This is a genomic window from Lachnospiraceae bacterium (assembly GCA_025758065.1).
Taxonomy (GTDB): Bacteria; Bacillota; Clostridia; order Lachnospirales; family Lachnospiraceae; genus Enterocloster.
Genome location: CP107199.1, coordinates 3,572,300 through 3,629,970, shown reverse-complemented (window position 1 = coordinate 3,629,970; position 57,671 = coordinate 3,572,300). Strand labels below are relative to the sequence as shown.

Genomic DNA, 57,671 nt, shown 5'->3' with positions numbered 1-57,671 from the left:
TGGGAATGGACAGCATGGCAATCACCGATCACGGCGTTATGTACGGCGTCATCGATTTTTACCGGGCTGCCAGGGAAGTGGGGATCAAGCCTATCCTTGGCTGTGAGGTTTATGTGGCTCCCGGCTCCCGTTTTGACCGGGAAAGCGGAGCAGGAGAGGACCGATACTATCATCTGGTGCTGCTGGCGGAAAATAATACAGGTTATAAGAACCTGATGAAGATCGTTTCCAAGGGCTTTGTAGATGGTTTTTACTATAAACCAAGAGTGGATCTTAAGCTGCTTACTACGTATCATGAAGGTATTATCGCTCTTAGCGCCTGCCTCGCAGGCGAAGTACAGAAATATCTGGTAAGAGGTATGTATGAAGAGGCAAAACGGTCAGCTTTAAGGTATCATGAGATTTTTGGAAAAGATCATTTTTATCTGGAACTTCAGGATCATGGAATGCCGGAGCAGAAGATGGTAAATCAGGGACTTTTGCGCCTGTCACAGGATACAGGTCTGGAACTGGTGGCTACCAACGATATCCATTATACCTATGCAGAAGATGCCAAGGCTCATGACATATTGTTGTGTATCCAGACAGGTAAAAAGGTAACGGATGAGGACCGTATGCGTTATGAAGGGGGACAGTATTACTGCAAATCCGAGGAAGAGATGCGCAAACTGTTCCCTTATGCCCAGGAGGCTATTGATAATACCCATAAAATTGCAGAACGGTGTAATGTGGAGATCGAGTTTGGTGTTACCAAGCTGCCAAAATACCAGGTGCCGGAAGGATTTGATTCCTGGACTTATTTAAACCATTTGTGCCGTGAAGGCTTTAAGACCCGTTATCCGGATGATAATGGTACTTTAAGTCGCCGCCTGGATTATGAATTAGGCGTGATCCGTACCATGGGATATGTAGATTACTTCCTGATCGTGTGGGATTTCATTAATTATGCCCGCTCACAGAATATCATGGTGGGGCCGGGCCGTGGCTCTGCTGCGGGAAGTATTGTTTCCTATACGTTGGGGATCACTAATATTGACCCGGTGCGTTACAATCTGCTGTTTGAACGTTTCTTAAATCCGGAACGAGTGTCTATGCCTGATATAGACGTGGATTTCTGCTACGAGCGCAGACAGGAAGTTATTGATTATGTTGTGCGCAAATATGGCAAAGACCAGGTTGTACAGATCGTTACTTTCGGTACGCTGGCTGCAAAAGGTGTAGTCCGGGATGTAGGCCGGGTGCTGGATCTGCCTTATGCCATGTGTGATTCTATTGCAAAAATGATCCCTAATGATCTGGGAATGACACTGGATAAGGCTCTTACAGCCAATCCGGATCTAAAGAAGCTGTATAACGAGGATGAGCAGGTAAAATATCTTATTGATATGTCCAAACGTCTGGAAGGACTGCCAAGACATACCTCCATGCATGCAGCAGGTGTTGTGATCGGCAGTCGTTCGATTGACGAGTTTGTGCCTCTTTCCAGAGCCGCAGACGGAACTATTACCACCCAGTTTACCATGACTACCATTGAAGAGCTGGGGTTGTTAAAAATGGATTTTTTGGGTCTTCGTACACTGACGGTGATCCAGAACGCTGTACGTCTGGCAGAAAAAGACTATGGCATCAAGCTGGATATGGACCATATTGATTACAATGATAAAAAAGTGCTGGAATCCATTGGTACAGGCCGTACAGAAGGTGTGTTCCAGCTTGAAAGCGGCGGTATGAAAAGCTTCATGAAGGAGCTGAAGCCGGAGAACCTGGAAGATATCATTGCAGGTATATCCCTGTATCGTCCGGGGCCTATGGATTTCATTCCCCGTTATTTAAAGGGCAAAAATGACAAGAACTCCATTACCTATGAGTGTCCTCAGCTGGAGCCTATTTTAAGCCCTACTTATGGTTGCATCGTTTACCAGGAGCAGGTTATGCAGATCGTCCGTGATCTGGCTGGTTATACCATGGGGCGAAGCGATCTGGTGCGCCGTGCCATGAGTAAGAAAAAAACGGCTGTTATGGAGAAAGAACGCCAGAACTTCGTTTATGGAAATGAAAAAGAGGGCGTAAAAGGCTGTATCGCCAATGGCATTGATGAAAAGACCGCAGATCACATTTATGATGAGATGATCGACTTTGCAAAATATGCTTTTAACAAGTCCCATGCAGCAGCTTATGCTGTGGTTTCTTATCAGACAGCTTATTTGAAATATTATTATCCAAAAGAATTTATGGCGGCGTTAATGTCTTCTGTTATGGATAATGTAAGTAAGTTTTCAGAATATATCCTGACCTGTCGCCGTATGATGGATATTGCCATCCTGCCGCCTGATATCAATGAAGGAGAAAGCGGGTTCTCTGTATCAGGAGACGGCATCCGCTATGGGCTTTCTGCGATCAAGAGCGTGGGAAGACCGGTAGTAGATGCGATCCTGGAGGAACGAAAGAAAAATGGTGTTTTCAGTTCCATGGAAGATTTTATCAACCGTATGACTAACAAAGAAGTGAACCGCCGTACCATTGAAAACTTTATAAAGTCAGGTGCCATGGATTCCCTTCCAGGCACCAGAAGACAGAAGGTTGCAGTAGCGCCGGTCCTTCTTGATAATAAAGCAAGGGAGCGTAAAAATGCCTGGGAAGGCCAGATGAGCCTGTTTGACCTGGTATCAGAGGAAGAAAAAAAGGAATATCAGGTATCCTTCCCGGATGTGGGAGAATATTCCAAAGAAGAGCTGCTGGCTTTTGAAAAGGATATTCTGGGCGTGTACATCAGCGGTCATCCTTTAGATGATTACGAAGGGCTCTGGAGAAAGAATATTACTGCTACAGCAGCTGATTTTATAGTAGATGAAGAGACTGAAGAAGCAGCAGTAAAAGATGGCATGAAAGCGGTAGTAGGAGGTCTGGTGGTCGGAAAGGTAGTAAAAACTACAAGAAGCAACCAGCTGATGGCATTTATCACATTGGAAGATCTGATGGGCTCTGTAGAGGTGATCGTTTTCCCGAAAAATTATGAGGCAGACCGTGATATCTTAACAGAGGATTCTAAAATCTTTATCAAAGGCAGAGTGTCTTTAGGGGATGAACCAGTGGGAAAACTGGTATGTGAGCAGGTGATTCCTTTTGCCAAGGTTCCAAGAGAATTGTGGCTGCAGTTTGAAGACAAAGAAATGTATCAGGCCATGGAAGGAACTATTTTAGGCATTCTAAAAGAAAGTGAAGGCCCGGACAGAGTCGTTATTTACTTAAAGAAGGAGCGGGCGAAAAAAATACTGCCGGCAAACTGGAAAGTAGAGGCTGCAGGAGAACTGTTGGATACACTGGTTTGTAAACTTGGTGAAAAAAATGTCAAACTTGTAGAAAAAAACTTGATTAATCTTGGAAAATGAATTAGAATAACGTTGTGCATTTATTTAAGAACAGAAGTAACACACATCAGATCTGGAGATGTGCTTAAAACAAGGAGGTAGATTGGTATGGCAAAGTCAGTAAAGACCATTGGAGTATTAACCAGCGGAGGTGATGCTCCTGGAATGAACGCAGCCATTCGTGCAGTTGTAAGAGGTGCGATCAATAAGGGTCTGAAAGTAAAGGGCATTATGAGAGGATATGCCGGACTTTTAGATGAAGAGATCGTGGACATGGATACTACCAGTGTATCAGATATCATCAACCGCGGCGGTACCATTCTCTATACAGCAAGATGTATGGAATTTACAAAACCAGAAGGACAGGAAAGAGGAGCTGAGATCTGCCGCAAACATAACATTGACGGTATGGTAGTTATTGGTGGTGACGGATCCTTCCGCGGCGCAGGAAAGCTTTCTGCACTTGGTATTAATACCATTGGACTTCCTGGAACCATTGACCTGGACATTGCATGTACTGATTATACTATTGGTTTTGATACAGCTGTAAATACTGCGATGGAAGCGATTGATAAGATCCGTGATACATCTACCTCCCATGAACGCTGCAGCATCGTTGAGGTTATGGGCCGTAATGCAGGTTATATTGCTTTATGGTGCGGTATTGCAAATGGCGCAGAAGACATCCTGCTTCCAGAACGCTATGATGGCGATGAGCAGGCTCTGATCAACCGTATTATTGAGAACCGCAAGAGAGGAAAGAAACATAACATCATCATCAATGCAGAGGGTATCGGACATTCTGGTTCCATGGCAAAGCGTATTGAAGCAGCTACAGGTATTGAGACCCGTGCTACTATTTTAGGTCACATGCAGCGTGGTGGTACACCTACCTGTAAAGACCGTGTATACGCATCTATTATGGGTGCAAGAGCTGCAGAACTGCTGGCAGAAGGAAAGAGCAACCGTCTGGTAGCATACAAGCATGGTGAGTTTGTAGATTACGATATCCAGGAAGCATTAAATATGAAGAAGGATATTCCAGAATCCCAGTATGAGATTTCAAAACTGCTGGCAAGATAAACACCGCTATTTTGGTGAATGCCGGCTGCAGTCCGGCTAAGCTGTAATGAATGTTGAAAATATGAGAGTCCGCCGCTACCGGTATATGCCGGTGCAGCGGACTTTAATGTGTACAGGAAAAGCTTCGAATGTGCAACGGTGTGTTTTATATGCGGGATTTATGAGTATTGTGACAGAAAGGATAAGAAAATATGACAGATAAAGTGGTGCTCTGCGGAGCTAATTCCTATGAGCAGAAATACTATTTTAACGAAGAATTCCAGTCTCTCCCACAGTCTGTAAAAGATGAGCTGCACATCATGTGTGTCCTTTTTACAGAAGATGTAGGCGGTATCCTTACTATGGAATACGATGAAAAGGGAAATCTGGACTTTCAGGTCATCTCTGAAGAGGAAGATTATCTCTTTGATGAGATCGGCAGTGTGTTAAAGATCAAGGAATACCAGGAGACAAAGAAAGAACTTCTGGAAGCTTTAGAGCTTTATTACAGGACCTTCTTTCTGGGGGAAAATGTAGACTGGGAAGAGGAAAAAGAAGATCAGGAAGGCGATGAAAAGGGAGAAACAGATGAAGTTTAAGATTGGTGATACCCTTTTAGATAACAATGTATTCCTGGCTCCTATGGCGGGTGTGACAGATCTGCCGTTTAGACTTTTGTGCCGGGAACAGGGAGCAGGCATGTCGGTAACTGAAATGGTCAGTGCAAAAGCTATTTTATACAAAAATAAAAATACAAAAGAGCTTCTGGCAGTGGATCCGGCAGAAGGTCCGATCTCTGTACAGCTGTTTGGCTCTGATCCGGAGATCATGGCGGCGATCGCAGCTCAGATCCAGGACGGGCCATATGCTGCAATTGATGTAAATATGGGATGTCCGGTGCCGAAGATCGTTAATAATCATGAAGGTTCTGCCCTGATGAAAGACCCAGCCCAGGCAGAAAAAGTGCTTACCGCCATGGTAAAAGCAGTGAAAAAGCCGATTACTGTAAAATTCCGCAAAGGCTTTAATGACCAGAGCATCAATGCCGTAGAGTTTGCAAAAATGGCAGAAAGCTGTGGAGTGGCTGCTGTGGCAGTTCACGGGCGTACCAGGGAACAGTATTATTCCGGAAAGGCAGATTGGGATATCATCCGCCAGGTGAAAGAAGCGGTAAAAATACCGGTGATCGGAAACGGGGATGTGTTTACACCTGAGGATGCAAAAAGAATGTTGGAGGAAACAGGCTGTGACGGCATCATGGTAGGCAGAGGTGCAAAGGGGAATCCCTGGATCTTTAAGCGTATCACTCATTATCTGGAAACAGGGGAGCTGCTGCCGGGACCAACGCTTATGGAAGTACGGGATATGATCCTGCGTCATGGAAAGATGCTGACAGAGTATAAGGGTGAGATGACCGCCATGCGCGAAATGCGCAGCCACATGGCCTGGTACACCAAGGGAATGCGGAATTCTGCAGCTCTGCGCTGTGAGATCAATCAGGTAGAAACCTTAGAAGGTCTGGCAGAACTTTTGGAAAAAAGAATGGAAGCAGAATAAAAACAGAATAATAGTGGCATAAAACAGAGAGCAGGCAGGACAGAAGGAAAGTCTTACCTGCTTTTTACTTTTTAAGACATAACTTATATTAATTTAATACATGTCATAAAAACAACGCAAAGCAATACATGTCCTAATTAATACAAGATGATACGGAATAAAATAAGAAAAAACGAAAAAACAGGAGGAAATTAGAAAAATGTGCCTAAAAAATGAAGGAAAAGTTGTTAAAAAGATAAAAAAACACAAAATGAACTTGACTTATATTAATACATGGTGTATGGTTATTATACCATACAGATGCAGACAGGAAAGGAGGTAATACTGTGAATAAATTATCAAATAAACCTTTATATGATCAGGTATTTGATCAGATCAAAGATATGATACGCAGTGGAACCTACCGCACCGGGGACCAGCTCCCCAGTGAAAAGGAGCTGATGGAACGTATGGGAGTCAGCAGAGTGACTGTCCGCCAGGCACTTCGCCTTTTAGCTGATGCAGGTATTATTGAAACCCGCAAAGGCAAAGGAAGTATTGTCAGTGTAGACTGGAAAAACCTGTTGGATCCTGGAGAGTTAAAAGATCAGGCGGAAAAATACTGGAATCAATTTGAACTTTCCACAAAAGCCAGAAGGCTGATAGAACCTGCAATTGCAAAGCAGGCGGCACTGATGGCTGCACCGGAAGACATTGCCAGACTGGAGCGTATTTATGAAAATGACCAGGTGGTGATCGAAGGCCCGAATCTGTATGTGGAAGAGGGAAGAGGACTCCAGTCCTTCCACGGCTGTTTATGGGAGATCGTAAAAAATCCTCTTCTGGAGCCGGTGTGGAATGCAATAGTCCTTCCTTCCAATGAGATCCGTACATTGCCTCTTATTTTTCCTGTAGATCAGGAGTTGAACAGAGAGCAGGTGCGTATCCAGCATGGTAATATTCTGGAAGCAGTGAAAAACCATGATGGTGACTATGCATATTTTCATATGCTGGTCCATTGCGACTGGATCTATAGCACATATAAGCAATATTTTGATGAATTCTGCAGATAAGCTTTAGCAGTGATCTTTGTCTATTGTTACTTTGGCTGTAATTTTCCCGGACAGTACAGGGCCCGTACCGCTGGGGATATAAGCATATACTATGAAAATGGAGACATATCCATTTAATGTACTCCCGTTTTTTCTGAACCTGCTTTTTCAGGCACAGTAAGATCGTGGGAGAACAGTTTAGTTTTACATCATTTTGGAGGTGCAGTAATGAAGTACGATTTTAATAAAGTACAGGACCGTATTGGCTCTGACTCCATTAAGTGGGAAAAACAGCTGAAATTCGGAACCAGAACAGGACTTCTTCCTTTCTGGATCGCAGATACCGACTTTGCAACATTGCCAGAAGCAGTAGAGGCAATGAAGAAACGTCTGGAGCATCCGGTTTTCGGTTATACCACTACCGGAGAGAGAACTTTGGAAACAGTAAGAGGCTGGTATAAGCGCCGTCATCAGGTAGATCTGCCTGTCAGTGCTTTTTCTCCTTCTGAAGGTGTTGTTACATCCATCTGGTTTTCCATCCGCGGCTTTACACAGCCTGGAGACGGAGTTTTAGTATTTACTCCTGTATATGACCCGTTTTTTGCTGTGATCAACAACCAGGGGAGAAAACAGGTTGACTGTCCACTGGTTTATGGCGAAGGCCGTTATGTTATTGACTGGGAAGATCTGGAAAAGAAATTATCCGGTGGAGATGTAAAGGCAATGATCTTCTGTAACCCGCACAATCCGGTAGGACGTGTATGGACAGAGGATGAGGTCAGAAAGATCGTAGAGCTGTGCAAGAAGTACTCTGTATGGCTGTTTTCTGATGAGATCCATGGGGATGTAGTTCTTTACGGACATCAGTATACTTCTGTTGCACGTTTCGCTGATGTGTATGATCATATGCTGGTTTACACTGCTATCAGCAAGACCTTTAATATGGCAGGTCTTCATTCTTCCTGCACTATTATCCCGAATGCGGAATATAAGAAGATCCAGGAGGATACACTTCGCCAGGCATGGCTGATGAGCCCGAACTGCATGGCAAACAGTGCCATTGAAGCCTGTTATACATATGGGGATGAATGGGTAGATGAACAGAATGCATATCTTACAGAAAACGCTGAATTTGTTATCAGCTATCTGAAAGAACATGCACCACAGATTAAACCTGTTAAACCAGAAGGTACTTACCTGATGTGGTTAGACTGCAGCGGACTTTCCATGACTTCCGAGGAGATGGTAAAAATCCTGGCATCTGAGTATAAGATGGCAGTAGGAGGGGGCGCAGGATATCAGGGCAATGGAGAATATTTCCTTCGCTTTAATATTGGCTGCCCAAGGGAAACTCTTGAAAAAGGTATGGAAATACTGGCACGGTTTGTGGCAGATAAGAAAGGGGTATAACAATGGACAATAAAAAACTGAATTTCTGGGAATGTATGAGCTTTTGCATCGGTCAGATCGTTGGTTCAGGTGTATTCGTATTAACTGGTATCGTAATCGGCCTGACCGGACATGGCGCACCTTATGGTTTCGTTCTGGCAGCACTGATCGCTGTATGTCAGCTGGTTCCAATGGCAACTCTGGCATCCAGTATGCCTGCAACCGGCGGTAGCTATGTGTATGCTAAAAAACTGATCGGACCAAGAGCATCTTTCGTATTTTTGATGATGTTCGTTCTCCAGCAGGTACTGATCGCAACCTTTGCCATTGGCTTTGCAAGCTATGTAGCTGTTATCTTCCCTGATGTAAATCAGAAATTAGTAGCACTTGGCGCACTGACCCTGGCAGTAGCAGTAAATATGATCGGCCTGAAGACTTCTGCAAAAGTACAGAAGTTCATGGTAGCATTATTACTTATTTCTCTGTTTATTTACATTGTATTTGGTCTTCCTAAGGTAGACTGGTCTGCACTGGCATTAAATAAAGAAAACCTTATGCCAAACGGCCCAATGAAATTCCTCCGCGGTGCTGCCATGCTTTCCTTTGCATGTGCAGGTGCTAAGTTCTTAGCTGAGAATGGCGGTGAAGTAGAAAATCCTGGAAAGACTATTCCAAAGGCTATGGTATTTTCTACACTGCTTGTTGCAATTTTTTATGCTTTAGTTGGTATTGTTGCTGCTTGTGTTCTTCCTGTTGAGGAAGTAGCTGGTGTAAATATCTCTGTAGTGGCAAAATCTGTATTTCCTGCTCCTATTTACCTGTTCTTCGTGATCGGCGGTGCGTGGTTTGCATTACTGACTACTTTAAATGGTACTTTATCATGGACTACACGTTCTCTTCAGAGGGCTGCTATGGACGGATGGCTGCCAGAGGCCTGTGCAAAGGAAAATAAGGGCGGTACACCTGTTATCCTGTTATTATTCTTCTTTGCGGTTGGTATCATTCCAATCGTAACTGGTATGAACACCTCTGATATTGCAAATATGGGTACTGGCTGTGGCAAACTGACTGACCTGTTAATGGTTTATGCATGCTTCCGTCTTCCTAAGGTATTTCCTGAGGAATACAGAAAATCTGCTCTGTACATGAGCCCTGCAAAGTTAAATGCAGCATTAGCTGTTGTATTCGTTGTACTGGCAGCTACATCTTATGTCAGCCTGTCCAGCTTAAATGCAAGACAGTTCCTGTACATTGGCTTGTTCATCCTTGCAGCAGTTGTGCTGATGTTAGTTCGTTATAAGAACGTAAAAGAAAAAATGGATCAGCAGTAATCACTGTTTGATACCGGGAAAACGCGGTGGGGGTGTTGCGGCAATAACATTCTCATCGCGTTCCCATGTTATGGGAGGTAAGACTATGAAATACGCAGTAGTAGGCTTTGGTACAGCCGGCTACCATGCAGTGAAAAAGATCCGTGAGCTGGATAAAGAGGGATGCATTGATGTATACAGCAATACAGAACGAGCCCCTTATAATCCTATGTTGACTACGTATTATGCCTTTGGAAAGCTGGAATATGAAGGAATGTTCCCGTTTGGTGATCTGGAGCAGATACAAAAAGAAGTGGATTTTAACCTTCGCAAAGAAACGGTAATAAAGGTTCACGGATCTGAGCATCTGGTAGAAACAGAAAATGGATCAGAGCAGTATGACCGCATTCTGATCGCAACAGGTGCAAGGGCATTTGCTCCTCCTGTAAAAGGACTGGAGCCTGAGGATGCATTTTTAATGCGTACAGTAGAAGATGCCCTTCGCTTTAAAGACAGACTGAAGAAAAATGATATTAAACATGCTGTTGTGATCGGTGCTTCCATGGCTGGCATCAAGGTGGTGGAAGTCCTTCATAAATATGGTATTGAAACCTGGCTTTTAGATCTGGCAAGCTATATATTTCCTCTGGCTGCTTACAAAGAGGTTGCAGAAGAGATTGAAAAGAGAGTAGAAGCCCAGGGCGTTCATTTAATGTTTGGTGTTACCATTGATCATATGGAACAGGAAAATGGGGAAAAGGTGGCTGTGCTTACAGACGGAAGCAGGATTCCTGCAGACATTGTGGGTCTGTGTATTGGTACAAGAGCCATTACAGAGACTGTTCAGGGAGAAGTGGAGATCACAAGAGGTATTGTAGTGGATGACCATATGCGTACCTCTGTTCCCGGAATCTATGCCGCAGGTGACTGCTGTGAAGGGAATAATCTGGAAAGCGGACAGAAACAGATCATCGGTCTGTGGGCAAATGCCAATCATCAGGGAGAAACTGCCGGTATTAACATGGCAGGGGGAGATGCTGTTTATAAAGGAAATATCCTTCACAATATCACCCACTTTATGAACATGGATTTTATTGGTTTTGGAGACAACCGGATGCAGGGAGAAATCCTGGAATACGGTTCGCTTTCAGAAGATCTGTATATCCGTCTGGTGCTAGACGGAAAGCGCATTGTAGGCGCTAATATTTTAGACAATTATCGTATCAGCGGCATTATAAAAAATTATATGCTGCGGCTGTTTGCAGGTGAACAGTTTGTTCTGCCGGATTATCAGCGGGCTATGCTGGTAAAAGCAGGACTTTCCGTTCCTTTTATAGATGAAGTTGAGGAGAAGATCCATGGATAGTTTAGAGGCTTTAATAAAAGCAAAGATACCGGGACCGGAGACCGGCATTGAAAAAAAGAATACAGTCTGTGCTATCTGTTCTCCGGCATATAATTGTGGTGTATGCGCTTATGTAAAAGATGGAAAAATGGTAAAGCTGGAAGGCTTGGATGAGCATCCGAGAAATAAGGGATGCCTTTGCACAAAAGGATTGTCCGGCCGTGGCTTTGCTTACAGAGAAGACCGTATAAAAACACCTCTTCGCCGTACTGGCAAAAGGGGAGAAGGAAAATTTGAACCGATCACCTGGGATGAGGCTTATAAGGAGATCGCTGAAAAGTTAAATCATATCAAAGCAGCAGATGGACCTCAGGCAGTGGCATTTTTCGGTGGGTACAATAAATGGTTCCGTCCGTGGCTGCGCCGTTTTGCCCATTCCTTTGGAACTATGAATTACGGTACAGAGTCCAGTACCTGTATGACTACTGGCTGGATGGCATGGAAAACAGCCATAGGACAGCTGGCAAGACCGGATATGTCAAATTGTGACCTGCTTCTTGGCTGGGCATTTAATCCTTATTATTCCGGTTACTTAAAGGCTCAGGGAGCAGAAGAAGCAAGATCAAGGGGAATGAAGGTCATTGTAGTAGATCCGAAGATCACACCAACTACAGAAAAAATGTGTGATCTGCATCTGCGCCCATATCCGGGAACAGACGGTGCCCTGGCATTGTGTATGGGAAATATATTGATCCGGAAAGGCTGGATCGACAAAGAATACATTGATAAATATGTTCATGGCTTTAAAGAATATGCAGAATATGCAGCTGGATTTAATGAGACCAATGTCGAAAAGCTGACAGGTGTTCCTTATGAAATGGTAGAAAGAGCCTGTGAGATGATCCATGAGAGCAAGTCTATGGCGATTAACGAAAACAGTGCCCCGATCCCGCATCATAAGAATGGGTTCCAGAATTACCGTGCTATTATGGCACTTTCTGCACTGACAGGCAACTTTGACCGTAAAGGCGGACAACTGCCGGGAGAGCATACATTTACTCACCAGATCGCAGGTTTTACTACACTGGAAGATGAATTTGCAGATGGTACAGAGCCAAAGGATACAGTTCTTCCTGTAGGAGCGACACGGTTCCCACTGTGGTATCATATGGAGCGGGAGATGCAGTGTGTGGATCTGCCAAGACAGATCCATGAGGGAACACCTTATCCTGTTAAGGCATTATTTGCAATGGGCTTAAATTACCGCATCCTTCCAGATGACCAGTATTTTAAATCCGCCATTGAAAAACTGGACTTTTTCGTAGATACAGATCTGTTTATGACAGATGCTGCCAAAATGGCAGATATTGTTCTTCCGGTATGTACTTCCTATGAAAGAGGCGAGTTAGAGACTTATCCGGGCGGTTATGCATGGCTGACTAAACCTGCTATTGACAGAGTAGGAGAAAGCAAGTCAGATGCAGAGATCTTATGTGAACTGGCAAAAGTAATGAACCTGGGGGATAAGCGCCTGGAAGAAGGCTATGAGAAGAACATTGAAGAGATTTTATCTAACCTGGATATTACTATGGATGAACTTCGTGCCAGCGATCTGCCTTTAAAGGTGCGGGGGGTAAAACCTTATGTTCCGGGAACCATCCTTGAAGAAGGCTGTAAGACTCCAACAGGCAAATTTGAGTTATACTCAGAATTGATCGCTTCTCATCCGCAGTGGCATTTAGATGCCCTTCCAACTTATTGTGAGCCAATGGATGAGGCAGATGAAACTGTATATCCATTTATCCTCTGTTCCGGCGCAAGACTGCCCAATGCTATCCATTCCCGCCTTCACAAGGTACCCTGGGTACGCAGCCTGCGGCCGGATCCAATGGCCGATATTTCCATAGAAGATGCACAGGCACTGGGCTTAAAAGAAGGAGACGACATAGAATTGTTTACAGAGAGAGGAACCATTTCTGTAAAAGCGCATCCAACACACAGAGTACAGAAAAATGTGATATTCTTCTACCATGGATATTCAGAAGCAGATGTAAATTCCCTGATGTCAGGAACTCACGTAGACCCCTATTCCGGTTTCCCGGCTTATAATTCTACCAGATGCGGTATGAGAAAGAAGGTGCAGCGTTGAAGAAATATGCAATAGATCTGGATATTACCAAGTGTATTTCCTGTGGAGCCTGCTCCGTTGCCTGCATGGACCAGAACGATTTCCAGGTAAAAGAGGGCCAGAGACCTTTCAGGAATGTATTTGACCTGGAAATGGAACAAAAAGGAAATGTAAAATACAGTCATTTGTCTTTAGCGTGTATGCACTGCAGCGATGCACCGTGCATCAGCGCATGCCCAAGTGCCTGCCTGAAAAAAGACCCAGAAACGAATCTTACAGTTTATGATACCACCAACTGTATTGGCTGCCACAGCTGCGCGATGGCATGTCCTTATGGTATTCCTTCTTTTGGCGAAAATGGCAAGATGATCAAATGCGATGGCTGCTATGTAAGAGTCCATCATGGAATGCTTCCGGCCTGCGTAAAAGCCTGTCCTGTAAAAGCATTACAGTTAGTGGATACAGAAGCAAAAGAGCCTCAGATTCCACCGGAACATTCTTTAAGGATGACAAGTGCGGGAATGCTGAAGCAGCAGGTGTAAGAAATTTTAATAGTACAGCAAAATGATGCTGCCGGGAATTAGATGAAACGATCCGATTCCCGGTAGTTTTATTATTGTAATCTCTGTTTCTGTCAGGAGATCATTGCAAGGGGCCGAAAGATGAAAAGCATACTTACCTATTGACAAAGTAGGAAATAGAAGATATGATAGGCCAAAAGAAAATGGAGTGAAAGGACATCTACGGTATGACAAAATCCCAGATCCGGAAATATGCGTTTATCAAATCCATTCCCATTATGTGCAGCTACATTTTTGTCAGTATGGCCTATGGTATTATGATGGAAGATGCAGGCTTTAAATGGTATTATTCTTTACTGGTGAGCATGACAGTGTATACAGGAGCATTCCAGTTTGTGCTTATCACATTTTTAAGCAGCGGCGCCTCTGTTATAACAGTGGCTCTTACGGCACTTCTGATGAACAGCCGCCAGAGTTTTTATAGTTTGACGTTCTTAGAAGATTTTAAGAAAATGGGAAAGCGGATGCTTTATATGATCCATACCATGACAGATGAAACTTATGCAGTAAACTGCACATTGGAACTGCCTCGGAAAGAAAAAGAGGATGCTATGTTTTTGGTGGCATTTTTCAGCCGCTGTTACTGGATGATCGGTGCTGTTCTGGGAGGAGTATTAGGGCAGCTGATCCCGTGGGATATGAAAGGAATCGACTTCTGTATGACGGCTTTATTTGTGATCATATTTATTGATCAGTGGGAGAAAACAGATAAACATACACCGGCTTTAGCAGGCTGTGGGATAGGTATTATCTGTTTGCTTATCTTTGGAGCTTCCAGTTTTATGCTTCCGGCATTGCTCATAACTTCAGGACTTTTAGTGGTATTACAGAAGAAAGGGGAGGAAGCATAAATGAATACAGAAAGAATATTGATCACGATCACAGTTTCCGCCCTGTGTACCTTTTTCCTCCGTGCCTTGCCCTTTCTGGCTTTTAGTGGAGCACAGAAGATGCCGGACTGGCTGGATCGTCTTGGAAAAACACTTCCGTCAGCAATTATGGCGGTACTGATCGTCTATTGCTTAAAAGATACAGGAAATGATGTGGTACGTATAGGATTGCCCAAAATAGCAGCAGTAGTGATCGTGGCATTATCTTATAAATGGAAACATAATACATTAGTAAGTATTGCAGTGGGAACAGCCGGATATATGATCCTTTTGCGGCTGGCAGCCATACTGTAATATCAAGGTAATAGAATTGCGAGAGGACATTAAATAAAAAGCGGTGCAGGAAGCATATCCAGACGATATGTATCCGTGCATCGCTTTTTTGTCTATTATAATATTCCTGCTGTTGGCAGGAAAAATTCGTATTTAATTTCTTTTAGAAGTGATCAGCTCTCCGGAAGTATTTCCGTGGCAGATAGGTTTCCATTCTACTTTCTTTATCAGTGCAACGGCAGAAATCGGAATGTAGGTGAACATAAAGACCGGGAATGTAAATGTATACAGGATTTTCTTAAAAGCAGAAAGATTCACCTGTTTCCATTCGCTGATCATGGTAATGATACCGTAAACTAAAAGGCTTAAGTAGAACATAACGATCGTTCTTGTAAGGAAGGAGATATTCTCAGCTGCGATCAGCCTTGCTATGTATCCAGGTTCGGTTATATAGGAAAATGCCATTCCCAGATTGATCAGGATAGCGGCAAGAGTAAAGAACATGCCAGGAGCAACAGTCATGAAAATATCATAGCAGGAGAAAGATTTCCTTCCGCCCTGGAACAGTCCCTTGATCAGTCCCCAGCTGTAATGCCAGTCTACCTGATAAAAGCCTTTGGACCAGCGCAGTCTCTGGGTCCAGGACTGTCCGAACTTTACTGGCTGTTCATCATAGATAACAGCTTTGTCACAGTAACCGATGACCTTGCCTTCAATGGCACAGTTTACAGAAAATTCGATATCTTCTGTAAGCAGATGGAATGGCCAGCCACCGTTTTCACGTATCACTTCACCGGAAACTAAAAAGCCGGTTCCGGAGATCGCACAGTTGGTTCCCAGAAGCATTCTTGGGAAGTTTAAGAAGCGTGCTTCGCGCAAGAACCATAAGCCATAACCTGCGGAAATCCAGTTTGCACCAAAGTTTTTTGAGTTGCGGTAGCTTGTAAGGGCTGCAAAATGTCCGCTGTCAAAAGTAGCATTCATCTCTTTTACAAAGTTAGGATCCACATAATTATCTGCATCAAATACGAAGTAACCATCATATATATCTTTGCCGGAAGCAGAAAGACATTTAAACAGATAATCAAGAGCATAGCCTTTTCCTACCTGCTGATGGTTGTAGCGGCGGTAGACTTTTGCACCTGCCTGTGCAGCTACCTGGGCGGTATCATCAGTACAGTTGTCTGCGATCACATAAATATCAAGGAGCTCGCAAGGGTAGTTCTGTGCTTTTAGGCTGGCGATCAGTCCGCCAATAACATTTGCCTCATTTCTTGCAGAAATGACAGCTGCATAGCGGTGGAGCTTATGAGGGCCGGTACTGCCTTTACGGTGCTTCATGAAAAGACCAAGGAGTAGATAGCCAATCTGGTAAAAATAAAATACTACAAATACCGTTGCGATCACAAAATTAAAATAATGGATCATCTGAAGCGTTTTCATAATTATACCTCTTTAATAATACTTTAAATACTTTGATCATATTTTCCTGTTTGGTTTGATTTTTTTTTCGCAGAATAAAAAATAGCATATTTTGAGAATAATACAAGCCTTGACAGGTAAATTAATAAAAAATTAATAATTGCTTCATACAATATTCAATTATGAACGGTAAAACAAAAAATTCATTTAAGGTGTCGCAAAACAAAAAAAGATGTGGTATACTAAATTGATAGCATTGGGAAGAAAATAAAGGAGTGCTTTATGCTGAATGAGGAAAAGATCCAGGCGATGACTGATCTGGCAGTATTTGAAAAGCATCAGGGCAGAAAAATCTTCCCTGTAAATCAGTTCTTTAAAAGTGATTACGTAGGAGGACAGTTATTCCGCTCTTTTTTTGGATACACCTTTAGTTTTGTGCTGATCCTTCTTATGTGGATCATGTACAAGCTGGGTGTGATCGTAAAAGGCGCTGCTATAGAAACGGTTGTGTCATGGGCAAAAAACTGGGGACTGGGTTATATAACAGGACTGGTGTTTTATCTTCTTATTACATGGAAGATTTATTCCAAACGATATGATTTTGCATCCAGAAGCCAGACTATGTATATGGCAAGGCTGAAACATCTGGAGCGCAAATTCGGGAAAGACCACGGAAAAGGAAACAGAGGAGGAGCCGCTTTATGACAGGTCTTTTGCTGTTAAAAGAGCACCTGAAAGAATTTTATAATAAATACAGTTATTGGATACGCTTTGTGGTCCGGCTGCTGCTTGTCCTGTGTACTGTTTTAAGTATGAATGCCAATATCGGTTACATGACAAAATTAAAAAATCCAGCGGTTGTGCTGTTGCTCTGTGTTTTTGGTGCACTGCTCCCGGATAGTGCCAGCGTGTTTTTAATGGGATGTGTGATGGTGGCGCATGTGTATGCAGTATCCATGGAAATGGCACTGATCACATTGATGATGATACTGGTAGTAGCAGTGCTGTATTACGGCTTCAAGCCGGGAGACAGCTGGCTTATGGTACTTACGCCCCTTGCGTTCTTGTTTAAAGTGCCGTATGCAGTGGCATTTTTAGTGGGTCTGGGAGGCAGCCTGATATCTGTGATACCAGTGAGCTGCGGCGTTTTTCTCTACTATCTTCTGATGTATATACGCCAGAATGCAGGTGTCCTTACAGGAGAAGGAAATGTGGATATCGTCCAGCGTTACAGCCAGATCATCCGGTCTGTATGCTTTAACCAGACTATGATGATAATGATCGCTGCCTGTGCAGTTGGCATTATAGTGGTATATCTGATCCACAGACTTTCTGTGGACTATGCCTGGGTTATAGCTATTGTGGTAGGAACAGTAGCCCAGCTGCTGGTTATTTTTGTAGGTGATTTTGTATTTGGTGTGTCTGTATCGGCCGGAACACTGATCTTTGGCCTGCTCGTGTCTGTGGTGCTGGCTATGATCTACAATTTCTTTTTCTTTTCTGTAGATTATACCTGTACAGAATATGTGCAGTTTGAAGATGATGATTATTATTACTATGTAAAAGCAGTTCCCAAGATGACCGTGAGCAGTACGGACGTAAAAGTACAGCGTATCAGCACAAGAAAGCGAAGTACAAAAGTGAAAGAACATAAGTAAGTATAAAAGTATATATGACCAAAGGAGGATGATAACAGGTGGAAATCTTAACAGAACTTATGATGAAAGCCTCATCCTGGCTGACATTGCTGCCGCGGATCTCCCTCCGGAATATCTTTGAGATTGCGATCATCTCGTTTCTGGTATATGAGATTCTTTTCTGGATAAAAAATACAAGGGCATGGACATTGTTAAAAGGACTTTTAGTCATATTGGTATTTTCCATTATGGCTGTTCTTTTGCGTCTGGATACGATTGTCTGGATCCTTAAAAATATTACTGCTATTGCTGTAACGGCGTTTCTGGTCGTTTTCCAGCCTGAACTTAGGAAAGCCCTGGAACAGCTGGGAAGCCAGAATCTGTTATCCGGTATTCTGGCCCAGGATGACGGCAAGATCAGTCAGGAATTTAATGACCGTACTGTGAACGAACTGGTGCGTGCCACTTTTGAGATGGCAAAGGTAAAGACAGGCGCTTTAATGGTCATTGAAAGAGGAACTTCTTTAAAGGAAATCGAAAGGACCGGTATTGAGATCAGCGGTCTGGTCACAAGCCAGCTTCTTATCAACATTTTTGAACATAATACACCGCTTCACGACGGGGCAGTAGTGATCCGGGGAAACAGGGTGGCAGCTGCTACCTGTTATCTTCCTCTTTCTGACAATATGTCTATTAACAAGGCATTGGGAACCAGGCATCGTGCAGCGGTAGGTGTCAGTGAAACAACAGACAGTCTTACTATTGTTGTTTCTGAGGAAACAGGACGGGTATCTGTTGCAGAAGGCGGAATGCTTCGCAGTGTTCCAACTGCAGAGGCACTTCGGGATATTCTTTCCGGACTGATGAAAGAAGAGCCGGTTTCTTCCAACCGGTTTAAGATATGGAAGGGAAGGTTGATCAATGGGAAAAAAGCTGACAAATAACTTAAAATTGAAGATACTTTCCGTTTTCCTTGCTTTTTTTGTCTGGCTGGCAGTGACCAACATTTCCAACCCGGATGTGACGGCCACCAAAGAGGTGCCTTTAGAGGTGCTGAATGAAGATGTACTTTCCGCAAACGGAAAAACGTATGAATTGCTCGATAACCGCAGCACTGTGACGGTAGCATATAAGGTACGCACACTGGATGCAGGAAGTATTTCTGCTTCTGATTTCAGGGCTTATATTGATCTGGCAGATATGTATGAGCCTACGGGAGCAGTGCCGGTGAAGGTAGATATAAAGAACAGTAAAGTGGATGCGGTAACTGCAAAACCGATGGTGATCCGCGTGACTACGGAAGATGTGCAGCAGAAAAAGTTTGAGCTGACCGCATATACAGAAGGAGAAACAGAGTCCGGATACAGGGAAGGAACAGTGAATATCGTACCTACCAGCATATATGTAAGCGGACCGGAATCCCAGGTGGGACGGATCAGTACAGTGGGTATTACCATCCGTCTGGACGGGGCAAATTCCGATCTTTCAGGTACAGCCCAGATCCAGTGCTTTGATGCAAATAGAAATAAGATCACTCTGGATGACCAGGTGAGCTTAAGCCGGTCAGAGGCAGACTACACTCTTTCTATCCTGAAAGTAAAGACATTGGGACTGAATTTTGAGACAGAGGGAAGAGTGGCAGACGGATACCGCTTTACAGGTATTGAGAGCAATGTAAACTCTGTTGATGTAGTAGGACTTAAGTCTGATCTGGCAGAGATAAATGCTATTAATATCCCTAAGTCAGAGTTAAATATGGACGGTGCTTCAGAGGATAAAGAAGTGATCATTGACTTGGATAAATATCTTCCGGAAAATGTGGAACTGGCTGATTCCAACAGCAAGATCCATGTAACCTTAAAAGTAGAACCTTTAGAGACCCGTACCATTGAATTAAAGACAAGTAAGATCCGTCAGGTAGGTGCATCCAGCCACTACAGCTATCAGTATGACAGAGATGCGATACGTTTAAATATTAAAGGTTTAAAAGAAGATTTAGACCAGCTGACGGAGGATTCGTTAGAGGCAGAGGTTGATGTAAGCGATATGGGTCCTGGAACCCATCCGGGAACTGTAACCTTTGAACTGGGAGCAGCGTACGAGCTGGTAAGCCAGGATGACCTTCAGATCATCGTTCATGACAGAGAACCAGGGGAAATAACGGCGGCTGCATCAGAAGAGACAGAGAGCAGCAGAGGGGAAACAACAGCTGCTGAAAGCAGCTCTGCTGCATCAAATTATACAACGGCGGCTGGGAAAGCCGTTAAGTAAGAGAAATGTCCTCTCGGAGTCTTTCCTGCACTTGCTTTTGTGGCCGATTTTCCGCCAGTCGCACCCAAATCTCATCGACGTACGTTCCACGTACGCCTCAGAAATTTGGGCACAACTGACAAAAAATCTTCTCACAAAATCAAGCACAGAAAGATTTCGAGAGAACATGAGAAATAATTAAGGGGAAAACAAGAAAAAGGCAGTTTATATGCTGCGGAAAAATCAGGAGAATCAAATATGGTAAGTGGAAAAACTGTGATCAAAAATCCATCTGGTCTTCATTTAAGGCCTGCAGGCATCCTTTGCAAAGAGGCTCTGCTGTATAAATCAAAGGTTTCTTTTAAAGTCCGCAATGTAACGGCAAATGCGAAAAGTGTGCTTAGCGTCCTTGGCGCCTGTGTAAAATGCGGAGAAGAGATTGAATTTAATTGCACTGGTCCTGATGAGGAAAAGGCACTGGCAGCAATGATCAAAATCGTAGAGGATGGATTAGGGGAATAGATAGTATGAGACCAAAGAAAAACAGGCGGCACCGCAGGTGGCATTTGTTTTTCCTGGATCATTAATAAATGAACAGCCTGCGGCAGTAAAGCCCATAGGTGGCTGTTCGCGAGTATAAAATGTCCTCCCGGAGTCTTCTATGTCCTCTCGGAGTCTTTCCTGCACTTGCCTTTGCGGCCGATTTTTCGCCAGTTGCACCCGAATTTCATTAACGTACGCACCGCGTACGCTTCAGAAATTTGGGCACAACTGACAAAAAATCTTCTCGCAAAATCAAGTACAAAAAGATTCCGAGAGAACATTTCTCACAAAATCAGGTACAGAAAGATTCCGAGAGAACATTAAAACAATAAGGAGGCAACACATATGTTTAAGGGAACAAGCGCTTCTGCCGGTATCGGCATTGGCAAAGCTGTGATCGTTGAAGAAGCAGAATTAGTGATCACAAGAAATGAGGTAGCAGATGCAGAGGGGGAGATCCAGCGCTTTAGGGGGGCTCTGGAAAAGACCATTGCAGCTACACAGAAGATGGCTGACGATCTGGCTTCCCGCGTGGGAGAGAAGGAAGCAGAGATCATGCAGGGACATATGATGCTTTTATCAGATCCCATGCTTACAGGGGAAATTGAAAGCAGCATAAGAAATGACAAGGTAAACAGCGAATTTGCCATTGAAAATGTATGCAATATGTATGCAGATATGTTCGCATCCATGGGAGATGAGCTGATGCAGCAGCGTGCCACAGATATGAGGGATATTAAGGTACGTATGCAGCGTACATTAATGGGTCTGGAGTCTGTAGATGTATCTTTACTGCCAAAAGGAAGCATACTGGTAGCAAAGGATCTGACACCTTCTATGACAGCAGGTATTAATCCGGAAAATGTTTCCGGTATCGTAACAGAGCTGGGAGGAAAAACCTCACACAGTGCTATTTTGGCAAGAGCGCTGGAGATCCCGGCAGTAGTTGCAGTAAATGGCCTGATGGATGCAGTAAAAGATGGAGATAAAGTAGTCCTTGACGGAAGCACAGGAGAAGTATTTGTAGATCCGGAAGCTTCTGTAGAAAAAGAATACGAAGAAAAGAGAAAGCAGTTTTTAAAAGATAAAAAAGAACTGGAAAAATACATTGGACAGCCTTCCGTTACGAAAGACGGCGTACAGGTAGAGATCGTTGCTAATATCGGGAAGCCGGAAGATGTAGACAAGGTTTTACAGTATGATGGAGAGGGCGTTGGTCTGTTCCGTACAGAGTTTCTGTTTATGGACCGTACTGCTATGCCTACAGAGGAAGAGCAATTTGAAGCGTACAAGAAAGTTGCTATTGCATTAAACGGTAAGCCGGTGATCATCCGTACACTGGATATCGGCGGTGACAAAGAGATCCCTTATATGGGACTGGAAAAGGACGAAAATCCATTTTTAGGTTATCGTGCCATCCGTCTGTGCCTGGACAGAAAAGAGGATATTTATAAGCCGCAGCTGAGGGCACTTTTAAGAGCCAGCGCATATGGCAATATCCGTATTATGATCCCTCTTGTAACCTGTATTGATGAGTTAAGAGAGGCAAAAGCACTGATTGAAGAGATCAAGGCTGAGTTGGATGAAAAGAACATTGCATACAAGAAAGACATCCAGGTTGGTATCATGGTAGAGACAGCAGCCGCTTCCCTGATCGCAGATATTTTTGCAAAAGAGGCAGATTTCTTCAGTATCGGTACCAATGACCTGACACAGTATACCATGTCAGTTGACAGAGGAAACAAGAAGGTTTCTTATCTGTATTCTACTTTTAACCCGGCAGTATTAAGAAGTATCCGCCATATTATTGCATGTGGACGTGAAGCCGGCATTATGGTAGGTATGTGTGGGGAAGCAGCCAGTGATCCAATGATGATCCCGCTGCTGCTTGCTTTTGGTTTAAATGAATTTAGCATGAGCGCATCCGCCATCTTGCGCGCAAGAAAGATGGTAACAGAATACAGTGTAGAAGAACTTCAGGCAGTAGCTGATAAAGCTATGAGCTTTGCTACAACTGCAGAAGTAGAAGACTACATGAGAAAGTTTGTGGAGAAGATTACAGGTTAATGATAGTTTATCTTATTTGTTATGGAATCAGTTTTATTCTGGCCTGGCAGCACTTATATGTGCTGTCCGGCCTTGTTTTAGTTGGAGCAGCTATATGGCTGTATATCAGAGATTATATCCGGACAGGAAACCTGATCCACCTTCGGGGGCTGTTCTGCCTGTTTTTTATAGGAGGACAGGGAGTCTCCTGCTTTAAGCTTTCCTATCTCCAGACAGACTGGCTTCTTATTACCTGGGTCAGTTTTTTTGTGGCAGTTATGGCCTTCTGGTGGGTATTTGAGGTGCTGACCAGGATGTATGATGGCTGGAGTGCTTCGGATATGGGATCTGTATACAAATATTACTCATCTGCAGACTCACCTTTGCAGGCAAACCGCATTCTGATCTCCATGACTGTGATCACCCTGGTATCTGTATCAGCTTTTGCTTTTGAGGCATGGAGACTGGATTTTGTGCCAATGTTTTCCTATGGTGTACCACACGCTTATTCCTATTTTCACATTAAAGGAGTCCATTATTTTACTGTATCCTGCGTACTGGTTCCAAGCCTTTCTGTGGTATACAGTCTGATGATAGCAAGAAGAGGAAGGGGACTGATACGGTATAAAGGCTTCTGGCTGGCAGTGGTCTGCGATATTATGGCAGTGATGATCCCGCTTTTATGCGTTTCCCGTTTCCAGTTGATACTGGCAGTGGGGATGGCTGTATTTACCTACATTTCCATGACAGGAAGCTTCAGCCTGATCTATGTGGGCGTGCTCCTTGTGGCACTGATCCCGGCTTATGTGGCACTGACAGTGCTGCGCAGCCATAGCGTAGAATACTTAAACGGCATTTTTGAGATGAAAAACAGCCATATGCCAATCTTTATAACCCAGCCATATATGTATATTGCAAATAATTACGATAACTTTAACTGTATGGCGGCGGAGTTAAAACATTTTTCCTTTGGACTTAAGGGCCTGTTCCCATTATGGGCGCTGACCGGACTTAAGTTTATTTTCCCGTCACTGGCAGATTTTCCTCTGTTTGTAACAAAAGAGGAGCTGACTACAGTAACATTGTTTTACGATGCTTTTTATGATTTTGGTGTTGTGGGAATGATATTTTTCGGCGGTCTTTTAGGAGGCTGCTGTTATCTGCTGGGCCGTTTCAGGAGAAAACTCACCTGTCCTGCAGGTCATGTGATCTACGCCCAGATCGCTATGTATATGATGCTGTCTTTCTTTACCACCTGGTTTTCCAATCCTACCACCTGGTTTTACCTGATCATTTCCGGGATCGTGTATGTGTATGTGAATTCATAATGGTTGAAAAGTAAATCAATTCAGCCACCAAATGGGGTTATATATACTCAAAAGCAGGATTACTAGTGCATCGTTTCGTAAATAACTGTACTAATCACGTAGGATGCGGATTTGAGTGTGCAGGTCTAAAAACGCAGGCGTAGCGGGCTACGCTGAGGCTTTTAGACCTGTGCAATCAGATTCGCAGACAAGTGAGTGGTATAGTTATTTCGAAAACGATGTACTAGTGTGCATGTTCCATATGATCAACAGACCAAAACGGTTGGTTGAAGAGCTTTTATGACTGGAATATAATGATGATACCAGGGTCAAAAGGTCTAAAATCCGATGAGGGCTTGCATGAAGGAGGATTTTTGAACTTGGGACCCGCCAAAAACATGAGTAAGGAGCCATTTTTTGAAGAAAAATGAGCGGATTACGAATGTTTTTAGAATTGCGGGAGTGCAAAGCACGTAGCAATTCGGTATCAGAGGGGTCAAAATACCTTTTGACCCCAACATCATAATGATGTAAGTGTCAAAAGTATAAATTGCGTTTGTGCTCGCACAAATAAGCAATTTGTACTTATTGACACGCCGAACACCGAAAACGAAATAAAATGGTGTGAACATGCCATTTTATGGGAGTTTGAGGTGTTCGAGGATTGCGGGAATTGCATAGCAATGGAGCAATCCGGTTACATCAGTGAGTGGCAAAATTTACTTTTGACACTCACATCATATAATGTAATAAGCGCAGCAGAGTGCAGCAGCGCAGGGAACCTGAGCCTGTATGCACTAATTTACCAAAATTACGAGGAGAAGGAATATGAAAAAGAAACAATCATTAGATACCATTTGCATTCAGGGCGGCTGGCAGCCGAAGAACGGAGAACCGAGACAGCTTCCAATCTATCAGAGTACCACTTTTAAATATACCACCAGCGAACAGATGGGACGTCTGTTTGATCTGGAAGAGAATGGTTATTTCTATACAAGACTGGCAAATCCTACCAATGACGCAGTAGCAGCAAAAATCTGTGAGTTGGAAGGCGGCGCAGGTGCTATGCTTACATCTTCCGGTCAGGCAGCTAACTTCTATGCTGTGATGAATTTATGCCAGGCAGGTGACCATGTAGTCAGTTCTGCAGCTATTTATGGCGGAACTACGAACCTGTTTACAGTTACCATCCCTAAAATGGGTGTAGAGTGTACTTTGGTAAGCCCGGATGCGTCAGAAGAAGAGCTGGCAGCAGCTTTCCGCCCAAATACCAAGGTATTATTTGCTGAGACCATTGCAAATCCGGCGCTGACTGTTCTGGATATTGAAAAATTTGCAAAAGTAGCTCATGAACACGGTGTACCTCTGATCGTGGATAATACGTTCGCAACTCCTATTAACTGCCGTCCTTTTGAGTGGGGGGCAGATATCGTTACCCATAGTACCACCAAGTACATGGATGGACATGCGATGACTGTAGGCGGCTGTATTGTGGACAGCGGAAATTTTGACTGGGAAGCTCATCACGACAGATTTACCGGTTTAACAGAGCCGGATGAGTCCTACCATGGCATTATCTATACCCAGAAATTTGGAAAACTTGCTTATATCACCAAGGCAACTTCCCAGCTGATGCGTGATCTGGGATCCATCCAGTCCCCACAGAATGCATTTTTGATTAATGTAGGTCTGGAAACACTTCATCTTCGCATGCCAAAGCACTGTGAAAATGCCTTAAAGGTGGCAGCTTATTTAAAATCCAGGGAAGATGTTGCATGGGTCAACTATCCGGGACTGGAAGGAGATAAGTATTACGAACTGGCGAAGAAATATATGCCAAATGGTACCTGCGGTGTTATTTCCTTTGGATTAAAGTCCGGAAGAAAAGGTGCAGCAGACTTTATGGATAAGTTAAAGCTTTGTTCCATTGAAACTCACGTTGCTGACTCCCGTACAGCAGTTCTTCATCCTGCAAGCCATACCCATAGACAGCTGACAGATGAGCAGTTAGTAGAAGCAGGCGTAGACCCGTCTATGATCCGCCTTAGTGTAGGTATTGAAGGTGCAGACGATATTATTGAGGATATCCGGCAGGCTCTGGAATAGACAAAATGAAAGAAATGCGTTATTTTTTGTCAAGAATAGCGATTAAACATCAATAAAAACAGATAAAATTGTGCAATATGCACAAACACAATAAAATATTTTTGAGACTTTTCAATCTAGACTAAAAAAATAGTTAGATGTATAATGTAGACAATCAAATAAACCAATTGTCTGATATGTATATCCTGGGGATTGGCCCAGAGTCTCTACCAACTACCTTAAGAGTTGACTACATAGTTTATGTAGTCAGCTCTTTTTTTCTACCCTCAGGGTACGTTTTCCGTAACTATCCTGTAAGCATCTGCGATGGGGTTTGGCAGGTCAAAATTGGGAAGTGGAAAGAGCTGTTTTTCATCAGATAGGAGATGTCCTCTCAGGTACAGCAGACAAAAAACTTCTCACATGATCAGGTACAGAAAGATTCCGGGAGAACATAAGGTTAGTAAAGGAGGAAGTGTTTATGAAAGTTGTAGGTCAGGGATTAAACCGTGTCGATGCATATGGAAAAGTAACTGGCGAAGCAAAGTACAGTGCGGATTTAGAGCCAAGAGATATCCTTCATGGAAAGGTGATCCATTCTACCATTGCAAATGGTCTTGTAAAAAGCTTTGATCTGACAGAAGCATTAAAAGTTCCTGGTGTTGTAAAGATCCTTACCTGTTTTGACGCGCCGGACTGCCAGTTTCCAACTGCAGGCCATCCGTGGAGCGTGGAGGCAAAACATCAGGACATCTGCGACAGAAGAGTATTAAACCAGAGAGTAAGACTGTATGGAGATGATATTGCTGCAGTTGTAGCGGAAAACGAGGTGGCAGCTGCGCAGGCAGCCCGTCTGGTAAAGGTAGAATATGAAGAATATGAGCCTATCGTTACTGTAAAGGCAGCTATGGCACCGGAGGCAACACCACTGCATCCGGATATTCGTAAAGACAATGTGATCGTTCACTCCCATATGACTATGGGGCAAAAGGATTTTACCTTTGAGGATGGCTTAAAACAGGCAAAAGAAAAATACAAAGAGGAAGATCTGGTGGAGATCAATGAAGTATACGATACACCACGTATTTCCCATTGTCACATTGAACTTCCTGTTTCCTGGGCTTATGTAGACGTAAACGGAAAAGTGACTATTGTTTCTTCTACCCAGATCCCTCATATTGTACGCCGCTGTACATCACAGGCCCTGGGTATTCCTATCGGTAAAGTCCGCATCATCAAACCATATATTGGCGGTGGATTTGGAAATAAGCAGGATGTGCTTTATGAACCGTTAAATGCATTCCTTACAATGAGTGTAGGAGGAAGACCTGTAAGGCTGGAGATCAGCCGTGAGGAGACTATTTCCGGAACCAGGACCCGCCACGCTATTGAAGGTGTATGCCGCGGCCTGGTAACAAAGGATGGTACCGTTCTTGCAAGACAGTTAGAGGCTTATGCAAACAACGGAGCTTATGCTTCCCATGGCCACGCTATCTGTGCAAACTGCGGAAATGTATTTAAGGATCTGTACAGAGACCGTTTAGGTGCCCAGATCGATTGCTGGACCGTTTATACCTCTTCACCAACAGCAGGGGCTATGCGTGGGTATGGCATCCCGCAGGCAGCATGGTTTACAGAATGTCTTACTGATGATATGGCAACAGCCATTGGCATGGATCCTTATGAATTCCGTATGAAGAACTGTATGGAGGATGGTTTCGTGGATCCTGCAAATGGTATCACCTTCCATTCATATGGTTTAAAGAAATGTATGGAAGCAGGAAAGAAATATATCCACTGGGATGAGAAGAGAGAAGCATACAAGAACCAGACCGGTCCAGTAAGACGTGGTGTGGGAATGGCCATTTTCTGTTACAAAACAGGTGTACATCCAATTTCTCTGGAGACATCTTCAGTACGTATGGTATTAAACCAGGACGGATCTATTCAGGTATCTATGGGTGCTACAGAGATCGGACAGGGCGCAGATACTGTATTTAGCCAGATGGCATCTGAGACCACTGGTATTTCCTTTGATAAGATATTTATCGTATCTACACAGGATACAGACCTTACGCCATTTGATACAGGTGCTTATGCTTCCAGACAGACCTATGTATCAGGTATGGCCTGCAAGAAATGTGCTGTTGAATTAAGACACCGTATTCTGGATTATGCTGCATACATGTTAAATCATGATGTGACAGACCTTTCTAAGACTATATATGCAGATCAGGTAAAAGAAGCAGCCCAGAAGCTGCGTAAAGTGCTGGGACTGCTTCCTGAAGATGAGATTAAAGAGGATATGTTAGATATCGTTGACAGCAAGATCGTTGTACATGGTGGTGATCCGGTTCTCTTTGATGTGGCAGTGGTAGCAGATACAGCCTTTTACTCATTGGATAAATCCATTCATCTGACAGCAGAAGTGACTAATCAGTGCCTGGATAATACCTTCTCCTCCGGCTGCTGCTTCGTAGATGTAGAAGTAGATATGCCATTAGGACTGGTAACAGTAAAGGATATCGTCAATGTTCATGATTCCGGTATCCTGATCAATCCAAAGACAGCAGAAGCACAGGTTCATGGTGGTATGAGCATGGGTCTTGGATTTGGACTTTCAGAGGAATTATTAGTAGATGAAAAGACAGGACGTCCATTAAATAACAATCTGTTGGATTATAAGATCCCTACTGCTATGGATGCACCGGATCTTCATGTAGAGTTTATCCAGTTAGATGATCCTACAGGCCCTTATGGAAACAAGGCATTAGGCGAACCGCCTGCAATTCCTACTGCACCTGCAGTAAGAAATGCCATCTTAAATGCTACAGGTGTCCATATGAATGTAAGTCCTATGACAGCACAGAGACTGATTGAAAAATTCAAGGAAAAAGGTCTGATCTAGGGAGGTGAATGAGTATGTTTGATATTAAATCATTTTATGAAGCAAAAGATGTAAAGGATGCAGTAGAAGCACTGGTACGGGAGCCTGAGGCAGAAGTCATCAGCGGCGGTACTGACGTACTCATCCGTGTAAGAGAGGGAAAGGATGCAGGAAGAGCACTGGTATCCATCCATAATATCAAAGAATTAAAAGGTGTAAAAATCCTAGAAAACGGAGATCTGTGGATCGGGGCTGCAACCGCATTTTCACATATTACCAATGACCCGACTATCCAGAAGCTGGTTCCCATGTTAGGAGAAGCAGTGGATATGGTAGGAGGACCGCAGATCCGTAATACAGGTACTATTGGCGGAAATATCTGTAATGGTGCTACATCTGCTGACTCTGCAGCAAGTATGTGGACATTAAATGCACTGATCCAGTTAGAAGGACCGGAAGGACACAGAGAAGTGCCGATCCATGAGTTTTATACAGGACCAGGACGTACAGTAAGAGACAGATGTGAGGTCTGCACAGGCTTTATCATCAAAAAAGAGGATTATGAAGGCTGGTATGGACAGTATATTAAATACGGAAAGCGTAAAGCCATGGAGATCGCAACCTTAGGCTGTGCAGTACGTGTAAAATTATCTGCTGATAAAAAGATGATTGAAGATGTAAGACTGGGATATGGGGTTGCCGGACCTACACCTTTAAGATGTCATGCAGCAGAAACGTATTTAAAAGGAAAGACTGTTTCTGACAAAGAGGCAGCAGCAGAGTTTGCCAGGCTGGCACTGACAGAAGTAAATCCAAGATCTTCCTGGAGAGCTTCTAAAGAGTTCCGCCTTCAGTTGATCGAGGAACTGGCAAAACGAGGACTGGCAGAGGCTATAAGAAGAGCGGGAGGTGAAGAGAATGCTTAAGATCATTCATATGACAGTAAATGGAAAGGAAACAGAACTTGCAGTGGATGAGAGGGAATCTCTTCTGGATACACTGCGTAATCGTTTAGGACTTACATCCGTAAAAAAAGGATGTGAAGTAGGAGAGTGTGGTGCCTGTACTGTGCTGGTTAATGGAGAGGCCATTGACAGCTGTATATATCTCACTATGTGGGCAGACGGCAAGAGCGTGATGACTGTAGAAGGATTAAAGGGGCCAAACGGGGAATTGTCCCCAATCCAGAAAGCATTCATTGAGGAAGCCGCTGTACAGTGCGGATTTTGTACTCCGGGTCTGATCATGAGTGCGGTAGAGATTGTAGGAACAGGAAAAAAATATAACAGGGAGGAGCTGAAGAAACTGATCTCCGGGCATCTGTGCCGCTGCACAGGATATGAGAATATCTTAAATGCCATGGAGCGTATTGTGGAGGAGGTTTACAAGGTAAGCCATTCATAAACAACCGCTTGTAAAAGCAGACAGAAGAGTAAAAGCCCACAAAGAATAAAAATCCATTCTGTTTTTTGGGGAAAGACAGTAATGAAACCTGAAATCGCCTGTAAGAACAGGCAAATGTGCGCGAAAGCGCGGGGTTACGAATTTGGTGTACTTTTAGAATGAGAGTACATCGCAAAAGATTGGAGGCAGCAAAAACTATGAAAGAGAATGTAAACTGCAGCATCAGCAATATTTACAAACTAGACGGACGGGTGCCCATTGGAAAAGCGATTCCATTTGGTCTTCAGCACATTTTGGCAATGTTCGTATCCAACCTGGCACCTATCACCATGATCGCAGGTGCTGCAAAGGTACCAGTAACTGGTGCAGAGCTTGGCATGCTTCTTCAGAATGCAATGTTCGCAGCAGGTATAGCAACTATGATCCAGTTGTATCCTTTATGGAAGATCGGATCAAGACTTCCGGTTGTAATGGGTGTCAGTTTTACTTTCGTAACTGTACTTAGTACGATCTCAGCTAATTACGGGTATCCGGCAGTAATAGGAGCCGTACTTATAGGTGGTCTTTTTGAAGGAACCTTAGGACTTTTTGCAAAATACTGGAGAAAGATCATAAGCCCTATCGTGGCAGCATCTGTAGTAACTGCTATTGGTTTCTCACTGTTTACAGTAGGTGCCAGATCCTTTGGCGGCGGTTATGCAACAGATTTTGGTTCTATGTCAAACCTGCTGTTAGGTCTGATTACATTAGCAACCTGTCTGCTTTGGAACATGTTTGCTAAGGGATATTTAAAACAGCTTTCTGTATTAGCAGGTCTGATCGTCGGCTATGTTGTTGCGATCTTTATGGGAAAGGTAGATTTAAGTATGATCATGTCCGGCGGCATCATTGCATTGCCGCATCTGCTGCCTATTAAACCGGAATTCCATGCAGGAGCTATCATGTCTGCATGTATCATCTTTATGGTATCTGCAGCTGAGACCATTGGTGATACTTCTGCACTGGTAGCAGGCGGTTTAGGACGTGATATCACAGGAGAAGAGATTTCCGGTTCTTTAGCATGTGATGGATATGGTTCCTTTATTTCAGGTTTGTTTGGTTGCCCGCCAGTTACCTCATTCTCACAGAACGTAGGTTTGGTAGCAATGACTAAGGTTGTAAATCGCTTTACTATTATGACAGGTGCAGCAGCAATGATCCTGGCAGGTCTGTTCCCGCCAATTGGTAACTTCTTTGCATCCCTTCCTCAGTCTGTACTGGGCGGATGTACTATCATGATGTTTGGTACTATTTTAACATCTGGCATGCAGATGATCGCAAATTGCGGATTCTCCCAGAGAAATATCACCATCGTTGCAATGGCATTATCTATTGGTATTGGTTTTACTACTACCAGTGAAAGTGGTATCTGGGCTGGATTCTCACCAGTTGTTCAGTCTGTATTCTCTGCAAACGTAGTAGCAGTGGTATTCGTAGTGGCAATTATCATGAACCTGATCCTTCCAAAAGATATGGAAGTACAGAAACTGGATAATTAAGGAAAATACAAAAGAACGTGACAAAGGTCCGGAGCCGGAATGTGGCTCCGGATTTTTTTCGTTTGACAATGATCTTCAATATACATTGCATTTTCTGGAAAAAAGTGGGATAATTATTGATTAAATAAGTTATGATAGAAGAAGTTGTTAGATGTTGAGAGAGAAATAAGGAGCGATATACATGAAATCACAGCCAAGGCCAAGAAGCCTTTTCAGGATCATTTTTGGAAGGACCACTTTTGTGATAGTGGGTCTGCTGCTGCAGATCGCTTTTTTCTTCAGTATTTTCCACTGGCTGGGAAATTATATTCATTTTGTATATGCTGGTTATGTGCTTGTCAGCGCATCTGTTGTGATCGCTATTTTAAATAAGCCTATGGATTCCAGCTTTAAAATGGCATGGATCATACCGGTACTGCTGATACCTATTTTCGGCATTGTCTTATATGTGTTTGTACAGGTCCAGTTCCAGACCAGGGCGCTGGCAAGGCGGGTAAACCAATCCGTTGAAAAGACAAAGCCTTATCTTGTTCAGGATCCCCAGGTGCAGAAAAGGCTGCGGGCTGCCAGTGTACGTGGAAGCCGTCTGGTAGATTATATGAATCACATTGCTGGTTTCCCTGTGTATGAAAATTCGGCAGCGAAATTCTTCCCCCTGGGAGAAGATATGTTTGAGCAGCTGATGGAAGAACTAAAAGCAGCAAAGCATTTTATCTTTATGGAATATTTTATCATTGACCGGGGGTATATGTGGGACAGTATCCTGGAGGTCTTAAAGCAGAAGGCAGCAGAGGGAGTGGAAGTGCGCGTTATGTATGACGGTATGTGCTGCCTTATGCTCCTTCCTTATCATTATCCCCAGAAACTGGAAAAAATGGGCATCCGGTGTCAGATGTTTTCACCGATCAAACCGGTGCTTTCCACCCATCAGAATTACAGGGATCACAGAAAGGTTACAGTGATCGATGGACATACAGCCTTTACAGGAGGCGTGAACCTGGCAGATGAGTATATTAACCGGAAAGAACGTTTTGGACACTGGAAAGATACAGCGATCATGGTCAAGGGAGATGCGGTAAAAAGCTTTACCATGATGTTTTTGCAGATGTGGGATGCAGCAAGCCCAAAAAGCAAGAATGAAGAAAATTATGAGCAGTATCTGGTACCGGCAGATTATAAACTGCCGGAGGGATATGCAGGAAATGGATTTGTCATGCCATATGCAGACAGCCCTTTAGATGAAGAACAGGTAGGGGAACAGGTCTATCTGGATATATTAAATCAGGCAAAGTCCTATGTGCACATTATCACACCATATCTGATTCTGGATGACGAGATGAAAAACGCCATGGCCTATGCGGCAAAGCGCGGGATCGATGTGAAGATCATCATGCCCCATATTCCGGACAAAAAGTATGCGTATCTGTTAGCAAGAACCTATTATCCAGAACTGATCGCTTCCGGAGTGAAGATCTACGAATACGAGCCTGGCTTTACCCATGCCAAGATCTTTGTCAGCGATGATGAAAAAGCAACTGTGGGAAGCATCAACCTGGATTTCAGAAGCCTGTATCTGCATTTTGAGTGTGGAACCTATTTATACAGAAACAGCACAGTTGCAGATGTGGAGAAGGATTTTGAGAAAACGCTGGAAAAATGCATTCCAGTTACATTAAAAGACTGCGCCCAGTATAACTGGTTTGGAATTAAGGCCGGAAGGTTCCTAAGATTAATCGCACCCCTAATGTAATGACCCAAAAGAAAAACAAGCGCCACCGTAGGTGGCATTTGTTTTTCTTGGGTCATTAACGAATGAACCGCCTGCGTCAGCAGGCAGTAAAGCGCGCCAGCGCGGGGTTCGTGAGTCTAAAATAAAGAAACAAGCGCCACCGTAGGTGGCATTTATTTTTCTTGGGTCATTAACGAGCGAACCGCCTGTGTCAGCAGGCAGTGGAGCGCGCCAGCGCGGGGTTCGTGAGTCTAAAATAAAGAAACAAGCGCCACCGTAGGTGGCATTTGTTTTTCTTGGGTCATTAACGAGGAAGCCGCCTGCTTTCAGAAAAAAACACAACCAGAACACATTTTGGTCACAAACCAATGATAAACTTTCAAACAATGAACAGAACATGAACAAATAGTTACAGTTCAGCCATTACATCGTCTTGTTTCCATATTCATGAAAACAAGAGGCTTGGTGGGTCCACCCTATGCTGAGTTGGATGAAAAAGTTGTTAAAGTGTTTGAGAGGAGTTTTCCATTATGAAAGTACGAAAAAACCACACACGTTTCCTGTGCGGATCTCTGGCGGCTGCGGCGGCGATTTCCCCCATATTAAGTATGACTGCATGGGCAGATAATATTTCCACTGCCAATTTTAATCTGCGCCAGCAGGTTGTAAAGCTGACCGGCATTATGGAGATAACCAGTTTCAGGGAAAGTGTTACCAGGGCTGACTTTGCAAAAATGCTGGTAAAGGCCTCCAGTTACCGGGAAAATCTGCCAACCTCCAATGTTTCTGTTTATGCAGATGTACCGGCAACGGATCCAAATGCAGTGTATATCCGCATTGCAGCAAGAGAAGGCTGGATGAATGGATATTTAGGTGGAAAATTCAAGCCGGAGGATCCGGTCCTTTATAAAGACGCAGTAAAGGCCATTCTCACTATGTTAGGCTATACAGATGAGGATTTTACAGGAGATCTGGTTTCTTCCCGCATATCCAAGTTTAACTATCTGGAATTAAACGAAGATGTAAGCCGTCAGGCTGCCGATGAAGTGAACCAGACTGACTGTATGAATATTTTTTATAACCTGTTAAAGGCAAATAAAAAGGACAGTAATGAAATCTACGGTAAGATCTTAGATTGTGAGTTAAATTCTGATGGAGAGATCAATCCTATCACCATTCTGGATGATGCGCGGAAAGGCCCGATCCTGGTACATAAAAACTTCAGTGTTTCCCAGTCTGTACCTTTTGACACAGAGGATGCAAATGTATTTTTAAATGGCGTGGCAAGTACATTATCAGCTGTAAGATCTGCCCAGCAGCAGGCTGGATTTGCAGTTTTATATTACAACGTAAAATCAAAGACTATCTGGGCTTATACAACTATGGGCTGGGACAAAGATGATGATTCCGGCAATAATTCTTATATCCTTTTAAAAGGCGAGATCAAAAATATTTATTATAAATCCACCGATGTTATGACACCTACATCTGTTCGTATTGAGGTAGACAAGGCTAATTCCGATGATAGCTTCGACAGTAGTGAGGATGAAGATTCTGACGGCTATCTGACGATCAGCCTGGATTCTTCTGAACTTCAGTATATGTTCTCTATTTATGGGGATCTGGAGGTAGGAGATGATGTTGTTCTGGTATGCAACCGCAATGGCAGCTCCTATACAGCAGTTGATGCTCTTGAATACTAAGGGGGATATTATGAAAAAGAAGAAAAAGCTGATTAAAGTGGTGGTTATACTTCTTGTGACCGCCATTGTGGCAGGAACAGTCTTTATATGGAAGAGCCATAAAGCGAAAGCAGCAGCGGCAGCTGCAACAGCAGAAAATACAGCAACTGTAGAAAAAAGAAGCATCAGCTCCCAGCTGTCTTCTTCAGGTACCCTGGAAGCAAAGGATACATACAGTATTACTTCCATGGTAGAAGGTGAGGTAATATCTGCCAATTTTGAAGAAGGTGACCAGGTTGAAAAAGACCAGGTTCTTTATGAGATCGATCGTTCCAGTATGGATACTGACTTAAACAGTGCCCAAAACTCTGTCACCCGGTCCCAGACTTCCTATGAGGATGCATTAGATGACTATAACCAGGCAGTATCTGATTACAGCGGAAACACCTACAAGGCCACAGATACTGGATATATCAAGGAACTGTATGTCAGTGTGGGAGATAAAGTCAGTGGAAATACAAAACTGGCTGATATTTACAGTGATGATCTCATGGAGATCCGCATTCCATTTTTAAGCGGTGAAACAGAACTGATCCCGGTGGGGAGTACAGCAGTCCTAACTTTAGTGGATTCAGGAGAGCAGATCGAAGGTACGGTCAAGGCAGTTGCAAACAGGGAAGAAACTCTTTCCGGTGGTCGTCTGGTAAAATATGTGACCATTACTGTAAATAATCCCGGCGGACTTACAACGACAACTGCAGCCTCTGCCCAGATTGGTGAGTTTGTGGGAAGCGAAGAGGGAACTTTTAAAGCTTCTACAGATACCACTATGAATGCAGACCTGGCTGTAAATGTAGAAGTAGAGGAACTTCTGGTCCATGAAGGGGATTATGTAACAAAGGGAACTCCTATTTTCCGAATGACTTCCCGGACAGCAGAAAAACTGATGCGAAATTATAAGGATGCTTTAGATAAGGCCCAGGAAAGTGTTGAGTCTGCCCAGAGCAAGCTGGAAAGCACCCAGGATAACTATGATAATTACACCATTACAGCCCCTATCTCCGGCCAGGTGATCACAAAGAACTTTAAAGTAGGGGATAACATTACAAAAAATACCAGTTCTACAACTACACTGGCAACCATCTATGACCTTTCTTCCCTGACATTTAAAATGCCCATTGATGAGCTGGATATCCAGAGTGTAAAGGTGGGGCAGAAGGTAACAGTAACTGCAGATGCCTTTGAAGGCCAGACCTTCTCAGGAACTGTTACAAATGTAAGTCTGGAAAGTACCTATTCTAATGGTGTCAGCACCTATCCGGTCACTGTGACCATGGATGAGGCAGGAGATCTGCTTCCCGGTATGAATGTAGATGGTGTGATCACATTAGAAGAGGCAAATGATGTTCTTACGATCCCGGTAGATGCCCTGATGAGAGGCAACCAGGTCTATATTAAAGATGATTCTGTAAAAGAGCAGAGTGGTCCGGTTCCGGCAGGCTTTAAGGCAGTAGAAGTTGAAACAGGCCTTACTAATGATTCTTATGTGGAGATCAAGAGCGGACTTTCTGAAGGCGATACAGTCTATGTGGCAAAATCCAGTACAGATTCCAGCAGCTTCTTTATGGGCGGTCCGGGAATGGGCGGTCCCGGCGGTGGAATGGGCGGCCCGCCAAGTGGCGGCGGTAATGGCGGTGGAAACCGTGGAGGTAATGGCGGCGGTGGTCCAAGATAGAGTTATCCACAATAGAGCAGGGCAGTGTGAAAAATGCGGCAATAGTGAAAGGAGTTTTTATGTTCCGTTTACGTAAGGGTCAGCAGGATGATAAAAACAGGAAAAATGATGCAGATGAGAAAAATACTCATGAGATAAAAACTCAAAATAAAGATAATGATACAAATGATGCAGATCTGGATCAACCGGGCAAACATCTCATTGATCTCCGCCACATTTTCAAGATCTACCATCTTGGGGGTGAAGAGGTCCGCGCCAATGATGATGTAAGTGTAGCCATTGATAAAGGGGAATTTGTTGCCATTGTAGGAAAATCCGGAAGCGGAAAATCCACATTGATGAATATCATTGGGGCATTGGATGTTCCTACCAAAGGAGAATACTATCTAGGCGGAGAAGATGTAAGCAAAATGGAAGATAAACAGCTTGCAAGGATCAGAAATAAGATGATCGGTTTTATTTTCCAGCAGTACAATCTTCTTCCGAAGTTAAATTTGCTGGAAAATGTGGAGCTTCCTCTTCTTTATGCAGGAGTGGGAAGTGAGGAGCGAAAGCAGCGTGCTATGGCTTCTTTGGAAAAGGTAGGTCTGGCAGAAAAGTGGAAAAATATGCCAAACCAGTTATCCGGCGGTCAGCAGCAGCGTGTTTCTATAGCCAGGGCATTGGCCGGGGATCCGTCCCTGATCCTGGCAGATGAGCCTACAGGTGCCCTGGATTCAAAAACCAGCCGTGAGGTTTTGAATTTTTTGAAACAGTTAAACAAAGAGGGAAATACCATTGTGATGATCACCCATGATAATTCCATTGCCATGGAGGCCAAACGGGTGGTACGCATTGCAGATGGACACAAAATATTTGACGGAGATGTAAAAGATTATGCTGCAATCCTTTAAACTGGCTATAAAAAGCATATGGGGCAATAAGATGCGCTCTTTCCTGACTATGTTAGGGATCATAATTGGTGTGGCAGCGGTCATCATCCTGGTAAGTCTGGTCAATGGCTATATGGGAAGCGTAGTGGAAAGCTTTGCCAGCATGGGCGTAAACCAGATCAATGTAAATATGACCAATCTTACATCCCGTACAGTAGATGTGGACCAGATGTATGCATTTTACGATGAACACGGGGATCTTTTTGACGGTATCAGTCCTAATGTATCTTTGTCAGCTACTGTAAAAAAGGGAGATGACTCCATGAGTTCTACCAGTGTGGCAGGCAGAAGCGAGCAGTACCTGGATATGAAGGATTATGATCTTCAGCTTGGAAGAAATATCGCCTACTCAGATATTGCTTCCCGCCAGAAGGTATGCGTGATCGGTTCTTATGTGGCCCAGGAACTGTTTGGAAGTGCACAAAAGGCCGTTAGTGAGACATTAAAAATAAATGGTTATGCTTTTAAGATAGTTGGTATAGTGGAGACACAGGATGAGGAAAACATGGAAGACGGCGGAACAGATGATTTTGTATGGATTCCTTACAGCGTAGCTACCAGTCTTGCAGGAAGTGCTAATATAAGCAGTTATACATTAACGGTATCAGATACGGATAACGCGGATACAGCTAAAACACTGATCCAGAATTTTCTGTATGAAACCTTTAAAGACAGTGATCTTTACAGAGTGACAGCCATGAGTGAGATGTTAGACTCCTTAAACGAGCAGATTGCCATGATGAGCGGCATGCTGGGTGGTATTGCAGGAATATCCCTTTTAGTTGCAGGTGTAGGTGTTATGAATATCATGCTGGTATCTGTAACAGAGCGGACAAGGGAGATTGGTATCAGAAAGTCACTGGGAGCGGACAAGGGAACCATTTTACAGCAATTTGTTATTGAAGCAGCTGTGACCAGTTCCTTAGGCGGTGTAGCAGGCATCCTTATAGGCTGCGCTGCCACAAAAGTGGTAGGAACCATGATCGGGATCTCTGCCACTCCCACACTGGCGGCAGTGCTTATCTCCTTTGGAGTGTCTGTAGCTATTGGCCTGTTTTTTGGATATATGCCTGCGAGAAGGGCGGCAAACTTAAATCCGATCGATGCATTAAGAAGTGAGTAACAGTCATATCTACCTGTCAGGGCAGAAGGCGAAATTACTGCAATAAAAGCCAAGTGTAAAGTTTTACATAAATTTTACATTTGGCTGTTTTTGTTTTTACACAGCTGTGGTATGCTGATGGTAAGTGCATAACCGCATTTTGCGGCTTTGCGGTTAAAAAGGGAAGGACGAGGATCACCATGGATAAGATTTATATCATTGAAGATGATGAAAACATACGTAATCTTTTAAAAATAGCGCTGGAAGGCTTTGGCTATGAGGCAGAAGGCTTTGAAACAGCAGAAGAAGGTCTGGCGCGCATCAAAGAAGAAGCACCATCTCTGGCTATTTTTGACTGGATGCTTCCGGGGATGGATGGTGTTACAGCAATCCGCCAGATACGCCAGACAGATGGTCTGCAGGAGCTTCCCATTATGCTTTTAACTGCCAAAGAGAAGGAGCTAGATAAGGTAGTAGGTCTGGACTGTGGTGCCGATGATTATATGGTAAAGCCCTTTGGTGTCCTGGAGCTTTCTGCAAGGATACGCAGCCTGCTGCGCCGCGCAAAAAGAGAAGAGAAGAAGGATATCCTTAAGTTTGAAGATATTGAAATCAACAAAAAGACCAGGGAGGTGACCAGTGAAGGCCATTTATGTGAGCTGACCTTAAAAGAATTTGAACTTTTAGTCTATCTCATGGAAAACCAGTCCCGTGTGGTCACAAGAGATGAACTTTTAAATCAGGTATGGGGTTATGAATATGACGGAGAGACCAGAACGCTGGATATGCATATCCGTACGTTACGCCAGAAACTGGGAAAAAAGGGAAGTTACTGTATTAAGACAGTCAGAGGCGTAGGCTACAGACTGGTACATCAGGAGGGATGACCTATGAGAAAGGCAATTCTGGAGAAATTCATTTTTGTACTTTTGGCGGCGCTGTGTATTAACAGCGTCATCTTTTATATTGCCAGCAGGAATACGATACTGGATACAACAAGAAAAGACATGCTATATACTATGGAAATGATTGACCGCACATTGGACTATGACGGGGATCTGTTAGAACAGGTGCGCCGCATGGAAACTTTTACAGCCGGAAATACCAGCCGTATAACGCTGATCCGTACAGATGGAACGGTTGTATCTGACTCAGATGCAGATCCATTGGAACTTGACAATCATTTAAGCCGGAAAGAAGTGGTCCAGGCACTGGAAAATGGCAGCGGCTCTGCCAGACGTTATTCCCATACCTCAAAGAGAAATCTTTTATATGTGGCCTATAGATCCAACCGGGCAGATATGATCATCCGTGTTTCTGTGCCTTATTCCGGGGCCAGTGAATATCTGACTATGCTTCTGCCGGCGGCTCTTTTCAGTTTTCTGGCAGCTCTTGTCTGCGCATTGGTAGTTTCCAGACGTTTTGTGGATTCCGTTACACAGCCTTTAAGCAATATTGCAGCGGAAATGTCAAAGGTAAAGGGGGATTACAAAGGGGATTATACAGAACTGCATTTTGAAAAGTGCCAGTATCCGGAGTTAAATGTGATCGCAGAAACCACCATGGAAATGTCAAAAAATGTAAAAGCATATCTGACCCGGATCGACAAGGAAAAAAGGATCCGTCAGGAATTTTTCAGCAACGCTTCCCATGAATTAAAGACTCCTATCACATCGATCCAGGGATATGCGGAATTAATAGAAAATGGCATGATTCAGGATGAGAATATGAAAATGGACTTTATCAAAAGGATCAAGAAGGAGGCCATTAATATGGCCGGTCTTATTAACGATATTCTGATGATCTCCAGACTGGAGGCAAAAGATGCAGAAGTGGTGGTATCAGATGTGAGAGTCAGTGTGCTCCTTGAAGAAATCATAGACAGTTTAAAACCTGCTGCAGCAGCCGGACAGGTATTTATGCACTGTGACTGCCAGCCTCTTAGCATCAAGGCTAATCCGCAGCAGGTGAAAGAGCTGCTCTCCAATCTGGTGAGCAATGCAGTAAAATACAACCGGCCAGGTGGTCAGGTATGGGTAAATATCCGGGAAAAAGACGGAAATATGGTTGCCCGTGTACGGGATAATGGTGTTGGCATCCCTCAGGAAAGCCTGGATCGCATTTTTGAGCGGTTCTACCGCGTGGATAAGGGCCGGAGCCGGAAACAGGGCGGTACCGGTCTGGGACTTTCCATTGTAAAGCATATTGTAAATTTTTATCATGGAACTATCCGTGTTACTTCACAGCTGGAAGAGGGTACAGAATTTGTAGTTACTATTCCTTTAAACTGGAAAGATCTTTAAAATGTAAAAAACTGGAAAAATTATTGGTAAAAATGACGAAAAACACTTTATTGCTTTAAAATCACAAAAATTTAAAGTAATAAAATTGACGTGCAGATTTTTTTGTAGTATCATACCCTTAGTTCGTATAAAACGAATGAGTTTTTATCGAAAAGAGGACGGTATTATGAAAAAATCTACAAAAATCGTGTCACTTTTATTAGCAGCAGCATGTGCAGCATCTATGACCGGATGTGGCGGTTCTGGCAGCACAGCTACTACAACAGCAGCTTCCAAAGCAGAAACAGAGGCAGCTTCTTCTGAAGAAGCAAAGAGTGAAGCAGCAGCTTCTACTGATGGAAAAACTTATAAAGTAGGTATCTGCCAGCTGGTACAGCATGTAGCGTTGGATGCAGCTACCCAGGGATTTAAGGATGCATTAACAGATGCACTGGGTGATGCAGTCACCTTTGATGAGCAGAATGCACAGGGTGATTCCAATACCTGCTCTACTATTATCAACAGCTTTGTTTCCAATAAGGTAGACCTGATCCTTGCAAACGCAACTCCTGCTCTGCAGGCAGCACAGGCAGGAACCAATGAGATCCCTGTATTAGGAACTGCTGTTACTGAGTATGGTGTAGCCCTTGGCATTGACGGATTTGACGGTCTGGTAGGCGGAAATATTTCCGGTACTTCTGACCTGGCTCCGTTAGATGAGCAGGCAGCTATGCTTCATGAACTGTTCCCGGATGCAAAGAATGTTGGCCTGTTATATTGCTCCGCAGAAGCTAACTCCCAGTATCAGGTAGATACTGTAAAGGCAGCTCTGGAAGAAATGGGATATACCTGCGAATACTATGCATTCTCTGATTCCAACGACCTTGCAACCATTACTACTAATGCAGCAACCAACAGCGATGTGATCTACATCCCAACTGATAATACAGCAGCAGCAAATACTGAGATCATCAACAATATCTGCCAGCCTGCAAAGGTTCCTGTCATTGCAGGAGAAGAGGGAATCTGCTCCGGCTGCGGTGTTGCAACTCTTTCTATCAGCTATTATGATCTGGGTGTTGCAACTGGAAAGATGGCAGTTAAAGTCCTTACTGGTGAAGCTAATATTTCTGAGATGCCAGTAGAATATGCACCTCAGTTTACAAAGAAGTATAACAAGACCATCTGCGATGCACTGGAGATCAAAGTTCCGGATGACTATGTAGCCATCGAAGAATAATAGGTTTCCAGAGAAAAATTTAATGTAAAAAATTTCGTGGCAGACACAGCGGGAAGGTGGATATGGCTTTCCCGCTGTAAATGTTCTCCCGGAGTCTTTCTGGTACAGTTATTTCGAAAACGATGTACTAGTACAGAATGGTTGAGGGAGTCCTCTGCTGTAAAAAGGGGAAAACAATGAATATAATGAGTTTATTAAATGCGCTTCCTGGAGCAGTGGCACAGGGTCTGGTCTGGGGCATCATGGCCATTGGTGTTTATATCACATTTCGTATACTGGATTTTGCGGATCTGACCGTAGACGGTTCTTTGTGTACCGGCGGTGCAGTCTGCATTATGATGATGTTAAAGGGACAGAATGTATGGGTGTCCATGGTGGCAGCACTTTTGGCAGGTATGGCAGCAGGCTGCGTTACCGGACTTTTACATACCTTTATGGGGATTCCGGCTATCCTTTCCGGTATCCTTACACAGTTGGGATTATATTCTATTAACTTGAAAATAATGGGAAAGGCAAATCAGGCGATCAACGTAGATAAGTATGACCTGCTTGTATCTTTACGTTTTATCCGCAATGTGCCTCTCTTTAAAAATACTATTCTTTTAGTATCACTGATCATCATTGTGCTGATCATTATCCTTTACTGGTTCTTTGGCACTGAGCTTGGCTGTTCCATCCGCGCAACTGGCTGCAATGACAAGATGGCGAGAGCTCAGGGTATTAACACTGACTTTAACCGTGTTCTGGGTCTGATGATCTCTAATGGTCTGGTGGCTCTTTCAGGAGCGCTTCTTTCCCAGTATCAGGGCTTTGCTGATATTAATATGGGCCGTGGTGCTATCGTTATCGGTCTGGCTGCTGTTATCATTGGGGAAGCAATCTTCGGAAAGATCTTCCGCAACTTTGGCCTGCGTCTTTTAAGCGTTGCCTTTGGCTCTATTATTTATTATCTGGTACTTCAGGTAGTCATCTGGCTGGGAATTGATACAGATCTGTTAAAGCTGCTGTCAGCGGCAGTTGTAGCTATTTTCCTTGCAATCCCAACATGGAAGGCACGTTATTTTTCAATGGGTTCCAAAGGAGGTAAAGCCTGATGCTTCAGATCAAACATGTATCAAAAACCTTTAATAAAGGCACAGTGAACGAAAAACAGGCGTTAAGGGATTTAAACCTTACGCTGAAAGAGGGAGATTTTGTTACGATCATTGGTGGTAATGGTGCCGGCAAATCCACTATGTTAAATGCCATTGCAGGTGTATGGCCGGTAGATGAAGGACAGATCATCATTGATGATAAAGATGTAACAAAGCTTCCGGAATACAAAAGGGCTGCTTTTTTAGGACGTGTGTTCCAGGATCCTATGAATGGAACTGCAGCTACTATGGGAATTGAGGAAAATCTGGCTCTGGCTTTAAGAAGAGGAAATCTTCGTACCTTAAAACCAGGTATCAATAATAATGAAAGAAAGCTTTACAGAGATCTGCTCTTAAGACTGGGGCTGGGACTGGAAGACCGTCTGACGTCTAAAGTAGGACTTCTTTCCGGCGGACAGAGACAGGCTCTGACACTGCTGATGTCTACTTTGAAGCGCCCAAAGCTGCTTTTGTTAGATGAGCATACAGCAGCCCTTGATCCGAAAACAGCAAGAAAAGTCCTGGAACTGACAGAAGAGATGGTAAATGAACAGCATCTGACCGCCTTAATGGTCACTCATAACATGAAAGATGCCATTCAGATCGGCAATCGCCTGATCATGATGAACAGTGGCCATGTTATTTATGATGTGGAAGGCGAGGAGAAAAAGAAACTGACAGTAGAAGATCTGCTGGCAAAATTCTCCGAAGCAAGCGGTGAAGAATTCTCTAATGACCGTATGATGCTGGCAAAATAGAAAATGCAAATATGTTTTGTTGCCCGAGGGGGATGTATACATATGGTATATAGCCTTCCCGGGCAATATTTTTGTAATATTTTTTAATATATTTAATAGTTTGTTCATTTTTTGATAGAGATTTTATGTTATACTCATACATAAAGTGCGCATAGGATGCTGTGGTTGCAGAGAAACGGTCAGGTGCGTATCTATAGCTGGATCTAGAAACGACAGGAGAAATAAGCAATGAGTGAAAATAAGGACTATATATCTCGTTTGAACAAGGCGAGAAGGAACCGAAATCAGAAATGGGATCCCAGATATATTCTGATGGCTCTGGCAGCAGTGGTACTGATCGGGATCATTGTGCTGGCAGTGATAAATGTAAAGTCAGCAGTATCAGGTCGGGTTGCCCGTGGCGGCAGTGAAAACGTGATTGACGAGCCGGGAACCGGACTGGAAGCAGCCAGTGCTTCTAATGCTGCAAGAGAAGAGGAAGAAAAAGCAAAAGAAGAGCAGGAGATACAGGATGCTGTTGATGCGTACCAGAATCTGGGTATTGTCCAGGTTTCCGGTTATGTAAATATCCGTGAAACTCCGGATATGAAGGGAAATATCATAGGAAAGATCTCCGGAGACGGTGCCTGCGAAGCCCTTGGAGAAGAAGGCGAGTGGAGTCATATTACCTCCGGCGGCATTGAAGGCTATATCAGCAGCCAGTATCTGGTAACAGGAGATGAGGCAAAAGAACTGGCAAAGGGGCTTGTAAAGAAACGTGCCATTATCATGACGGAAAATGATAATCTGAACATCCGGAGTGAAGCAAGCAAAGATGCGCAGATCGTAGGCCAGGCACTTCCGGCAGAGCGTTATGAGGTGCTTTCAGAAGAAGATGGCTGGATCCAGATAAACGGCGGTTATATTTCAGCTGATTATTGTGAAGTAAAATATGCCTTAAATGAGGGACGTAAACTGGATCTGAAGGCACAGGCTATTAATCAGTATGATAATCTGGTCATCTTTAAAAAGAGCGGTTATATGAATGTGCGCAGTACACCGGAAAATAAAGGTGATGATAATGTAATTGGTAAGCTGACCAGTAAGGCAGCCGGTGATATTATTGAGACTGTAGATGGCTGGTATAAGATCAAATCCGGTACAGTAACCGGCTATATTGCAGCTGATCCGGAACTGATCGCAACGGGCCAGGAAGCAAAAGACCTGGCAATGCAGAATGCCGCACAGATGGCGATCATCACAACAGATGTGTTAAATGTCCGTGTAGAGCCAAATACAGATTCCAAGATCTGGACACAGATCGTCAAAGATGAACGTTACCCGGTAGTAGACCAGCAGGATGGCTGGGTACAGATCGACCTGGGTTCTGTAGATGCAGAGGATGGCAGTCAGGATGGAGATGAAAAAGCATATATCTCTACCCGTGACAATAACGTAGAAGTCCGTTATGCCTTAAACGAAGCCATCAAGTTCACCCCTGCAAAGGACAATGGCTCCGATTCCTCTAAGAACGGCAGTTCAGGCTCTAAACAGTCCCGTCGTTCACAGCTTGTAAATTATGCCCTGCAGTTTGTAGGAAACCGCTATGTATGGGGCGGTACCAGCCTTACAAATGGTGTGGACTGTTCTGGCTTTACTATGAGAGTCATGGAGAAATTCGGCGTATCACTGCCTCATTATTCCGGCTCCCAGGCCCAGATGGGTAAGAAAGTCAGCTCAGCTAATATGCAGCCTGGAGACCTGATCTTCTACGCAGGCAGCAACGGAAAGGTAAACCACGTAGCTATTTATATTGGAAATGGCCGCATCGTACATGCAGCCAGCCGCAGAAGTGGTATTAAGACCTCTACCTGGAATTACCGTACACCGGTAGCTATCCGCAGTATGCTGGATTAATAAATAAAATAAAAACAGGAAAGACTGTCCTTATGTAACTGGAATACAGATACAGAAAGGATGGTCTTTTTTATGGGAAAAAATCAGAAGGATAAAAAAGAAGAAAAATGGGCGGATAAAGCTGGATCTTTGTCACAGGAGCGAAAGATCCGGGAAAAAGAGATTGAAGAGAAAGGAGACATTCATCTTAAAAACTGGGGACAGATGACTTTGGAAGGAAATGAAGGAAAACGGCGTATCCACCTGCTTTCTATTATTGGGGAAGTAGAAGGCCATGAAAATGCCTCCGGAAATGCCAAAACCACCAAATATGACCATGTGCTTCCCATGCTGGCACAGATCGAAGATGATGCGCAGATAGAAGGGATGCTGGTTCTTTTAAACACCTCCGGCGGAGATGTGGATGCCGGTCTTGCTATTGCAGAGATGATCGCATCTATGAGCATTCCGGTAGTATCACTGGTGTTGGGAGGCAGCCATTCTATTGGTGTACCCCTGGCAGTGGCATCGGATCATTCTTTTATCGTTCCCTCAGGCACCATGATGGTACACCCGGTGCGTATGAGCGGTATGGTCATTGGCACAGCCCAGACTTATGAATATTTTGAGATGATACAGGACCGTATTTTAAATTTTGTATCCACTCATGCAGATATTGCCTATGACCAGTTAAGAGAGCTGATGCACAATACAAAAATGCTTGCAAGAGACCTGGGAACGGTGCTGGTGGGCCAGGAAGCAGTAGATGTGGGACTTATTGATGAGGTTGGAGGCATCAGGGAAGCGCTAAAGAAGTTATATGAAATGATTGATGAAAAACAGGGGTTTTAATTTTTGCCAGGTCAGTGTAAACTATAAAAAGAGAATGATCAGCCTGTAAGCATATATCATATAGGAATCAGGCGAAGGGGAGGATACAATGAAAATTTTTGATCTACACTGTGATACCATTGAAGCATTAAAAAACAATAATGAGACTTTTGACAACAGCATCACCCAGTTTACTATGAAGGGCCAGGAGAAACTGGATAAAGCAGTGCAGTTTCTTGCAGTATGGGTGCCGGATCATTTAAGAGGCCAGGAAGCAGTAGATTTTATCAACGGATATTATGAATATATGAAAGAGGCTGTGGGAAAAATCGCAGACAAGGCGGCTCTGGTAGAAGATATGTCTGATCTGGACACTATTTTAAATGAAAGAAAATGGGCATTTATCCGTTCTATTGAAAGTGGGGCTGCACTTGGGGGAAAACTGGAAAATGTAGATCATTTTGCAAAATTGAATTTTAAGATGATGACATTGACCTGGAATGGAATCAATGAGTTAGGAAGCGGTTCCCAGTCTGAAATGGGGCTTACTGATTTTGGAAAAGCAGTAGTACGCCGAATGGAAGAAGTAGGGATGATCGTGGATTGTTCCCATTTAAATGATGCAGGTTTTGAGGATCTGTTAAATTGCTCTGCAAAGCCTTTTGTTGCATCTCATTCTAATTTAAGGGCTTTGTGCAGCCACAGCCGCAATCTGCGGGATGACCAGTTTAAGGAGATCGTGGCAAGAGGAGGACTTTGCGGTATTAATGTCCATTCTAAGTTCCTTTCAGAACCGGACGATCTGGGAGCCGGACAGAAAGAACAGCTACTGCGCCTCATTGACCGTATGCTGGAGCTGGGAGGAGAGGATGTGATCGCCTGGGGTATGGACTTAGACGGTGGTGTGACCTGTGATCCGTCTATTGGAACACCTTACGGAGGGGCAGCTTATGGGGAATACCTGGTAGAACATGGGATCAGCCGCAAGATTGTAGACAAACTTTCCTTTGATAATGCATACCGGTTTTTTACCAGAGATCAAAAGCGTTGCAATTCTTAAGAATTTTTTGTATACTGTTAATAGTCCATATTTTCGGAGAACATATGTTCTTTGGATGAGGTATGAAAATAGGAGGCTATGATCTGTGGCTGATTCAGTAAAGAAACAACAGGGTAAAACGGGAAAACCTGGAAGACCAAAGGGAAGTACCACGAAAAAAGAGACAGCAGGAAGCAGCAGGGCAAAAAAACAGAACACGGTATCTGCAGGGAGGAGCAGTTCTTCCAGAAAGGTACAGGAACCGGTTTATGAAGAAGATGATATGGGATTTATGAGAGCAGAAGTGATCATTATCTGCTCTTTTGCTGTTGCGATCCTTTTATTTTTAAGTAACTTTGGCTTGTGCGGTATTGTAGGTGAGATATTAAAGGGTATGCAGTTAGGACTGTTTGGCATATTAGGTTATCTTTTGCCGCTGCTTATTTTTATAGGGACCTGCTTTTATTTATCAAATCAGGGGAATATCCATGCGGCTGTTAAATTAGGAGCAGTGATAGTCGCAGTGCTTACACTGTGCGGCCTGTTTCAGCTGCTTTTTGGAAAAATGCCTCAGGATGGTCCTGTTACCCAGTTTTATATAGATGGAGCAGCAGGAGGCGCAGGAGGTGGATTAATAGGCGGAGCGTTAGCTTCAGCACTTATGTTTTTTGTAGGAAGAGCCGGCGCCTATCTTGTATTTTTAGTACTGCTTATTATCTGTATGGTATGTATTACAGGGAAATCCTTTGTGTCTGCGGTGAAGCGGGGCAGTGACCGGGCATACCGGTATGCAAGAGAAGATATGGACCGGAGAAAAGAGATCCATGCACAGAAAGCTGAAGAACAGAAACTTTTACGGGAAGAACAGAGAGTCCGTGGTGTTAATCTGAATGCTACCAGACTTACTGCCATGGAAGAAGGCAGACGTCCTGTTCCGGAAGATGCAGAATATGATGAGGAAGCATTTCAGGAAGCATTTGCCGGACAACCTGCTGCAGCAAAGGAACGCCAGCCAGAAGAAAACACTGCAGATGAGACCGGATATGCAGGCATTATGGATAATGAGCCAGAAGAAGGTCCGGATGAGCGTATAGAAGATAAGCCTTCGGCCACCGGCAGAAACAGAGTGGTTTATGAGGAAGAAGAGGAGATCCCGTCACCGGCAGATGAGTTCAGAGGACGGATCCAGATGCCTTCTGGTTATGATAATCTAAAGGATGAGGCACAGGCTCTGGCAGATGAACTGGAAGCCCAGTATGAGACCATCCATGTGCCAAAAGACAGAAGAACTTTAGAGGAAATGGAAATCCCGGCTCCGGATCTTTCATCAGGACGGGCGACTGCCTGGGAACAGAAGGTATCAGCTGTTTCAGGAAAGCCTGTGCCACAGGAAGAACCAGTGCCCAAAGAGCTTTATACAGTACCGGTAGAAGATACGCCATGGGATGAAGACCTTTCAGAAGAAACAGTCAGTCTTTCTGATATTGAAAATGAAGATGAACTTGGCGAGAAAAAAACTCATACAATACAGATGAAAGAATATGAGAAAAAAACTCAGGATATATATGCAGATATAAAGGCTGATGAAGAAGATGATACGGAAGAAGAATCCCCATGGGATCCTAAATTTGATGACAGTACGGCTCCTGATCCGCTTATGTCAGCTTCCGGAGCGCTCTATGTTCCAGAAGCGCCAAAACAGGTAGTGACTGCTTCTGGAAAGGTGATCGATGCAGAGACAGATCTGTTAAAGAAAAAATTAGAAAGCACAAGGGATGCAGAGGCAGCTGCTGCGCCAAAGCCAGATCCATTTATGGCATCCCGGTCTTCTAATGTAAAGACTGCGATCACAGAGTCAGAAGGCGAGTCAGCAGCGTCTGTTGCCAGGGAGATCTCTAAACAGGAGGTGGAAAAAGAATACATATTCCCGCCTACGGACCTGTTGAAGAAGCCAGTCCACAACAGCAATGCCTTTTCAGAAAATGAATATAAGGCTACAGCCATTAAGTTGCAGCAGACACTGCATAACTTTGGCGTAGGTGTTACAGTTACAAATATCAGCTGCGGCCCTTCCGTTACCCGGTATGAGTTATTGCCGGAACAGGGGGTAAAGGTAAGCAAGATTGTAGGACTTACTGACGATATTAAGTTAAGTCTTGCAGCAGCGGATATCCGTATTGAGGCGCCTATCCCAGGCAAATCAGCAGTAGGTATTGAGGTGCCAAATAAAGAGAATAATATTGTATATTTAAGAGAGCTTCTGGATTCTGATTCCTTTAAGAACCATAAATCCCGTCTTGCTTTTGCTGTTGGTAAGGATATTGGCGGACAGGTAGTTGTTACAGATATTGCCAAGATGCCCCATCTTCTGATCGCAGGTGCTACGGGTTCCGGTAAATCTGTATGTATCAACACCCTGATCATGAGTATTATCTTTAAATCTGATCCAAAGGATGTCAAGATGATCATGGTAGACCCGAAGGTAGTAGAATTAAGTGTATACAATGGTATCCCGCATCTGCTCATCCCGGTGGTTACAGACCCGAAGAAGGCTTCAGGGGCTTTAAACTGGGCGGTTGCAGAAATGACAGACCGTTATAAGAAGTTTGCAGACTGCAATGTAAGAGACTTAAAGGGTTACAATGAAAAAATAGATAAGCTGGCGGATATACCAGATGATAAAAAGCCAAAGAAACTGCCTCAGATCGTTATCATCATCGACGAGTTAGCAGACCTTATGATGGTAGCACCAGGTGAAGTAGAAGATTCTATCTGCCGTCTGGCACAGCTGGCCCGTGCTGCAGGTATCCATCTGGTGATCGCGACACAGAGACCGTCTGTGAATGTTATTACCGGTCTGATCAAGGCAAACGTTCCGTCGCGAATTGCATTTGCTGTTTCTTCCGGTGTTGATTCCCGTACTATTATCGATATGAACGGTGCGGAAAAGCTTCTTGGAAAGGGAGATATGCTCTTTTATCCGGCAGGTTTCCCGAAACCTCAGCGTGTTCAGGGGGCTTTTGTGTCAGACGAAGAGGTAGGCCGCGTTGTGGAGTTTTTAACAGAACAGGGACTGACTGCCCAGTACAGCGAGGATGTGATAAACCGGGTGGCTGCACCTTCTTCTGACGGCGGCAGTTCAGCTGCAGACCAGGACGAATATTTTGCCCAGGCTGGTAAATTTATCATAGAAAAGGACAAAGCTTCTATTGGTATGCTCCAGAGAGTCTTTAAGATCGGATTTAACCGTGCGGCCCGTATTATGGATCAGCTGGCAGAAGCAGGCGTTGTTGGGGAAGAAGAAGGAACCAAACCAAGAAAAGTGTTAATGAGCCTGGAGCAGTTTGAAGAGCTGCTTGAACAGGGACGATAATACATTTACATTTATTCATCAAGGAGGAAGCACTTATGAAAACCGATATTGAGATCGCACAGGAAGCGGTAATGCAGCCAATTAAGGAAGTGGCAGTATCTTATGGTATTGGAGAGGATGATCTGGAGCTTTATGGAAAATATAAAGCAAAGCTTACAGATGATCTCTGGGAAAAAGTAAAAGACCGGCCGGACGGCAAACTGGTCCTGGTGACAGCGATCAACCCAACGCCAGCCGGTGAAGGAAAGACTACTATTACCGTAGGCTTGGGAGAAGCACTTGGAAAAATGGGAAAAAATGCCATCATCGCCTTAAGAGAGCCATCATTGGGACCGTGCTTTGGTATTAAAGGTGGTGCAGCAGGTGGCGGTTATGCACAGGTGCTTCCTATGGAAGATTTGAATCTTCATTTTACAGGTGATTTCCATGCGATCACATCTGCCAACAATCTTCTGGCAGCACTTCTTGATAACCATATACAGCAGGGAAATGCGCTGGGTATCGATCCAAGACAGATTCTCTGGAAACGCTGCCTGGATATGAATGACAGAGTGCTTAGAAATGTAGTGGTTGGACTTGGGGCAAAGGCTGACGGTATGGTACGTGAGGATCATTTTGTGATCACGGTTGCCTCTGAGATCATGGCGATCCTCTGCCTTGCAAATGATATGGATGACTTAAAAGAACGTCTTGGAAAGATTATTGTTGCCTACAATTTTGCAGGAGAGCCTGTAACAGCAGCGGATCTTCATGCAGTAGGTTCTATGGCAGCCCTGTTAAAGGATGCATTAAAGCCAAATATGATCCAGACCTTAGAACACACAGGTGCTTTGGTGCACGGTGGACCATTTGCCAATATTGCACATGGCTGCAACAGTGTACGTGCTACAAAGACAGCTTTAAAGCTTTGCGATATTGTTGTTACAGAAGCTGGTTTTGGCGCTGATCTGGGTGCAGAGAAATTTATGGATATTAAGTGCCGCAAAGCAGGCATCCATCCAGATGCTGTAGTATTAGTGGCGACTGTAAGAGCGTTAAAGTACAATGGAGGCGTTCCAAAAGATCAGCTTTCTGAGGAAAACCTGGATGCTTTAAAGAGAGGCATTGTAAACCTTGAAAAGCACATTGAAAATATCCAGAAATTCGGTGTTCCGGTGGTTGTTACCTTAAACTCCTTCATAACAGATACAGAAGCTGAGTATGCTTACATTAAGAAATTCTGTGAAGAAAGAGGCTGTGAGTTTGCATTGGCTGAAGTCTGGGCAAAGGGCGGCGAAGGCGGTATCGCTTTAGCTGAAAAGGTATTGAATACCCTGGAAAATAAGAAGGGGAACTTTAAGCCGATCTATACAGATGAGATGCCATTAAAAGAAAAAATCAAGACCATTTCTTCTGAGATCTATGGTGCAGACGGTGTATCTTATGCACCTGCAGCTTCCAGGGCCTTAAAACGCATTGAAGAAATGGGATTTGGTGATCTGCCTGTATGTATGGCTAAGACTCAGTATTCCCTGTCTGATGACCAGACAAAGCTGGGAAGACCGTCTGGTTTTACCATTAATGTAAGAGATGCTTATGTCTGTGCCGGAGCAGGTTTTGTAGTAGTGCTTACAGGTTCTATTATGACTATGCCAGGACTTCCGAAGAAACCGGCTGCTGAAGGTATTGATGTGGTAAACGGAAAGATCACTGGCCTGTTCTAAAAAATTGATTATAGAAACAGAGGTTTAAAAGCATGATATTTCGTGATTGGTTAAAAGGACTTGAATATACGCTGCTTCAGGGAAATGTGGATGTGGAAACAGAAGATGTGATCTATGATTCCAGAAAAGCAGCTCCTGGAAAAGTATTTGTGGCAATGAAAGGAATCCGGGCAGACGGACACAGCTTTATCCCTCAGGTATTAAAAGCAGGTGTAACAGTCCTTGTAACAGAAAGACCTGTGGAAGAAGAGTTAAAAGCCAGTGGGCTTTCTGGGGAAGAATTAAATAAAATAACTGTGGTCATGGTAGAAGAAGGCCGTCACGCGCTGGCTCTTCTTTCAGCTGCACGTTTCGGCCATCCTACTAAAAAACTGGTGATGATCGGTGTTACAGGAACCAAGGGGAAGACAACCACTACTCATATGATCCGGGCCATTTTACAGGCTGCAGGAAAGAAAGTGGGCATGATCGGAACTACAGGTACTATGATCGGTGATGTGGTAACACCTACTTTAAATACTACGCCGGAATCTTATGAGCTTCATCAGGCATTTTCACAGATGGTGGAAGCAGGCTGTGAATATGCAGTGATGGAGGTATCTTCCCAGGGTATTAAGATGCATCGCACAGATGGACTGTATTTTGACTATGGTATTTTTACCAATATTTCTCCAGACCATATCGGACCAGGAGAGCATGCGGATTTTGAAGAATATCTTTATTATAAGACAAGACTCCTTAATATGTGTCGCATTGGTCTGGTAAATAAAGATGATGAACATGCAGAGCAGATCATAAAGGCAGCAGATTGTGAACTTTATACTTACAGCGAAAAAGGAAAAGAGGCAGATTTTTCAGCTTCTGATATACGCTATGTATCACAGCCGGATTTTGTAGGAACAGAATTCCACATTTCCGGAAAATATGATATGGAAGTAAGACTGGGTATCCCGGGACTCTTTAATGTGGTAAATGCACTGGCAGCTGTCAGTGTGTGCAGCTTCTTAAATCTGGATAAAGAAAAGATCAGCCATGCCTTGGAACATATCCGGGTAAATGGCCGTATGGAGATCGTCTATACCAGTGAGAGATGTACTGTTCTTGTGGATTACGCCCATAATGCTGTGAGCATGGAAAGCCTGTTATCCACACTTAGGGATTATAAGCCTAAACGCCTTGTCTGCGTTTTTGGATGCGGTGGAAACCGGTCCAAAGACCGTCGCTATTCTATGGGCGAGATCGGTGGAAAGCTGGCAGATCTGAGCATTATTACAGCAGACAATTCCCGGTATGAGAAGGTGGAAGATATTATTGCTGATATCCGCGGAAGCATTGAAAAAACAGGCGGCAGCTTTATTGAGATACCGGACCGCAGGGAAGCAATCCGCTACAGTATCCTTCAGGCACAGCCGGGAGATATGGTAGCTGTTATCGGAAAGGGACATGAAGATTATCAGGAGATCAATGGTGTCCGTCATCATTTCCTGGACCGTGAAGTGATTGAAGAAACAGTAAAAGAACTGGGAGAGAAAGCATAAAGATGAGAGAGATAACAGCCAGAGCCCTTGCAGGAGCAGTTGGTGGAATATTAGTACACGAAGGGGATGCTCCATCTGTAGAGCATATCAGCCTGGATTCCAGAAAAATGACAGGAAATGATCTGTTTGTGCCGATCATCGGGGAACGGGCAGACGGACATGATTATATCTGCATGGCCATTGGAAATGGTGCAAAGGCAGTGTTTACCAGCCGTCATAAAACAGAAGAGGAAGTACAGGAAGCTATCTTTACCCAGTGCAAAGGGGACAAAGAAAAAGAAACAGCGGCAAAAGCAGCGGCATGGATCTGTGTGCCTGATACAAGAAAGGCGCTTCAGGATCTGGGAGCATATTGCAGAAACATGCATCCTCTTCCTTTGGTCGGTATTACCGGAAGCGTGGGAAAGACTACCACCCGTGAAATGGTGGCAGCAGCCTTAAGCGCCGGTTTTCTTGTATACAAGACACCGGGAAACAGCAACAGTCAGGTGGGAGTGCCGATCACTGTTGCTGAGATCCCGGAAAATGCAGAGATCGGTGTGATCGAACTGGGAATGAGTGAGCCGGGAGAAATGACCCGTATTGCAAATGTTGCCAGAGTCAACTGTGCAGTTGTGACTAATATTGGAGTAGCCCATATTGAACAGTTAGGTTCTAAAGAGAATATTTTAAAGGAAAAGCTGCATATCCAGGATGGAATGTCAGAAGATGGAACATTATTCTTAAACGGAGATGATCCCCTTCTTAGGAATGTAATCCCGGAGAATGGCAGGAAGAAGATCCTGTATGGACTTTCAGAAGGCTGTGATTACCGGGGAGAGGATCTGCATCTGGAAAATGGTCATCCTGTATTTACAGCTGTTCATGGAGATGAAAAAGTACAGCTTCATCTTGAGGTCATGGGTGTCCATATGGTACAGAATGCTCTGGCAGCCCTGGCAGTGGCAGGTGAATATGGTATTTCTATGGAAAAGGCTTCAGAGCCTTTATGCCGCTTTGAAGGCTTTAAGGGCCGTCAGCAGATCCTGCATCTGAATGGCGTAACAGTGATCGATGACAGCTATAATGCGAGCCCTGTTTCCATGAAAGCGGGAATACAGGTATTAGGTTCTTTGCCATGTGAGGGAAAAAGGATCGCGGTTCTTGCTGATATGAAGGAATTAGGTCCTGATACTATAAAATTCCATCAGGAAGTGGGAACTTTCTTAAAAGAGCATCCGGTAGATCAGGTAGTTCTTTATGGGAAACTGGCAGAAGAGATCGGAGCTGGTCTGAAAATGTCAGGGGGAAATATACCGCTGGCAGAAGTAGAAAACCTTGAAGAACTGGAAAAATGGTTAGATGACCATGTAGTTTCCGGTGATTGTCTGCTGTTTAAGGGATCTAACAGTATGGGACTTTCCAAAGCAGTAGCTTATATGAAAGAAAAATAAAAAGAGTACATACCCGCCTGCTTTCGCAGGCGTGGTTTTTAAAAGCGATATTTTAAGAAGTTAATATAAGGAGAAGATATTTAACACTATGGAATTAACAAGAGAAAACTACAACGAAACAGCAAAGGAACTGCTTGCATTTTTACAGAACAGTCCTTCCTGCTTTCATGCAGTGAAGAATGTAACAGATATGCTTACAGCAGCCGGCTTTACAGAAGTAAAAGAGGAAGAAAGCTGGGAGCTTAAGGCTGGCGGACGTTATTTTGTGACCCGCAATCAGTCTTCTGTGATCGCATTTAAGATACCGGGAAAAGACTTTAAGGGATTTCAGATCATGGCAAGCCACAGTGATTCACCAGCCTTTAAAATTAAAGAAAATCCGGAGATAGAAGCAGCTCACTGCATCAAGTTAAATGTTGAAAAGTATGGCGGCATGATCTGTGCACCATGGTTTGACAGACCATTATCCATCGCAGGAAGACTGGTAGTATCAGAGGAAAGCCGTCTTGTGTCCAAACTGGTTAATGTAGACCGGGATCTGGTGATGATCCCAAATCTGGCTATCCATATGAACCGCCAGGTAAATGACGGGTACGCTTATAATGCACAGAAAGATATGCTTCCTGTATTTGGCAGTCTGGAAGCAAAGGGAACCTTTATGTCTCTCATGGCAGAAGCAGCAGGTGTAAAAGAAGAGGATATTTTAGGACATGATCTGTTTTTATATAACCGTCAGCCGGGAACTATCTGGGGTGCAGATGAGACCTTCCTTTCCTGCGGCAGACTGGATGATCTGCAGTGTGCATTTTCTTCTGTAAAAGCAGTTATTGAAGGAGAAAACAGTTCAAGTGTTTCTGTAGCAGCTATCTTTGACAATGAAGAAGTGGGAAGCGGTACCAAGCAGGGGGCAGATTCCACTTTCTTAAAGGATGTTTTAGAGCGTATTAATGACAGTCTGGGACGTACCAGAGAGCAGTATCTTATGGCAGTTGCCTCCAGCTTTATGATCTCTGCAGATAATGCCCATGCAGTACATCCAAACCATGCAGATGTCGCTGATCCAACCAACCGTCCGTCTATTAATGAGGGTATTGTTATCAAATACAATGCAAATCAGAAATATACCACTGATGCAGTATCAGCAGCTGTTTTCAAGGCATTATGCAAGAAGGTACAGGTTCCGGTACAGACCTTTACCAACCGTTCTGACATTGCAGGTGGTTCCACACTGGG

At 43.9% G+C, this 57,671-nt stretch carries 43 protein-coding genes and 1 riboswitch (2 of these 44 running past the window's edge); of the genes, 42 read left to right on the top strand and 1 reads right to left on the bottom strand.

Annotated elements, in window-relative coordinates:
• The 12 genes from OGM16_17015 to OGM16_16960 all read left to right on the top strand — a co-directional run.
• Positions 1 to 3,389 carry the 3' portion of a DNA polymerase III subunit alpha gene (locus OGM16_17015; protein UYJ46462.1) on the top strand. It extends 91 nt beyond the left edge of the window, so 3,389 of the gene's 3,480 nt are visible here — the last part of the coding sequence; its start codon lies beyond the left edge, outside the window; the stop codon is at positions 3,387 to 3,389.
• Between the two features lie 87 nt (positions 3,390 to 3,476).
• Complete coding sequence (pfkA, locus tag OGM16_17010; protein ID UYJ46461.1) at positions 3,477 to 4,451, top strand: 6-phosphofructokinase; 975 nt, start codon at positions 3,477 to 3,479, stop codon at positions 4,449 to 4,451.
• A gap of 191 nt (positions 4,452 to 4,642) precedes the next feature.
• The gene (locus OGM16_17005) at positions 4,643 to 5,029 is read left to right on the top strand and encodes a DUF6145 family protein (GenBank protein ID UYJ46460.1); all 387 of its coding nucleotides are present in this window, start codon (positions 4,643 to 4,645) and stop codon (positions 5,027 to 5,029) included.
• Positions 5,019 to 5,987 carry a tRNA dihydrouridine synthase DusB gene (dusB, locus tag OGM16_17000; protein UYJ46459.1) on the top strand — a complete coding sequence of 323 codons (969 nt, stop codon included), beginning with the start codon at positions 5,019 to 5,021 and terminating at the stop codon, positions 5,985 to 5,987. Before OGM16_17005 ends, dusB begins: the two co-directional genes overlap by 11 nt.
• A 326-nt stretch (positions 5,988 to 6,313) precedes the next feature.
• The gene (locus OGM16_16995) at positions 6,314 to 7,039 is read left to right on the top strand and encodes a GntR family transcriptional regulator (GenBank protein UYJ46458.1); all 726 of its coding nucleotides are present in this window, start codon (positions 6,314 to 6,316) and stop codon (positions 7,037 to 7,039) included.
• A 207-nt stretch (positions 7,040 to 7,246) separates the two neighbouring features.
• A complete protein-coding gene (locus tag OGM16_16990) occupies positions 7,247 to 8,428 on the top strand; it encodes a pyridoxal phosphate-dependent aminotransferase (GenBank protein UYJ46457.1) in 1,182 nt (393 codons plus the stop codon).
• A 2-nt stretch (positions 8,429 to 8,430) separates the two neighbouring features.
• Positions 8,431 to 9,738: an APC family permease gene (locus OGM16_16985; GenBank protein ID UYJ46456.1), complete on the top strand. Its 1,308-nt coding sequence runs from the start codon at positions 8,431 to 8,433 to the stop codon at positions 9,736 to 9,738.
• Between the two features lie 85 nt (positions 9,739 to 9,823).
• Positions 9,824 to 11,083 (top strand): NAD(P)/FAD-dependent oxidoreductase, encoded by a 1,260-nt coding sequence (locus tag OGM16_16980; protein ID UYJ46455.1) that lies wholly within the window; start codon positions 9,824 to 9,826, stop codon positions 11,081 to 11,083.
• On the top strand, positions 11,076 to 13,211 hold the full coding sequence (locus OGM16_16975) for a molybdopterin-dependent oxidoreductase (GenBank protein UYJ46454.1): 2,136 nt from the start codon (positions 11,076 to 11,078) through the stop codon (positions 13,209 to 13,211). The genes OGM16_16980 and OGM16_16975 overlap by 8 nt, the downstream gene beginning before the upstream one ends.
• The gene (locus OGM16_16970) at positions 13,208 to 13,732 is read left to right on the top strand and encodes a 4Fe-4S dicluster domain-containing protein (protein ID UYJ46453.1); all 525 of its coding nucleotides are present in this window, start codon (positions 13,208 to 13,210) and stop codon (positions 13,730 to 13,732) included. Before OGM16_16975 ends, OGM16_16970 begins: the two co-directional genes overlap by 4 nt.
• A 206-nt stretch (positions 13,733 to 13,938) precedes the next feature.
• Positions 13,939 to 14,622: an AzlC family ABC transporter permease gene (locus tag OGM16_16965; GenBank protein UYJ46452.1), complete on the top strand. Its 684-nt coding sequence runs from the start codon at positions 13,939 to 13,941 to the stop codon at positions 14,620 to 14,622.
• Positions 14,623 to 14,955, top strand: a complete 333-nt coding sequence (locus OGM16_16960; GenBank protein UYJ46451.1) for an AzlD domain-containing protein — start codon at positions 14,623 to 14,625, stop codon at positions 14,953 to 14,955.
• A gap of 132 nt (positions 14,956 to 15,087) precedes the next feature.
• Here the strand turns inward: OGM16_16960 and OGM16_16955 are convergent, their stop codons facing one another.
• Complete coding sequence (locus OGM16_16955; protein UYJ46450.1) at positions 15,088 to 16,377, bottom strand: glycosyltransferase; 1,290 nt, start codon at positions 16,375 to 16,377, stop codon at positions 15,088 to 15,090.
• Between the two features lie 261 nt (positions 16,378 to 16,638).
• Here OGM16_16955 and OGM16_16950 point away from each other — a divergent pair, with 261 nt between their 5' ends.
• From OGM16_16950 to OGM16_16805, 30 genes are all read left to right on the top strand, one after another.
• Positions 16,639 to 17,061: a hypothetical protein gene (locus OGM16_16950; protein ID UYJ46449.1), complete on the top strand. Its 423-nt coding sequence runs from the start codon at positions 16,639 to 16,641 to the stop codon at positions 17,059 to 17,061.
• A complete protein-coding gene (locus OGM16_16945; GenBank protein ID UYJ46448.1) occupies positions 17,058 to 18,014 on the top strand; it encodes an ABC transporter permease in 957 nt (318 codons plus the stop codon). The genes OGM16_16950 and OGM16_16945 overlap by 4 nt, the downstream gene beginning before the upstream one ends.
• A gap of 59 nt (positions 18,015 to 18,073) precedes the next feature.
• Positions 18,074 to 18,937 carry a diadenylate cyclase CdaA gene (cdaA, locus tag OGM16_16940; protein ID UYJ48499.1) on the top strand — a complete coding sequence of 288 codons (864 nt, stop codon included), beginning with the start codon at positions 18,074 to 18,076 and terminating at the stop codon, positions 18,935 to 18,937.
• Complete coding sequence (locus tag OGM16_16935; GenBank protein UYJ46447.1) at positions 18,915 to 20,264, top strand: CdaR family protein; 1,350 nt, start codon at positions 18,915 to 18,917, stop codon at positions 20,262 to 20,264. The genes cdaA and OGM16_16935 overlap by 23 nt, the downstream gene beginning before the upstream one ends.
• A gap of 237 nt (positions 20,265 to 20,501) precedes the next feature.
• Positions 20,502 to 20,765, top strand: coding sequence for an HPr family phosphocarrier protein (locus tag OGM16_16930; protein UYJ46446.1), 264 nt, complete (start codon positions 20,502 to 20,504; stop codon positions 20,763 to 20,765).
• A 366-nt stretch (positions 20,766 to 21,131) separates the two neighbouring features.
• A complete protein-coding gene (gene ptsP / locus OGM16_16925; GenBank protein UYJ46445.1) occupies positions 21,132 to 22,853 on the top strand; it encodes a phosphoenolpyruvate--protein phosphotransferase in 1,722 nt (573 codons plus the stop codon).
• Positions 22,853 to 24,160, top strand: a complete 1,308-nt coding sequence (locus OGM16_16920; protein UYJ46444.1) for an oligosaccharide repeat unit polymerase — start codon at positions 22,853 to 22,855, stop codon at positions 24,158 to 24,160. The genes ptsP and OGM16_16920 overlap by 1 nt, the downstream gene beginning before the upstream one ends.
• 807 nt (positions 24,161 to 24,967) lie before the next feature.
• Positions 24,968 to 26,245, top strand: coding sequence for an aminotransferase class I/II-fold pyridoxal phosphate-dependent enzyme (locus tag OGM16_16915; GenBank protein UYJ46443.1), 1,278 nt, complete (start codon positions 24,968 to 24,970; stop codon positions 26,243 to 26,245).
• A 156-nt stretch (positions 26,246 to 26,401) separates the two neighbouring features.
• Positions 26,402 to 26,497: riboswitch (purine riboswitch) on the top strand.
• Positions 26,498 to 26,705: 208 nt separating this feature from the next.
• Entirely contained in the window at positions 26,706 to 29,132 is a 2,427-nt protein-coding gene (locus OGM16_16910) for a molybdopterin-dependent oxidoreductase (GenBank protein UYJ46442.1), read from the top strand.
• A gap of 14 nt (positions 29,133 to 29,146) precedes the next feature.
• On the top strand, positions 29,147 to 30,037 hold the full coding sequence (gene xdhB, locus OGM16_16905; GenBank protein UYJ46441.1) for a xanthine dehydrogenase FAD-binding subunit XdhB: 891 nt from the start codon (positions 29,147 to 29,149) through the stop codon (positions 30,035 to 30,037).
• The gene (locus OGM16_16900; GenBank protein UYJ46440.1) at positions 30,030 to 30,515 is read left to right on the top strand and encodes a (2Fe-2S)-binding protein; all 486 of its coding nucleotides are present in this window, start codon (positions 30,030 to 30,032) and stop codon (positions 30,513 to 30,515) included. Before xdhB ends, OGM16_16900 begins: the two co-directional genes overlap by 8 nt.
• A gap of 197 nt (positions 30,516 to 30,712) precedes the next feature.
• A complete protein-coding gene (locus OGM16_16895; GenBank protein UYJ46439.1) occupies positions 30,713 to 32,053 on the top strand; it encodes a purine permease in 1,341 nt (446 codons plus the stop codon).
• 181 nt (positions 32,054 to 32,234) lie between these two features.
• The gene (gene cls, locus OGM16_16890; protein UYJ46438.1) at positions 32,235 to 33,803 is read left to right on the top strand and encodes a cardiolipin synthase; all 1,569 of its coding nucleotides are present in this window, start codon (positions 32,235 to 32,237) and stop codon (positions 33,801 to 33,803) included.
• A gap of 509 nt (positions 33,804 to 34,312) precedes the next feature.
• The gene (locus tag OGM16_16885) at positions 34,313 to 35,485 is read left to right on the top strand and encodes an S-layer homology domain-containing protein (protein ID UYJ46437.1); all 1,173 of its coding nucleotides are present in this window, start codon (positions 34,313 to 34,315) and stop codon (positions 35,483 to 35,485) included.
• A gap of 10 nt (positions 35,486 to 35,495) precedes the next feature.
• On the top strand, positions 35,496 to 37,199 hold the full coding sequence (locus OGM16_16880; protein ID UYJ46436.1) for an efflux RND transporter periplasmic adaptor subunit: 1,704 nt from the start codon (positions 35,496 to 35,498) through the stop codon (positions 37,197 to 37,199).
• 176 nt (positions 37,200 to 37,375) lie between these two features.
• Positions 37,376 to 38,092, top strand: a complete 717-nt coding sequence (locus OGM16_16875; protein ID UYJ48498.1) for an ABC transporter ATP-binding protein — start codon at positions 37,376 to 37,378, stop codon at positions 38,090 to 38,092.
• A complete protein-coding gene (locus OGM16_16870; protein ID UYJ46435.1) occupies positions 38,076 to 39,254 on the top strand; it encodes an ABC transporter permease in 1,179 nt (392 codons plus the stop codon). Before OGM16_16875 ends, OGM16_16870 begins: the two co-directional genes overlap by 17 nt.
• A 179-nt stretch (positions 39,255 to 39,433) precedes the next feature.
• Positions 39,434 to 40,120, top strand: coding sequence for a response regulator transcription factor (locus tag OGM16_16865; protein UYJ46434.1), 687 nt, complete (start codon positions 39,434 to 39,436; stop codon positions 40,118 to 40,120).
• 3 nt (positions 40,121 to 40,123) lie between these two features.
• Positions 40,124 to 41,536, top strand: a complete 1,413-nt coding sequence (locus tag OGM16_16860; protein UYJ46433.1) for an ATP-binding protein — start codon at positions 40,124 to 40,126, stop codon at positions 41,534 to 41,536.
• Between the two features lie 166 nt (positions 41,537 to 41,702).
• Positions 41,703 to 42,755: an ABC transporter substrate-binding protein gene (locus OGM16_16855; GenBank protein ID UYJ46432.1), complete on the top strand. Its 1,053-nt coding sequence runs from the start codon at positions 41,703 to 41,705 to the stop codon at positions 42,753 to 42,755.
• A gap of 176 nt (positions 42,756 to 42,931) precedes the next feature.
• Positions 42,932 to 43,849 (top strand): ABC transporter permease, encoded by a 918-nt coding sequence (locus OGM16_16850; protein ID UYJ46431.1) that lies wholly within the window; start codon positions 42,932 to 42,934, stop codon positions 43,847 to 43,849.
• Positions 43,849 to 44,646: an ATP-binding cassette domain-containing protein gene (locus OGM16_16845; GenBank protein UYJ46430.1), complete on the top strand. Its 798-nt coding sequence runs from the start codon at positions 43,849 to 43,851 to the stop codon at positions 44,644 to 44,646. The genes OGM16_16850 and OGM16_16845 overlap by 1 nt, the downstream gene beginning before the upstream one ends.
• 228 nt (positions 44,647 to 44,874) lie before the next feature.
• Positions 44,875 to 46,542, top strand: a complete 1,668-nt coding sequence (locus OGM16_16840) for an SH3 domain-containing protein (GenBank protein UYJ46429.1) — start codon at positions 44,875 to 44,877, stop codon at positions 46,540 to 46,542.
• Positions 46,543 to 46,614: 72 nt separating this feature from the next.
• The gene (locus OGM16_16835; GenBank protein ID UYJ46428.1) at positions 46,615 to 47,373 is read left to right on the top strand and encodes an ATP-dependent Clp protease proteolytic subunit; all 759 of its coding nucleotides are present in this window, start codon (positions 46,615 to 46,617) and stop codon (positions 47,371 to 47,373) included.
• Positions 47,374 to 47,461: 88 nt separating this feature from the next.
• Entirely contained in the window at positions 47,462 to 48,412 is a 951-nt protein-coding gene (locus OGM16_16830) for a membrane dipeptidase (protein ID UYJ46427.1), read from the top strand.
• A gap of 85 nt (positions 48,413 to 48,497) precedes the next feature.
• Positions 48,498 to 51,764 carry a DNA translocase FtsK 4TM domain-containing protein gene (locus tag OGM16_16825; protein UYJ46426.1) on the top strand — a complete coding sequence of 1,089 codons (3,267 nt, stop codon included), beginning with the start codon at positions 48,498 to 48,500 and terminating at the stop codon, positions 51,762 to 51,764.
• A 35-nt stretch (positions 51,765 to 51,799) separates the two neighbouring features.
• Positions 51,800 to 53,467 carry a formate--tetrahydrofolate ligase gene (locus OGM16_16820; GenBank protein UYJ46425.1) on the top strand — a complete coding sequence of 556 codons (1,668 nt, stop codon included), beginning with the start codon at positions 51,800 to 51,802 and terminating at the stop codon, positions 53,465 to 53,467.
• A 32-nt stretch (positions 53,468 to 53,499) separates the two neighbouring features.
• A complete protein-coding gene (locus OGM16_16815) occupies positions 53,500 to 55,005 on the top strand; it encodes a UDP-N-acetylmuramoyl-L-alanyl-D-glutamate--2,6-diaminopimelate ligase (protein UYJ46424.1) in 1,506 nt (501 codons plus the stop codon).
• A gap of 2 nt (positions 55,006 to 55,007) precedes the next feature.
• On the top strand, positions 55,008 to 56,438 hold the full coding sequence (locus OGM16_16810; protein ID UYJ46423.1) for a UDP-N-acetylmuramoyl-tripeptide--D-alanyl-D-alanine ligase: 1,431 nt from the start codon (positions 55,008 to 55,010) through the stop codon (positions 56,436 to 56,438).
• Between the two features lie 88 nt (positions 56,439 to 56,526).
• On the top strand, positions 56,527 to 57,671 hold the 5' portion of the coding sequence (locus OGM16_16805; protein ID UYJ46422.1) for a M18 family aminopeptidase. Its footprint extends 184 nt past the window's final position; the window shows 1,145 of its 1,329 coding nt (coding positions 1-1,145); it begins with the start codon at positions 56,527 to 56,529; its stop codon lies beyond the right edge, outside the window.

Excerpts from the sequence above, each read along its gene's own strand:
- pfkA (UYJ46461.1), top strand. The coding sequence starts at position 3,477 with ATGGCAAAGTCAGTAAAGACCATTGGAGTATTAACCAGCGGAGGTGAT.
- OGM16_17005 (UYJ46460.1), top strand. The coding sequence starts at position 4,643 with ATGACAGATAAAGTGGTGCTCTGCGGAGCTAATTCCTATGAGCAGAAA.
- dusB (UYJ46459.1), top strand. The coding sequence starts at position 5,019 with ATGAAGTTTAAGATTGGTGATACCCTTTTAGATAACAATGTATTCCTG.
- OGM16_16990 (UYJ46457.1), top strand. The coding sequence starts at position 7,247 with ATGAAGTACGATTTTAATAAAGTACAGGACCGTATTGGCTCTGACTCC.
- OGM16_16985 (UYJ46456.1), top strand. The coding sequence starts at position 8,431 with ATGGACAATAAAAAACTGAATTTCTGGGAATGTATGAGCTTTTGCATC.
- OGM16_16980 (UYJ46455.1), top strand. The coding sequence starts at position 9,824 with ATGAAATACGCAGTAGTAGGCTTTGGTACAGCCGGCTACCATGCAGTG.
- OGM16_16975 (UYJ46454.1), top strand. The coding sequence starts at position 11,076 with ATGGATAGTTTAGAGGCTTTAATAAAAGCAAAGATACCGGGACCGGAG.
- OGM16_16965 (UYJ46452.1), top strand. The coding sequence starts at position 13,939 with ATGACAAAATCCCAGATCCGGAAATATGCGTTTATCAAATCCATTCCC.
- OGM16_16960 (UYJ46451.1), top strand. The coding sequence starts at position 14,623 with ATGAATACAGAAAGAATATTGATCACGATCACAGTTTCCGCCCTGTGT.
- OGM16_16955 (UYJ46450.1), bottom strand. The coding sequence starts at position 16,377 with ATGAAAACGCTTCAGATGATCCATTATTTTAATTTTGTGATCGCAACG.
- OGM16_16950 (UYJ46449.1), top strand. The coding sequence starts at position 16,639 with ATGCTGAATGAGGAAAAGATCCAGGCGATGACTGATCTGGCAGTATTT.
- OGM16_16945 (UYJ46448.1), top strand. The coding sequence starts at position 17,058 with ATGACAGGTCTTTTGCTGTTAAAAGAGCACCTGAAAGAATTTTATAAT.
- cdaA (UYJ48499.1), top strand. The coding sequence starts at position 18,074 with ATGATGAAAGCCTCATCCTGGCTGACATTGCTGCCGCGGATCTCCCTC.
- OGM16_16935 (UYJ46447.1), top strand. The coding sequence starts at position 18,915 with ATGGGAAAAAAGCTGACAAATAACTTAAAATTGAAGATACTTTCCGTT.
- OGM16_16930 (UYJ46446.1), top strand. The coding sequence starts at position 20,502 with ATGGTAAGTGGAAAAACTGTGATCAAAAATCCATCTGGTCTTCATTTA.
- ptsP (UYJ46445.1), top strand. The coding sequence starts at position 21,132 with ATGTTTAAGGGAACAAGCGCTTCTGCCGGTATCGGCATTGGCAAAGCT.
- OGM16_16920 (UYJ46444.1), top strand. The coding sequence starts at position 22,853 with ATGATAGTTTATCTTATTTGTTATGGAATCAGTTTTATTCTGGCCTGG.
- OGM16_16915 (UYJ46443.1), top strand. The coding sequence starts at position 24,968 with ATGAAAAAGAAACAATCATTAGATACCATTTGCATTCAGGGCGGCTGG.
- OGM16_16910 (UYJ46442.1), top strand. The coding sequence starts at position 26,706 with ATGAAAGTTGTAGGTCAGGGATTAAACCGTGTCGATGCATATGGAAAA.
- xdhB (UYJ46441.1), top strand. The coding sequence starts at position 29,147 with ATGTTTGATATTAAATCATTTTATGAAGCAAAAGATGTAAAGGATGCA.
- OGM16_16900 (UYJ46440.1), top strand. The coding sequence starts at position 30,030 with ATGCTTAAGATCATTCATATGACAGTAAATGGAAAGGAAACAGAACTT.
- OGM16_16895 (UYJ46439.1), top strand. The coding sequence starts at position 30,713 with ATGAAAGAGAATGTAAACTGCAGCATCAGCAATATTTACAAACTAGAC.
- cls (UYJ46438.1), top strand. The coding sequence starts at position 32,235 with ATGAAATCACAGCCAAGGCCAAGAAGCCTTTTCAGGATCATTTTTGGA.
- OGM16_16885 (UYJ46437.1), top strand. The coding sequence starts at position 34,313 with ATGAAAGTACGAAAAAACCACACACGTTTCCTGTGCGGATCTCTGGCG.
- OGM16_16880 (UYJ46436.1), top strand. The coding sequence starts at position 35,496 with ATGAAAAAGAAGAAAAAGCTGATTAAAGTGGTGGTTATACTTCTTGTG.
- OGM16_16870 (UYJ46435.1), top strand. The coding sequence starts at position 38,076 with ATGCTGCAATCCTTTAAACTGGCTATAAAAAGCATATGGGGCAATAAG.
- OGM16_16865 (UYJ46434.1), top strand. The coding sequence starts at position 39,434 with ATGGATAAGATTTATATCATTGAAGATGATGAAAACATACGTAATCTT.
- OGM16_16860 (UYJ46433.1), top strand. The coding sequence starts at position 40,124 with ATGAGAAAGGCAATTCTGGAGAAATTCATTTTTGTACTTTTGGCGGCG.
- OGM16_16855 (UYJ46432.1), top strand. The coding sequence starts at position 41,703 with ATGAAAAAATCTACAAAAATCGTGTCACTTTTATTAGCAGCAGCATGT.
- OGM16_16850 (UYJ46431.1), top strand. The coding sequence starts at position 42,932 with ATGAATATAATGAGTTTATTAAATGCGCTTCCTGGAGCAGTGGCACAG.
- OGM16_16845 (UYJ46430.1), top strand. The coding sequence starts at position 43,849 with ATGCTTCAGATCAAACATGTATCAAAAACCTTTAATAAAGGCACAGTG.
- OGM16_16840 (UYJ46429.1), top strand. The coding sequence starts at position 44,875 with ATGAGTGAAAATAAGGACTATATATCTCGTTTGAACAAGGCGAGAAGG.
- OGM16_16835 (UYJ46428.1), top strand. The coding sequence starts at position 46,615 with ATGGGAAAAAATCAGAAGGATAAAAAAGAAGAAAAATGGGCGGATAAA.
- OGM16_16830 (UYJ46427.1), top strand. The coding sequence starts at position 47,462 with ATGAAAATTTTTGATCTACACTGTGATACCATTGAAGCATTAAAAAAC.
- OGM16_16820 (UYJ46425.1), top strand. The coding sequence starts at position 51,800 with ATGAAAACCGATATTGAGATCGCACAGGAAGCGGTAATGCAGCCAATT.
- OGM16_16815 (UYJ46424.1), top strand. The coding sequence starts at position 53,500 with ATGATATTTCGTGATTGGTTAAAAGGACTTGAATATACGCTGCTTCAG.
- OGM16_16810 (UYJ46423.1), top strand. The coding sequence starts at position 55,008 with ATGAGAGAGATAACAGCCAGAGCCCTTGCAGGAGCAGTTGGTGGAATA.